Origin of the sequence: Pseudomonas brassicacearum subsp. neoaurantiaca, assembly GCF_013608025.1 — a bacterium.
Classification (GTDB): Bacteria; Pseudomonadota; Gammaproteobacteria; order Pseudomonadales; family Pseudomonadaceae; genus Aquipseudomonas.
On the sequence record NZ_VDLV01000052.1, the window covers coordinates 58,268 to 115,790 of the forward strand.

Annotated in this window: 51 protein-coding genes (2 of these 51 cut by a window edge); 24 read left to right on the plus strand and 27 right to left on the minus strand. The window is 61.5% G+C overall.

Annotated elements, in window-relative coordinates; genetic code table 11:
- From FHK92_RS23680 to FHK92_RS23705, 6 genes are all read left to right on the plus strand, one after another.
- A protein-coding gene (locus FHK92_RS23680; protein WP_181290252.1) for an SfnB family sulfur acquisition oxidoreductase crosses the window boundary here: on the plus strand, positions 1-731 show its 3' portion. 463 nt of this gene lie to the left of the window's left edge; 731 of the gene's 1,194 nt are visible here — the last part of the coding sequence; the start codon falls outside the window, past its left edge; its stop codon occupies positions 729-731.
- Positions 731-2,089: an LLM class flavin-dependent oxidoreductase gene (locus FHK92_RS23685; protein ID WP_181290253.1), complete on the plus strand. Its 1,359-nt coding sequence runs from the start codon at positions 731-733 to the stop codon at positions 2,087-2,089. Before FHK92_RS23680 ends, FHK92_RS23685 begins: the two co-directional genes overlap by 1 nt.
- A 138-nt stretch (positions 2,090-2,227) precedes the next feature.
- A complete protein-coding gene (locus FHK92_RS23690; protein ID WP_181290254.1) occupies positions 2,228-3,037 on the plus strand; it encodes a MetQ/NlpA family ABC transporter substrate-binding protein in 810 nt (269 codons plus the stop codon).
- Between the two features lie 2 nt (positions 3,038-3,039).
- Positions 3,040-4,164, plus strand: coding sequence for a methionine ABC transporter ATP-binding protein (locus FHK92_RS23695; protein ID WP_181290255.1), 1,125 nt, complete (start codon positions 3,040-3,042; stop codon positions 4,162-4,164).
- The gene (locus FHK92_RS23700; RefSeq protein WP_181290256.1) at positions 4,154-4,798 is read left to right on the plus strand and encodes a methionine ABC transporter permease; all 645 of its coding nucleotides are present in this window, start codon (positions 4,154-4,156) and stop codon (positions 4,796-4,798) included. Before FHK92_RS23695 ends, FHK92_RS23700 begins: the two co-directional genes overlap by 11 nt.
- A 70-nt stretch (positions 4,799-4,868) precedes the next feature.
- On the plus strand, positions 4,869-5,495 hold the full coding sequence (locus tag FHK92_RS23705; RefSeq protein WP_181290257.1) for a class I SAM-dependent methyltransferase: 627 nt from the start codon (positions 4,869-4,871) through the stop codon (positions 5,493-5,495).
- Between the two features lie 201 nt (positions 5,496-5,696).
- On the opposite strand, the gene FHK92_RS23710 is transcribed toward FHK92_RS23705, so the two are convergent.
- Positions 5,697-6,263, minus strand: a complete 567-nt coding sequence (locus FHK92_RS23710; RefSeq protein WP_181290258.1) for a transporter substrate-binding domain-containing protein — start codon at positions 6,261-6,263, stop codon at positions 5,697-5,699.
- Between the two features lie 133 nt (positions 6,264-6,396).
- Between FHK92_RS23710 and FHK92_RS23715 the strand changes: the two genes are divergently transcribed.
- Entirely contained in the window at positions 6,397-6,822 is a 426-nt protein-coding gene (locus FHK92_RS23715) for a DUF4399 domain-containing protein (RefSeq protein WP_181290259.1), read from the plus strand.
- A gap of 182 nt (positions 6,823-7,004) precedes the next feature.
- Here the strand turns inward: FHK92_RS23715 and serA are convergent, their stop codons facing one another.
- On the minus strand, positions 7,005-8,234 hold the full coding sequence (serA, locus tag FHK92_RS23720) for a phosphoglycerate dehydrogenase (protein ID WP_039592617.1): 1,230 nt from the start codon (positions 8,232-8,234) through the stop codon (positions 7,005-7,007).
- 204 nt (positions 8,235-8,438) lie between these two features.
- Between serA and FHK92_RS23725 the strand changes: the two genes are divergently transcribed.
- The 4 genes from FHK92_RS23725 to FHK92_RS23740 all read left to right on the plus strand — a co-directional run bounded on the left by FHK92_RS23725 (position 8,439) and on the right by FHK92_RS23740 (position 12,723).
- A complete protein-coding gene (locus tag FHK92_RS23725) occupies positions 8,439-9,833 on the plus strand; it encodes an FAD-binding oxidoreductase (RefSeq protein WP_181290260.1) in 1,395 nt (464 codons plus the stop codon).
- Between the two features lie 40 nt (positions 9,834-9,873).
- Positions 9,874-10,539, plus strand: coding sequence for a fumarylacetoacetate hydrolase family protein (locus tag FHK92_RS23730; protein WP_181290261.1), 666 nt, complete (start codon positions 9,874-9,876; stop codon positions 10,537-10,539).
- A gap of 222 nt (positions 10,540-10,761) precedes the next feature.
- Positions 10,762-11,688 (plus strand): SdiA-regulated domain-containing protein, encoded by a 927-nt coding sequence (locus FHK92_RS23735; protein ID WP_181290262.1) that lies wholly within the window; start codon positions 10,762-10,764, stop codon positions 11,686-11,688.
- A gap of 120 nt (positions 11,689-11,808) precedes the next feature.
- A complete protein-coding gene (locus tag FHK92_RS23740) occupies positions 11,809-12,723 on the plus strand; it encodes an SdiA-regulated domain-containing protein (protein ID WP_181290263.1) in 915 nt (304 codons plus the stop codon).
- Positions 12,724-12,865: 142 nt separating this feature from the next.
- On the opposite strand, the gene rpiA is transcribed toward FHK92_RS23740, so the two are convergent.
- Positions 12,866-13,540, minus strand: a complete 675-nt coding sequence (gene rpiA, locus FHK92_RS23745; protein ID WP_181290264.1) for a ribose-5-phosphate isomerase RpiA — start codon at positions 13,538-13,540, stop codon at positions 12,866-12,868.
- 300 nt (positions 13,541-13,840) lie between these two features.
- Here rpiA and ilvA point away from each other — a divergent pair, with 300 nt between their 5' ends.
- From ilvA to FHK92_RS23765, 4 genes are read left to right on the plus strand one after another with little or no spacing between them, the layout of a single operon-like run.
- Positions 13,841-15,355: a threonine ammonia-lyase, biosynthetic gene (gene ilvA, locus FHK92_RS23750; protein ID WP_181290265.1), complete on the plus strand. Its 1,515-nt coding sequence runs from the start codon at positions 13,841-13,843 to the stop codon at positions 15,353-15,355.
- A 51-nt stretch (positions 15,356-15,406) separates the two neighbouring features.
- Positions 15,407-15,820 (plus strand): DUF2269 family protein, encoded by a 414-nt coding sequence (locus FHK92_RS23755; protein WP_181290266.1) that lies wholly within the window; start codon positions 15,407-15,409, stop codon positions 15,818-15,820.
- A gap of 15 nt (positions 15,821-15,835) precedes the next feature.
- Positions 15,836-17,092, plus strand: coding sequence for an SDR family oxidoreductase (locus FHK92_RS23760; RefSeq protein ID WP_181290267.1), 1,257 nt, complete (start codon positions 15,836-15,838; stop codon positions 17,090-17,092).
- On the plus strand, positions 17,089-17,556 hold the full coding sequence (locus FHK92_RS23765; RefSeq protein WP_181290268.1) for a DUF2269 family protein: 468 nt from the start codon (positions 17,089-17,091) through the stop codon (positions 17,554-17,556). The genes FHK92_RS23760 and FHK92_RS23765 overlap by 4 nt, the downstream gene beginning before the upstream one ends.
- A gap of 40 nt (positions 17,557-17,596) precedes the next feature.
- On the opposite strand, the gene FHK92_RS23770 is transcribed toward FHK92_RS23765, so the two are convergent.
- Entirely contained in the window at positions 17,597-18,253 is a 657-nt protein-coding gene (locus FHK92_RS23770) for a histidinol-phosphatase (RefSeq protein WP_181290269.1), read from the minus strand.
- 143 nt (positions 18,254-18,396) lie between these two features.
- On the opposite strand from FHK92_RS23770, the gene FHK92_RS23775 reads away from it, so the two are divergent.
- Both FHK92_RS23775 and ptsP read left to right on the plus strand, forming a co-directional pair.
- The gene (locus tag FHK92_RS23775; RefSeq protein ID WP_003186867.1) at positions 18,397-18,876 is read left to right on the plus strand and encodes an RNA pyrophosphohydrolase; all 480 of its coding nucleotides are present in this window, start codon (positions 18,397-18,399) and stop codon (positions 18,874-18,876) included.
- Positions 18,877-18,898: 22 nt separating this feature from the next.
- The gene (gene ptsP, locus FHK92_RS23780) at positions 18,899-21,178 is read left to right on the plus strand and encodes a phosphoenolpyruvate--protein phosphotransferase (protein ID WP_030140531.1); all 2,280 of its coding nucleotides are present in this window, start codon (positions 18,899-18,901) and stop codon (positions 21,176-21,178) included.
- A 126-nt stretch (positions 21,179-21,304) separates the two neighbouring features.
- Here the strand turns inward: ptsP and FHK92_RS23785 are convergent, their stop codons facing one another.
- Positions 21,305-22,051 carry an NRDE family protein gene (locus tag FHK92_RS23785; RefSeq protein WP_181290270.1) on the minus strand — a complete coding sequence of 249 codons (747 nt, stop codon included), beginning with the start codon at positions 22,049-22,051 and terminating at the stop codon, positions 21,305-21,307.
- Positions 22,052-22,252: 201 nt separating this feature from the next.
- Here FHK92_RS23785 and FHK92_RS23790 point away from each other — a divergent pair, with 201 nt between their 5' ends.
- From FHK92_RS23790 to FHK92_RS23800, 3 genes are all read left to right on the plus strand, one after another.
- Entirely contained in the window at positions 22,253-23,035 is a 783-nt protein-coding gene (locus FHK92_RS23790; RefSeq protein WP_181290304.1) for a sulfite exporter TauE/SafE family protein, read from the plus strand.
- 68 nt (positions 23,036-23,103) lie between these two features.
- Positions 23,104-23,913, plus strand: coding sequence for a prolipoprotein diacylglyceryl transferase (gene lgt / locus FHK92_RS23795; protein WP_181290271.1), 810 nt, complete (start codon positions 23,104-23,106; stop codon positions 23,911-23,913).
- 49 nt (positions 23,914-23,962) lie between these two features.
- Positions 23,963-24,934, plus strand: a complete 972-nt coding sequence (locus FHK92_RS23800; RefSeq protein WP_181290272.1) for a thymidylate synthase — start codon at positions 23,963-23,965, stop codon at positions 24,932-24,934.
- A 136-nt stretch (positions 24,935-25,070) separates the two neighbouring features.
- Here FHK92_RS23800 and cadR read toward each other — a convergent pair whose 3' ends face one another.
- Complete coding sequence (gene cadR, locus FHK92_RS23805; RefSeq protein WP_181290273.1) at positions 25,071-25,517, minus strand: Cd(II)/Pb(II)-responsive transcriptional regulator; 447 nt, start codon at positions 25,515-25,517, stop codon at positions 25,071-25,073.
- A gap of 86 nt (positions 25,518-25,603) precedes the next feature.
- Between cadR and FHK92_RS23810 the strand changes: the two genes are divergently transcribed.
- Positions 25,604-27,823 carry a heavy metal translocating P-type ATPase gene (locus tag FHK92_RS23810; protein ID WP_181290274.1) on the plus strand — a complete coding sequence of 740 codons (2,220 nt, stop codon included), beginning with the start codon at positions 25,604-25,606 and terminating at the stop codon, positions 27,821-27,823.
- Between the two features lie 198 nt (positions 27,824-28,021).
- Here FHK92_RS23810 and FHK92_RS23815 read toward each other — a convergent pair whose 3' ends face one another.
- From FHK92_RS23815 to FHK92_RS23825, 3 genes are read right to left on the minus strand one after another with little or no spacing between them, the layout of a single operon-like run.
- A complete protein-coding gene (locus tag FHK92_RS23815) occupies positions 28,022-31,069 on the minus strand; it encodes an efflux RND transporter permease subunit (protein WP_181290275.1) in 3,048 nt (1,015 codons plus the stop codon).
- The gene (locus FHK92_RS23820) at positions 31,066-32,130 is read right to left on the minus strand and encodes an efflux RND transporter periplasmic adaptor subunit (protein WP_181290276.1); all 1,065 of its coding nucleotides are present in this window, start codon (positions 32,128-32,130) and stop codon (positions 31,066-31,068) included. Before FHK92_RS23820 ends, FHK92_RS23815 begins: the two co-directional genes overlap by 4 nt.
- Positions 32,127-33,230, minus strand: a complete 1,104-nt coding sequence (locus FHK92_RS23825; protein ID WP_181290277.1) for an efflux RND transporter periplasmic adaptor subunit — start codon at positions 33,228-33,230, stop codon at positions 32,127-32,129. Before FHK92_RS23825 ends, FHK92_RS23820 begins: the two co-directional genes overlap by 4 nt.
- Positions 33,231-33,453: 223 nt before the next feature.
- On the opposite strand from FHK92_RS23825, the gene FHK92_RS23830 reads away from it, so the two are divergent.
- On the plus strand, positions 33,454-34,614 hold the full coding sequence (locus FHK92_RS23830; protein ID WP_181290278.1) for an AAA family ATPase: 1,161 nt from the start codon (positions 33,454-33,456) through the stop codon (positions 34,612-34,614).
- A 145-nt stretch (positions 34,615-34,759) separates the two neighbouring features.
- Here the strand turns inward: FHK92_RS23830 and FHK92_RS23835 are convergent, their stop codons facing one another.
- The 13 genes from FHK92_RS23835 to FHK92_RS23895 form a co-directional block, all read right to left on the minus strand.
- Complete coding sequence (locus FHK92_RS23835) at positions 34,760-35,641, minus strand: transporter substrate-binding domain-containing protein (protein ID WP_181290279.1); 882 nt, start codon at positions 35,639-35,641, stop codon at positions 34,760-34,762.
- On the minus strand, positions 35,638-36,420 hold the full coding sequence (locus FHK92_RS23840; protein WP_181290280.1) for an amino acid ABC transporter ATP-binding protein: 783 nt from the start codon (positions 36,418-36,420) through the stop codon (positions 35,638-35,640). Before FHK92_RS23840 ends, FHK92_RS23835 begins: the two co-directional genes overlap by 4 nt.
- A complete protein-coding gene (locus tag FHK92_RS23845; RefSeq protein WP_181290281.1) occupies positions 36,417-37,076 on the minus strand; it encodes an amino acid ABC transporter permease in 660 nt (219 codons plus the stop codon). Before FHK92_RS23845 ends, FHK92_RS23840 begins: the two co-directional genes overlap by 4 nt.
- Complete coding sequence (locus FHK92_RS23850; RefSeq protein ID WP_181290282.1) at positions 37,057-37,722, minus strand: amino acid ABC transporter permease; 666 nt, start codon at positions 37,720-37,722, stop codon at positions 37,057-37,059. Before FHK92_RS23850 ends, FHK92_RS23845 begins: the two co-directional genes overlap by 20 nt.
- A gap of 578 nt (positions 37,723-38,300) precedes the next feature.
- Entirely contained in the window at positions 38,301-39,083 is a 783-nt protein-coding gene (locus FHK92_RS23855; protein WP_181290283.1) for a MetQ/NlpA family ABC transporter substrate-binding protein, read from the minus strand.
- 217 nt (positions 39,084-39,300) lie between these two features.
- Positions 39,301-40,236 carry a sigma 54-interacting transcriptional regulator gene (locus FHK92_RS23860; RefSeq protein WP_181290284.1) on the minus strand — a complete coding sequence of 312 codons (936 nt, stop codon included), beginning with the start codon at positions 40,234-40,236 and terminating at the stop codon, positions 39,301-39,303.
- 47 nt (positions 40,237-40,283) lie between these two features.
- Complete coding sequence (locus tag FHK92_RS23865) at positions 40,284-40,865, minus strand: alpha/beta hydrolase (RefSeq protein ID WP_181290285.1); 582 nt, start codon at positions 40,863-40,865, stop codon at positions 40,284-40,286.
- Positions 40,866-41,079: 214 nt separating this feature from the next.
- Entirely contained in the window at positions 41,080-41,325 is a 246-nt protein-coding gene (locus FHK92_RS23870) for a DUF2789 domain-containing protein (protein WP_181290286.1), read from the minus strand.
- A gap of 47 nt (positions 41,326-41,372) precedes the next feature.
- A complete protein-coding gene (locus tag FHK92_RS23875) occupies positions 41,373-42,356 on the minus strand; it encodes a sulfotransferase family protein (RefSeq protein WP_181290287.1) in 984 nt (327 codons plus the stop codon).
- The gene (locus tag FHK92_RS23880) at positions 42,344-43,129 is read right to left on the minus strand and encodes an aspartyl/asparaginyl beta-hydroxylase domain-containing protein (RefSeq protein ID WP_181290288.1); all 786 of its coding nucleotides are present in this window, start codon (positions 43,127-43,129) and stop codon (positions 42,344-42,346) included. Before FHK92_RS23880 ends, FHK92_RS23875 begins: the two co-directional genes overlap by 13 nt.
- A 12-nt stretch (positions 43,130-43,141) precedes the next feature.
- Positions 43,142-44,653 carry a TolC family protein gene (locus tag FHK92_RS23885; protein ID WP_181290289.1) on the minus strand — a complete coding sequence of 504 codons (1,512 nt, stop codon included), beginning with the start codon at positions 44,651-44,653 and terminating at the stop codon, positions 43,142-43,144.
- Between the two features lie 43 nt (positions 44,654-44,696).
- Positions 44,697-51,014, minus strand: coding sequence for an Ig-like domain-containing protein (locus FHK92_RS23890; RefSeq protein ID WP_181290290.1), 6,318 nt, complete (start codon positions 51,012-51,014; stop codon positions 44,697-44,699).
- A gap of 51 nt (positions 51,015-51,065) precedes the next feature.
- The gene (locus tag FHK92_RS23895) at positions 51,066-51,911 is read right to left on the minus strand and encodes a sulfotransferase family protein (RefSeq protein WP_181290291.1); all 846 of its coding nucleotides are present in this window, start codon (positions 51,909-51,911) and stop codon (positions 51,066-51,068) included.
- Between the two features lie 302 nt (positions 51,912-52,213).
- Between FHK92_RS23895 and FHK92_RS23900 the strand changes: the two genes are divergently transcribed.
- Both FHK92_RS23900 and FHK92_RS23905 read left to right on the plus strand, forming a co-directional pair.
- Positions 52,214-52,801 (plus strand): phage tail protein, encoded by a 588-nt coding sequence (locus FHK92_RS23900; RefSeq protein WP_030137988.1) that lies wholly within the window; start codon positions 52,214-52,216, stop codon positions 52,799-52,801.
- 46 nt (positions 52,802-52,847) lie between these two features.
- The gene (locus tag FHK92_RS23905; protein ID WP_181290292.1) at positions 52,848-53,159 is read left to right on the plus strand and encodes a DUF6916 family protein; all 312 of its coding nucleotides are present in this window, start codon (positions 52,848-52,850) and stop codon (positions 53,157-53,159) included.
- Positions 53,160-53,395: 236 nt separating this feature from the next.
- On the opposite strand, the gene FHK92_RS23910 is transcribed toward FHK92_RS23905, so the two are convergent.
- The 5 genes from FHK92_RS23910 to FHK92_RS23930 form a co-directional block, all read right to left on the minus strand.
- A complete protein-coding gene (locus tag FHK92_RS23910) occupies positions 53,396-53,785 on the minus strand; it encodes a hypothetical protein (RefSeq protein WP_181290293.1) in 390 nt (129 codons plus the stop codon).
- A complete protein-coding gene (locus FHK92_RS23915) occupies positions 53,782-55,191 on the minus strand; it encodes a PAAR domain-containing protein (protein WP_181290294.1) in 1,410 nt (469 codons plus the stop codon). Before FHK92_RS23915 ends, FHK92_RS23910 begins: the two co-directional genes overlap by 4 nt.
- Positions 55,188-55,721: a PAAR domain-containing protein gene (locus FHK92_RS23920; protein ID WP_181290295.1), complete on the minus strand. Its 534-nt coding sequence runs from the start codon at positions 55,719-55,721 to the stop codon at positions 55,188-55,190. The genes FHK92_RS23915 and FHK92_RS23920 overlap by 4 nt, the downstream gene beginning before the upstream one ends.
- A 289-nt stretch (positions 55,722-56,010) precedes the next feature.
- Complete coding sequence (locus FHK92_RS23925; protein WP_181290296.1) at positions 56,011-56,502, minus strand: GNAT family N-acetyltransferase; 492 nt, start codon at positions 56,500-56,502, stop codon at positions 56,011-56,013.
- A 9-nt stretch (positions 56,503-56,511) separates the two neighbouring features.
- A protein-coding gene (locus FHK92_RS23930) for a biotin/lipoyl-binding protein (RefSeq protein ID WP_181290297.1) crosses the window boundary here: on the minus strand, positions 56,512-57,523 show its 3' end. It continues 1,085 nt past the right edge of the window; 1,012 of the gene's 2,097 nt are visible here — the last part of the coding sequence; the start codon falls outside the window, past its right edge; it ends in the stop codon at positions 56,512-56,514.

Below are 57,523 nucleotides of genomic sequence, written 5' to 3' on the forward strand. Positions count from 1 at the left end.
TCTACGCCACCGGGGCGATCTACGCCCAGCGCATCCCCACCTCGGTGGTGGATGAGAACGGTGTGCAGCAGTTGGCGTTCGTCCCGCGCAACAGCAAAGGCCTGACGGTGATCGACGACTGGAGCGGTTTCGGCCAGCGCACCACGGGCAGCGGCTCGGTGGTCTTCGAGGATGTCCAGGTCGGTGCCGAGGACATCGTGCCCTTCCAGAGCGCCTTCGAACGCCCAACCCCGGTAGGCCCGCTGGCGCAGATCCTTCACGCCGCCATCGATACCGGCATCGCCCGCGCCGCCTATGAAGACACCTTGCATTTTGTCCGCCACAAAACCCGGCCATGGATCGACGCCACCACTGACGTCGCGACCCAGGACCCACATACCCTCAAGAGCTTCGGTCACCTGAGCATTCGCTTGCACGCCGCCGAAGCCTTGCTGGAACGCGCCGGAGAATTCCTCGACCGCGCCCAGGCTGACACGAACGCAGAAACGGTAGCAGCGGCCTCGATTGCGGTGGCAGAAGCCCGGGCGATCAGCACGGAAATCTCCCTGGCGGCTGGCAGCACGCTGTTCGAACTGGCCGGCAGCCAGGCGACCCTGGCCGAACATGGCCTCGACCGTCACTGGCGCAACGCCCGGGTGCATACCTTGCACGACCCGGTGCGCTGGAAATATCACGCGGTCGGCAACTTCTACCTCAACGATGAAAAACCGCCGCTGCGGGGGACGATCTGATGGCGGCCGGCAAGAAAAAAATTCTCCTCAATGCGTTCAACATGAACTGCATCGGGCATATCAATCATGGCCTGTGGACCCATCCACAGGACACTTCGACCCAGTACAACACCATCGAATACTGGACCGGGCTGGCCCAGTTGTTGGAGCGCGGTTTGTTCGATGGCTTGTTCATTGCCGATATCGTCGGGGTCTATGACGTTTATCAGCAATCGGTGGATGTCACGCTGAAAGAGTCGATCCAACTGCCGGTCAACGACCCGCTGCTGCTGGTCTCGGCGATGGCTGCCGTGACGAAGAACCTCGGCTTCGGCCTCACGGCCAACTTGACCTACGAACCACCGTACCTGTTCGCCCGGCGCATGAGCACGCTGGATCACCTGAGTCGCGGCAGGGTCGGCTGGAACATCGTCACCGGCTACCTGGACAGCGCCGCCAAGGCCATGGGCCTCACTGCGCAAGTCGAACATGACCGCCGCTACGACCAGGCCGACGAGTACCTGCAAGTGCTCTACAAGCTGTGGGAAGGCAGTTGGGAAAACGACGCGGTCATCAACGATCGCGAGCAGCGGATCTATGCCCAGCCAGAGAAGGTGCACAAGGTCCGGCATCATGGCGAGTTCTATCAGGTCGAAGGCTACCACCTCTGCGAACCCTCGCCGCAACGCACACCCGTGCTGTTCCAGGCCGGCAGCTCGGAGCGGGGTCTGCTGTTTGCCGGGCGTCACGCCGAATGCGTGTTCATCAGCGGCCAGAACAAACCGGCGACCAAGGTCCAAGTGGACAAGGTCCGAGCCAGTGCCATCGAGGCCGGGCGCAACCCTGAGGACATCAAGGTCTTCATGGGCCTCAACGTGATCGTCGGCGAGACCGAAGTGGCCGCCTGGGCCAAGCATGCCGAGTACCTGGGCTACGCCAGCGCCGAGGCCGGCGTGGCGCATTTTTCCGCGTCGACGGGCATCGATTTTTCCGCGTACGAACTGGACGAACCGATCCAGTACGTGAAGAGCAACGCCATCCAGTCCGCCACCAAGACCCTGCAAAACAACGATTGGACCCGCCGCAAATTGCTGGAGCAACACGCCTTGGGCGGGCGCTACATCACCGTGGTCGGCTCGCCCGAACAGGTCGCCGATGAGCTGGAATCCTGGATCGCCGAAACCGGCCTCGATGGCTTCAACCTGACCCGCATCGTCACGCCGCAAAGCTACGTGGATTTCATCGACCTGGTGGTTCCCGAGCTGCAGCGACGCGGGTCGTACAAGACCGAATACGACAACGGTCCACTGCGCGAAAAGCTGTTTCACACGGGGGCTCATTTGCCCGAACAACACACCGGCTCAACCTACCGGCACTGACCCCGTGGCGAGGGAGCTTGCTCCCGCTGGTGGGCGAAGCCCGCCCAAAAAAGCTTGGGGCTACTTCGTAGCCCAGCGGGAGCAAGCTCCCTTGCCACAAAAGCACAGACTCAATAATCGATGACTGGGATACCCGACATGACCAAGCACTTCCTCACTCTGCCAGTCAAAACCCTGGCCCTGGCTCTCGGCCTGTTCAGCTCGGCGCTGTTTGCCGCCGACGCCCCGCTGAAAATCGGCACCACCGCCGCGTTCGCCATTCCCTTGGAGGCAGCGGTGCAAGAAGCCGACAAACAAGGCCTCAAAGTCGAACTGGTGGAGTTCAGCGACTGGATCGCGCCCAACGTCAGCCTCGCTTCGGGTGACATCGACGTGAATTATTTCCAGCACATCCCCTTCCTGGAAAACGCCAAGGCCGCCGCTGGTTTCGACCTGGTGCCCTTCGCCCCGGGCATCATCAACAACGTCGGCCTCTACTCGAAGAAGTACAAAAGTTTCGCCGAGTTGCCGGAAGGCGCCAGCGTCGCCATTGCCAACGACCCGATCAACAGCGGACGTGGCTTGCAGTTGCTGGCCAAGGCCGGGCTGATCACGCTCAAGCCAGGGGTCGGCTACAAAGCCACCGAAGATGACATCGTGGCCAACCCGAAGAAGCTCAAGATTCTGCAAGTCGAAGCGGTACAACTGGTGCGCGCCTACGAAGACGCTGATCTGGTGCAGGGCTATCCGGCCTACATTCGTCTGGCGAACACCTTCGATGCGACTTCCGCGTTGCTGTTCGACGGCCTGGACCACAAGGAGTACGTCATCCAGTTCGTGATCCAGCCCAAGAGCAAGGACGACCCGCGACTGATCAAGTTCGTCGATATCTACCAGCATTCGCCCGCTGTGCGCGCAGCCTTGGACAAGGCCCACGGCAAGCTCTACCAAGCCGGCTGGGAAGGCTGAACATGAGTGCCGTCAACGCTCGACTCCATCACGAAGCCCCTGCGCCCTACACCGCCGACCAGACCGAGCTGCATCCGGAACTGAATCGTGCCCATGTGCGCTTCATCGGCCTGGGCAAGACCTACCAGGGCACGCAGGGTCCGGTGGCTGCGCTGCAAGGCATCGACCTGGCGATCCAGCGCGGCGAGGTATTCGGCATCATCGGCCGCAGCGGCGCGGGCAAATCGTCGCTGATCCGCACCATCAACCGCCTCGAACAGCCCTCCAGCGGGCGGGTGCTGATCGATCAGGTGGACATTGGCGAATTCGATGAGGATCGCCTGGTGGAGTTGCGTCGGCGCATCGGCATGATCTTCCAGCATTTCAACCTGATGTCGGCCAAGACGGTGTGGCAAAACGTCGAGCTGCCGCTCAAGGTGGCCGGCGTGCCCAAGGAACAACGCCAGCACAAAGTGCGCGAACTGTTGGAACTGGTGGGCCTGGAAGGTAAGCACGACGCCTACCCGGCGCAGCTCTCGGGCGGTCAGAAGCAACGTGTCGGGATTGCCCGGGCGCTGGTCCATGACCCGCAGATCCTGTTGTGCGACGAGGCCACTTCGGCGCTCGATCCGGAGACGACTCAATCGATCCTCGGCTTGCTGCGCGAGATCAACCAGCGGCTGGGCCTGACCATCGTGCTGATCACCCACGAGATGGCGGTCATCCGCGAAGTCTGCGACCGGGTGGTGGTGCTCGAACAAGGGCGAATTGTCGAACAAGGGCCGGTTTGGGAGGTCTTCGGCAACCCGCAGCATGACGTCAGCCGCACGCTCTTGGCGCCGTTGCAGCATGCGCTGCCCGAAGAGCTGCAAAGTCGCTTGCAACCCCACCCGGCGTCCGTGGACGCGGCCACGGTGCTGCGCCTGAAATTCACTGGTGCCACGAAGGATGAGCCGGACCTGGCGGCCTTGTTCAGCGCCCTCGGTGGGCGGGTGCGCCTGCTGCATGGCGGCATCGAGCGGATTCAGGGCCATGGGCTCGGGCAATTGCTGCTGGCGGTGAGCGGCTCGCCATGGAGCGCCGAGGAGTTGCGTCGGCGCGCGGGCAATTGGGCACAACAGGTGGAGGTGCTGGGTTATGTGGTTTGATCGGTTATTGCAGGGTTTCATCGACACCTTCCTGATGGTCGGCGTGTCGTCATTGATCGCGTTGTTGGCGGGCATTCCGTTGGCGGTGATCCTCGTCACGAGCGGCAAGGGTGAGATTTATGAGGCGCCGGCCTTGAACAGGGCTTTGGGCGCGTTCGTGAACTTGTTCCGTTCAATACCTTTCCTGATCCTGATGGTCGCGCTGATTCCCTTCACCCGCCTGATCGTCGGCACTACTTATGGCGTGTGGGCCGCCGTGGTGCCACTGGCCATCGCCGCCACGCCGTTTTTTGCGCGGATCGCCGAAGTCAGCCTGCGGGAAGTCGACCACGGCCTGATCGAAGCAGCCCAGGCGATGGGTTGCCGGCGCTGGCATATCGTCTGGCATGTGCTGCTGCCCGAAGCGCTGCCCGGCATCGTCGGCGGCTTTACCATCACACTGGTAACGATGATCAATTCCTCCGCCATGGCTGGGGCGATCGGCGCCGGCGGCCTCGGCGATATCGCCTACCGGTATGGTTACCAGCGTTTCGACAGCCAGATCATGCTCACGGTGATCGTGTTGCTGGTGGCGTTGGTGGCGGTGATTCAACTGGGTGGGGATCGGCTGGCGCGGGGTTTGAACAAGCGCTGAAGCGCGCTTCATTTGTGTGGGCGAGCTTGCGGTATAGTCGTCGAACACTCCCCATCCAAAGCCCGCAACCATGAAACACACCGACGACGACCTGCACGCCATCACCGCCACGACCCTGGGGCATTACAACGCCGTGGCGGAAAGTTTTCGCGAAGGCACCCGCGACCATGATGTCAGCCAGAACATCGACGCCTTGCTAAGACACATCCAAGGACAGGCACCGTTTCATATCCTGGATTTTGGCTGCGGCCCCGGGCGCGATTTGCGCACCTTCACCGGTCTGGGCCATGTCGCGGTGGGCCTCGACGGTTGCGAAGCGTTCGCGCGCATGGCCCGCCAGGACAGCGGCTGCGAGGTATGGCAACAGGATTTCCTGCAACTGGATCTGCCGGCGGCGCGTTTCGACGGGATCTTCGCCAACGCCGTGCTGTTTCACATTCCCGTCCAGGAACTGCCCCGCGTCCTCAAGCAATTGCACGCCACGCTCAAGCCTGGCGGTGTGCTGTTCAGCTCAAACCCCCGGGGCGAAAACCAGGAAGGCTGGAACGGCCAGCGCTTCGGCGCCTACCACGACCTCTCGGCCTGGCGCACGCTGCTCACGGACGCGGGTTTTGAGGAGTTGGAGCATTACTACCGGCCAGCGGGGCTGCCGCGGGAGCAGCAGCCTTGGTTGGCGAGTGTTTGGCGCAAGACGTGAAAGAAGTTCTGTAAGGGTTTGCGCCGAGCTCTTGTGGCGAGGGAGCTTGCTCCCGCTGGGACGGTCCGAGGCTTCGGGCGAAGCAGCCCCAACCCGGTTGATGTGGTTTTCCCGACAGACCGCGTCAACCGCTTTACGACGGCTGCGCCGCCGAGCGGGAGCAAGCTCCCTCGCCACAGAGATTGTGCTTGACCACAGATTTCATTCCGGCTTGACCAACCACTTCTGCGTCAGCTGCTCCAACCGCCCGTCGTCCTTGATACGCCCCAAGGCATTGTCCAGGCTGGCCTTGAACGCCGGGTTGCCCTTCTGGAATGGAATCACCAGGTGCGGCGCCGGCCCCTTCTTCTCCTCCGGCTGGAAAGACTGCGCCAGGACCAGCGGACGTTGCGCCTCTTCCTTGCTCGCCAGTAATTGCGCATCCGGTTGACCATAAGCAGCGCTGGTGTCGAAACGTTCCGCCAGTTCCGGGGTCATTGCTATGTGGTTGATGGCGACGTCGTACTTGCCGCTTTCCACGCCGGATAACAGATCCGCGGCATCGGTCACGACGAAATCAGGCCGGACATCGAGCTCTCCCGCGAGCATCTCGCCCAGTTCCACTTCGAAACCGGTGAGCTTGCCGTCCTCCTTGAAATTGAACGGGGCGGTGTTGGCCTCAAGGGCGATTCGCAACTCGCCACGGTCGTTGACGTCGTCGATCAGTTCCGCATGGGCCAGAGGGCTCAACAGGGGTAGCAGGCAGATCAGGCCAGGCAGGAAACGCATGGTCACTCCTAGGTTTTTATACAAGCGAGGCTCGTTTCAGGCTCGCTTTGCTATGGTTATTGCAGCCTTCGACAACGATTGGTCATGAAGTTGTCATGACCAGACGGATTTCATGGAAAAACTGGAGAAAAAAATGAAAAGCTTTATGTCTCGTGCCGCGTTGACCGGTCTGTTGCTGGGAGCCTCGATGCTGGCGACAGCCGCAACCCCGGCACCCAAGGGCGCAGAAGTGTTCATCGTTTCCCCTGAAGACGGCGCCACCGTCAGCCAAGAGTTCAAGGTCAAGTTCGGCGTCAAGGATATCGCCCTGGCCCCGGCGGGCGACACGACCAAAAACACCGGCCATCATCACCTGCTCATCGATGTGGACAAACTGCCGGCTGCAGGCGCGCCGATTCCGACCGACGCCAACCACATGCACTTCGGCAAGGCGCAAACCGAGGCCACGATCAAACTGGCGCCGGGCAAGCACACCTTGCAGTTGATCCTGGGCGACAGCGGCCATATGCCGTTCGATCCATCGATCGTGTCCGAGAAGATCACGGTGAACGTGAAATAACACAAAAATGCTGTCCCCCTGTGGGAGCGAGCCTGCTCGCGAAGGCGGCGTATCAGTCAGTACAAATGCGTCTGACAGACCGCTTTCGCGAGCAGGCTCGCTCCCACAGAACAAGGTTGTGTCAGGCAAAAAAACGGGAGCCCCATTCGGGGCTCCCGTTTTTTATTGCAAGCCCAATCTGATCAGAACAACACGCGGCAACGAATGGTGCCGTTGATGTGTTGCAGCTTCTCTTGCGCCAGATCCGAGTACTCGGCATCGACGTCGATCACGACGTAGCCGACTTTCTCGTTGGTCTGCAGGAACTGACCGGAAATGTTGATGCCGTTTTCCGCGAAGACCTTGTTGATCTCGCTCATCACACCCGGGATGTTCTCGTGGATGTGCAGCAGGCGATGCTTGCCAGGGTGGGCCGGCAGGGCCACTTCCGGGAAGTTCACCGACGATACCGAGGTACCGTTGTCGCTGTACTTGACCAGTTTTTCCGCCACTTCCAGGCCGATGTTGGCCTGGGCTTCAGCGGTGGAGCCGCCGATATGCGGGGTCAGGATCACATTGTCCAGGCCACGCAACGGGCTCTCGAAGATGTCGTCGTTGGAGCGTGGCTCCACCGGGAACACGTCGATGGCGGCGCCGATCAGGTGCTTGTCCTTGATCGCTTCGGCCAGGGCGTCGAGCTTGACTACGGTGCCGCGAGCGGCATTGATCAGGATCCCGCCTTTCTTGATGGCGCGGATTTCCTTCTCGCCGATCATCCACTGGGTGGCCGGGGTTTCCGGCACATGCAGGGTGACGATGTCGGACATGCCCAGCAACTCGTGCAGGTCGTTGACCTGGGTGGCGTTGCCCAATGGCAGCTTGGTCACGGTGTCATAGAAGAACACTTGCATGCCAAGGCCTTCAGCCAATACGGACAGTTGGGTGCCGATCGAGCCGTAGCCGACGATGCCCAGCTTCTTGCCGCGGATTTCGAAGGAGTTGGCCGCGCTCTTGATCCAGCCGCCACGGTGGCAGGAAGCGTTTTTCTCAGGGATGCCGCGCAGCAGCAGGATCGCTTCGGCCAACACCAGTTCGGCAACGGAACGGGTGTTGGAGTACGGTGCGTTGAACACCGCGATGCCGCGCTCGCGAGCTGCGTTGAGGTCAACCTGGTTGGTGCCGATGCAGAAGCAGCCGACCGCGACCAGTTTCTTGGCGTGGTCGAAGATCTCTTCGGTCAGTTGGGTACGGGAGCGAATACCGATGAAGTGAGCATCGGCGATCTTTTCCTTGAGCTGGGCTTCCGGCAGAGAACTGGTGATGTACTCGATGCTGGTGTAGCCCGCCGACTTGAGGACGTCGACAGCCGATTGGTGGACGCCTTCGAGAAGAAGGAACTTGATCTTGCTCTTATCGAGAGAAGTCTTGCTCATCTGCGTAAACCTGTGTCCCGGAGAAAAATGGCAGGGAATCGGACAGCCTGGGCTGGCCCGACCGGCGTGACAGCCGTCGCCGCAGAACAGCCGTTGGGCACTACGCTGCGGGGTCGGTATGCTAGCATATGCCCCCCGCAAACACCCATTCCTGCGACGTGAAGCGTTCTCAGGATGACCATGAATTGTTCGAGAGTTCTGTCGATGACCAATCCTGCCGTGATAGATGAGCTGAAGACCCTGGTTGAGCCTGGCAAGGTCCTGACCGATGCCGACTCCCTGAATGCTTATGGCAAGGATTGGACCAAGCATTACGCGCCCGCGCCGACCGCCATCGTTTTTCCCAAGACCACCGAACAAGTCCAGGCCATCGTGCGCTGGGCCAATGCGCACAAGGTCGCGCTGGTGCCATCGGGCGGGCGTACCGGGCTTTCGGCGGCAGCCGTGGCGGCGAATGGCGAAGTGGTCGTGTCATTCGACTACATGAACCAGGTGCTCGACGTGAACCTCACCGACCGTACCGCCGTGTGCCAGCCGGGCGTGGTGACCGAGCAATTGCAAAACAAGGCCGAAGAGCACGGGCTGTACTACCCGGTGGACTTCGCTTCCGCCGGTTCCAGCCAGATTGGCGGCAACATCGGCACCAATGCCGGCGGGATCAAGGTCATTCGTTACGGCATGACTCGCAACTGGGTGGCGGGCATGAAGGTCGTCACCGGCAAGGGTGACCTGCTGGAACTCAACAAGGACCTGATCAAGAACGCCACCGGCTACGATTTGCGGCAATTGTTCATCGGCGCCGAAGGCACCCTTGGCTTCGTGGTCGAGGCCACCATGCGCCTGGACCGTGCCCCGAAGAACCTCACCGCCATGGTGCTCGGCACCCCGGACTTCGACTCGATCATGCCGGTACTGCATGCCTTCCAAGGCAAGCTCGACTTGACCGCCTTCGAATTTTTCTCCGACAAGGCCCTGGCCAAGGTCCTCGGTCGTGGCGACGTTCCCGCTCCGTTCGAAACCGACTGCCCGTTCTACGCCCTGCTGGAATTCGAAGCCACCACCGAAGAAGTCGCCAACCACGCCCTGGAAACCTTCGAACACTGCGTAGAGCAGGGCTGGGTGCTGGACGGCGTGATGAGCCAGAGCGAAACCCAACTGCAGAACCTGTGGAAGCTGCGCGAGTACATCTCCGAAACCATCTCGCACTGGACGCCGTACAAGAACGACATTTCGGTGACCGTTTCGAAAGTACCGGGCTTCCTGCGGGAAATCGACGCGATCGTCGGCGAACATTATCCAGACTTCGAAATCGTCTGGTTCGGCCATATTGGTGACGGCAACCTGCACCTGAACATCCTCAAGCCGGAAAACCTGAGCAAGGATGAATTCTTCGCCAAGTGCGCGACCGTGAACAAATGGGTGTTCGAAACCGTCGAGAAATACAACGGTTCGATTTCCGCGGAACATGGCGTGGGCATGACCAAGCGCGATTACCTGACCTATAGTCGTTCGCCAGTAGAGATCGAATACATGAAAGCCGTGAAGGCGGTGTTCGACCCGAACGGGATCATGAACCCGGGCAAGATTTTCGCGGTTTGACCAATAAAACACCTGAAATCGGAAAGGCAGGAGTCGGTAAATGAGCTATCAGCACCAGTATGTCGACGGTACGCGCATTCATTTCCCGGTGGGAAAAGTAGTCTGTATTGGGCGTAACTACGCCGAACATGCAAAGGAACTGGATAACCCGGTGCCCACCGAACCCTTGCTGTTCATCAAGCCGGGCAGTTGCGTGGTGCCGCTGGAGGGTGGCTTCAGCATCCCGGCAGACCGCGGCGCGGTGCACTACGAGGCGGAAATCGCAGTGCTGATCGGCAAGCCGTTGTCCACCAAGCCCAGCGCTGAAGAAGTGCTGGACGCCATCTCCGGCTTCGCCCCGGCCTTGGACCTGACCCTGCGGGACAAGCAGGCCGAACTCAAGGCCAAGGGCTTGCCGTGGGAAGTCGCCAAGTCTTTCGACGGTGCAGCGGTGATCGCCCCGTTTGTTTCAAAAGACACCTTTGCCGATCTGGCGGACATCCCTGTTCGCCTGACCATCAATGGTGAAGTGCGCCAGGACGGCAACAGCAACCTGATGCTCAACCCCATCGTGCCGATGATCCAATACATGGCCGGCTGCTTCTCGCTGCAGGCTGGCGACGTGATTCTCACCGGCACCCCGGCGGGCGTCGGGCCGCTGAATGCGGGCGATGAGCTGGTCCTGGAGTTGCCGGGGGCAAGCCGCTTCGAGAGCAGCGTTCGCTAAATAAAAGTCCTACCACTGTGGGAGCGAGCCTGCTCGCGAAAGCAATCTGTTCGACAGATCAATGTTGACTGACACACCGCTTTCGCGAGCAGGCTCGCTCCCACAATGTGGAAAGTTACCTACGGCATTTACCGTTTTTTTCACATGCCATCCGGATAATTCCGGGGATCGCGGCATCTGAGCCTGCCAATCCCTCGTGCGAATTTCTGGAACGCATCCCCGATGGCCAAAACCCAAACCCTGCCCACTTCCGCCCGACGCGCTCGCTTTGGCTTGCCTTGGTATGCCTGGCTGTTGCTAGCCGCCGTCGCTGCCTACGGGCTGGCATTCGCAATGCACTGGGATGACCGGGGCCTGCTCTGGGTGTCCGAACGCTTCGAAAGCCCGGCGCAGCGCCAGGAGAGTGTCTGGCTACCGGATTACCGCGCCGTGATCGACGCCAAACCCCTGCCTGGCATGGAAAAAGACGAAGCCTCGGACATCACCTACAACCCGCAAACCAAAACCCTGTTTGCGGTCATGGGCAAGAACCCGTTCCTGGTGGAACTGAGCCTGCAAGGCGACGTACTGCGCAAGATGCCGTTGGTAGGCTGGAGTAATCCGGAAGGCGTGGCCTATATGGAAAATGGCCTGCTGGCCATTACTGACGAGCGAGATCACAGCCTGTCGATCGTGCAGGTCGATGCCCAAACGCAAACGCTGGACAGCAAGGACTTTCCCAAATACGACCTTGGTCCGTCTAAGAATCAGAACAAAGGATTCGAGGCAGTCGTCTGGGATCCCCGTAACCAGCAACTGGTGCTGGGTGAAGAGCGCCCACCCGCCCTGTTCACTTGGAAAAGCGATGGCAGCCAATCGCTCAAGGGCGACAAGCAGATCCATGTAAGCAACGAGCTGGACCTGCGCAACCTCTCGGCCCTGGCGGTCGATCCTCGCACCGGTCATATGCTGGTATTGTCCGCCGACTCCCATCTGCTGCTGGAACTGGATGAAAAAGGTGATCAGGTCAGCTTCATGACGCTGCTGGGCGGCTTCAACGGCCTGAAAGACACGATCCCGCGCGCCGAAGGTGTCACCGTCGATGAAGCAGGCAATCTTTACATGGTCAGCGAACCCAACCTGTTCTATCGTTTTGAAAAAACACGCTGACGGCGCGAACTCTGCAGGACAAATCTTCCTTCGTTGTAGGGTGTGGCACACAGCCATTAAGCTTCAGTTCAGGCAGTCGTGGTATTTCCAGCCACCTGTTCTTATCCGAGCCCACCCCACATGCGTCGACTCGCCCGCCCCAAACCCCTGATTTTCCTGTCATTGACGGTCGTCCTGGTGCTGCTGATCGCAGCAGGACAGTACCTGCGCCTGTTCGAGCGCGCCTGGTTCAACATCAATACCCTGTGGCATACCGTTGGCGAGCAGGCCATTGCCCTGGATAAATATCAGGTCGCGGTACAAGCCCAGGTCATCGAAGGCCTCGACGATGATGTGTCGGCGCTGACGTTCGATCCGATCCGCAAGAGCTTGTTCACCGTGACCAATCAGAATGCCGAACTGATCGAGTTGTCGCTGGACGGCAAGATCCTGCGACGCATCGCCCTGATCGGCTTCGGCGACCCGGAAGCGGTGGAGTTCATCAGTGAGAACATCTATGTCATCACCGACGAACGCCAACAACGACTGATCAAAATCCATCTGGAAGAAGACACCCGGTTCCTCGACGCGGCCGACGCCGAGCAAATGACGCTTGGCGTACACATGAACGGCAACAAAGGTTTCGAAGGGTTGGCCTACGACTCGATCGGCAAGCGCCTGTTCGTTGCCAAGGAGCGCGACCCGATGCTGATCTACGAAGTGCACGGTTTTCCTCACCACAACCCGGAAAAATCCTACGCAGTTCATGTGATCAACAACCCCAAGCGCGACGCCGGATTGTTTGTCCGCGATCTCTCAAGCCTGCAATACGACGAACGCAGCGGCCATTTGCTGGCCCTGTCCGATGAGTCGCGATTGATCATTGAGCTGGATATCGACGGACGACCGCTGAGCACGCTGTCGTTGAACAAGGGTCGCCATGGACTGGAAAAAAACGTACCGCAGGCCGAAGGCCTGGCCATGGACGACGATGGCAACCTGTACGTGGTGAGCGAACCGAATCTGTTCTACGTGTTCAAGAAGCCAGAGCCTTGAACCACTCCTGACTCAACACAAAAACCAATGTGGGAGCGAGCTTGCTCGCGATGGCGGTGTGTCAGCCAACATCGATGTGTCGGATAGACCATTATCGCGAGCAAGCTCGCTCCCACAGGGTTTGGTGTTGAATCAGCCAGGTTTATTCCGCCCGCAGGGTCTTCACCCCGTCCGCCGTCCCCAGCAACAGCACATCGGCCGGACGGGCAGCGAACAAGCCGTTCGTGACCACGCCGACAATCGCGTTGATCTGGCTTTCCAGCTCCACCGGGTTGGTGATCTGCAGGTTGTGCACATCGAGGATGATGTTGCCGTTGTCGGTCAACACGCCCTCGCGATACACCGGGTCGCCGCCCAACTTCACCAACTGGCGTGCCACGTGGCTGCGAGCCATCGGGATGACCTCCACCGGCAACGGGAACGCGCCGAGCACCGGCACCAACTTGCTGGCATCGGCAATGCAGATGAACGTCTTGGCGACGGCCGCGACGATTTTCTCGCGGGTCAACGCTGCGCCACCGCCCTTGATCAAGTTCAGGTGCGCGTCGCTTTCGTCGGCGCCATCGATGTAGAACTCCAGGTCGCTCACGGTGTTGAGCTCGTACACCGGGATGCCGTGGCCCTTGAGGCGCGCGGCGGTGGCTTCGGAGCTGGCGACCGCGCCATCGAATGCACCCTTGTGCTGCGCCAGCGCGTCGATGAAGCAATTGGCGGTAGAGCCGGTGCCGACCCCGACGATGCTCTTGTCATCCAGTTTCGGGAGGATGAGGTCGACAGCGGCCTGGGCCACGGCCTGTTTGAGTTGATCCTGGGTCATGCGGGCTCCGAAGGTGCCGAGAGGGAACGAAAGGCCGGCATTATAGGCGCCGAAAGAGGCCTGGTCATTGCCTGATTGGCACCGATCCAGTGTGGCGAGGGAGCTTGCTCCCGCTCGGCTGCGAAGCAGTCGTAATTGATGCCTACCGCATATCGAAGGGGGCCGCTGCGCGACCCAACGGGAGCAAGCTCCCTCGCCATGGGGATTTCTGCGCTCAAAGTGCCTTAATTCGTGTGGTCGCCCGGCCAAAAGCCGGGTTAGACTCCTTGGCCCTGCCCAACCCGCTCAGTGATGCTTCCGATGCTTGAACAGTACGTCAAAAAGATCCTCACCTCGCGCGTTTACGACGTTGCCGTGGAAACCCCGCTGCAGACCGCTCGCCAGCTCTCCGAGCGGCTGGGCAACGAGGTCTGGCTCAAGCGCGAAGATTTGCAACCGGTGTTCTCGTTCAAGATTCGCGGGGCCTACAACAAGCTGACCCAGCTCAGCGACGAAGAGCGCGCCCGCGGCGTGGTCACGGCATCGGCCGGCAACCATGCCCAGGGCCTCGCGCTGGCCGCCAAGGTACTGGGGGTGAAAGCCACCATCGTCATGCCCAAGACCACGCCGGAAATCAAGGTCGAAGGCGTGCGTTCCCGTGGCGGCAAAGTCGTGCTGCATGGCGACTCGTTCCCTGAGGCACTGGCCTATTCGCTGAAGCTGGTCGACGAAAAAGGCTACGTCTATATCCACCCGTACGACGACCCTCACACCATTGCCGGGCAGGGCACGGTGGCGATGGAAATCCTGCGCCAGCACCCGGGGCGCCTCGATGCGATTTTCGTCCCGGTGGGCGGTGGCGGGCTGATCGCAGGGATCGCGGCCTACGTGAAATACCTGCGTCCGGAGATCAAGATCATCGGCGTCGAACCGGACGATTCCAACTGCTTGCAAGCGGCCATGGCCGCTGGCGAGCGTGTGGTGTTGCCGACCGTGGGCCTGTTTGCCGATGGCGTGGCCGTGGCGCAGATCGGTCAGCACACCTTTGATATCTGCAAGCATTACGTGGATGAAGTCATCACCGTCAGCACCGACGAAATCTGCGCCGCGATCAAGGATATCTACGACGATACCCGCTCGATCACCGAACCTGCCGGCGCCTTGGGCGTTGCCGGGATCAAGAAATACGTCGAGACGCGCGCAATCAGCGGCCAGACCCTGGTAGCCATCGATTCCGGCGCCAACGTCAATTTCGACCGCCTGCGCCACGTGGCCGAGCGCGCAGAACTGGGTGAAGGCCGCGAAGCGATCATCGCGGTGACCATCCCCGAGAAACCGGGCAGCTTCAAGGCCTTCTGCGAAGCCATCGGCAAACGCCAGATCACCGAATTCAACTACCGCTACAACACCGGCAGCGAAGCGCACATCTTCGTTGGCGTGCAGACCCATCCGGAAAACGACCCGCGCAGCAAGCTGATCGCCAGCCTGACCGAGCAGGGTTTCCCGGTGCTGGACCTGACCGACAACGAACTGGCCAAGTTGCACATCCGCCACATGGTCGGCGGCCACGCGGCCCATGTCATCGACGAAGTGGTCCTGCGTTTCGAGTTCCCGGAGCGTCCGGGGGCGCTGTTCAACTTCCTCAACAAGCTGGGCGGTCGTTGGAATATCTCGATGTTCCACTACCGCAACCATGGCGCGGCGGATGGCCGTGTCGTCGCCGGACTGCAAGTGCCCCACGATGAGCGCCACCTGGTGCCGGCTGCCCTGGAAGAAATCGGCTATCCGTACTGGGATGAGAGCGACAACCCCGCGTACCAGCTGTTTCTTGGCTGAGGGGCTACGCTCAAGGCATCGGCTCAAGGACATCGGCTCAAGGAAAAACCCATGGAAACTCTGCTGACCTTGAAAGTGCTGCACGTCGCAGCCACGGTCATTCTGCTGGCTTGCGGTGTGAGCCTGGCCACCCTGGCCTGGCGTAAACGCAGCGAGGGGCCGGCCTGCACGCTGCGGCGCCCATGGCTGTTCGCGTGGGGCGTGATGCTGCTCTGCATGCTGAGCATGCCGTTCACCGGCTGGTGGCTGGTTCATCTGGTGGGCTGGCCGCTGGGACAAAGCTGGCTGCTGGGCTCCAGCGTTATCTATACCGTGGCGGCGCTCAGCGTTTTCTGGCTGTTGGCACGGCTCAATCGTCAGCGAACGGCCAGCGGCGGTGGCGGCAAATTCACTTGGGTGCTGGCGATCATCAGCGGGATCGGTTTTCTGTCCATCGCTGCCTTGATGGGCGCCAAGCCGATCTAAGCGACAAGGATCGCCATGAAGATTCTGTTGGTGGGTGGCAGCGGCTTTATCGGCAGCAATCTGCTGCGAGCGCTGCACGGCGCCGGCCACTCGATCATCGCAACAAGTCGCCAAGCACAGGCGTCGAGCTGGCCCGGAGTCGAATGGCTGGCGCTGGATCTCGGCTTGCTGGCGAACGACCCCGGGCATTTTTCTTTCCCTGACGACATCGACTTGCTGATCAACGCTGCCGGCCTGCTAAGCGTCGATACTCAAGCGTTGAGCCTGGTCCAGGATTACGGCGCCCGAACGCTATTCGACCAGGCCGCACGCCGGGGCGTACCGGTTCTGCAGATCTCCGCGCTGGGAGCGAGCGCTCAATCGGACGTGCCCTTCCTGAGCAGCAAAGGCATGGCAGACGAATACTTGTCCGGTTTGAACAACGTTTCCGTTGTGCTGCGGCCCTCGCTGGTGCTGGGACCGGGCGGCGCGAGCAGCGGCTGGCTGATGGGACTTTCGCCTTGGCCGGTGATCCCCTTGCTGGATCTGAAGGCCCGCATCCAACCCGTGCACATCGATGACTTGGCCGGCGCAGTCCTCGCCCTGCTGCGGCACTGGCCAACCGAGTCGGTGGTGTTGCCATTGGTGGGGCCAGAGCCGATGACCCTGGCGCAGCTTATCGACCGTTTGCGAGCCGCCCAAGGCTGGCCGCCCGCGCGCTACTTGAAAGCACCGGCCTTGCTGACCCAGGTGGGCAGCCGATTGGGGGACCGATTCGGCTGGCGCGCCTTGAACCGGCAAAGCGTGGTGCTGGCGCAACGGGACAATCTGGCTGACCCTGCGGTACTCGCTTCAGTCTGCGGTTATCGCGCCGCCCCGGTGCAAGCCCGCCTGAATGAATGGCCTACGGTCGCTCAAAGCAGCCTTCGGGCCATTCGTCCATTGATGCTCGTCGTACTGGCACTCATCTGGCTGGGTACCGCCGTAGTGTGCCTCGGCCCCGGCTACGAGTGGGGCTTGCGCATCATGGCCGAAGCCGGTGTGCACGGTGCCTGGGCAGAACTTGCGGTCATCAGTGGTGCGCTGTGTGACGGAATACTAGGCGTGGGCATGTTGCTCCAGCGTTGGCGACGCCAGGCATTGCGGCTGCAGTTGGCGCTGATGCTCGGCTACACGCTGTGCATCAGTTTCGTCCTGCCGCATTATTGGTTCGATCCTTACGCGGCGGTCGCCAAGAACCTGGTATTGATAGTCGCGACTTTATGGCTGCTTTGGACTGAACCCCGCAAATGAGCCTCTACCTGCTACTGAAAACCCTGCACATCCTGTCTTCGACCGTCCTGTTCGGCCTGGGCGCCGGGTCTGCCTACTACGCGCTTCGAGCCTGGCGCAGCGGCAAGCTTGAAGTCATTGCCGTCACCTTCAAGCATCTGGTCTTCGCCGATTGGGCGTTCACCGCCACGACCGCCGTGTTCCAGCCGCTGAGCGGGCTGGCCCTGGTGCACATTGCCGGCTGGCCATTGCAACAGAGCTGGTTGATGTGGAGCGTCGGCCTTTATTGCCTGGCGGGCGCCTGTTGGCTGCCGGTGGTCTGGTTGCAGATCCGCGTACACAGAATGGCCGAGCAAGCCTTGCGGGACGGCACGCCCATGCCGATCAAGGCTGCCACCTACATGCGCTGGTGGTTCGCGCTGGGCTGGCCAGCGTTCCTGGCATTCATGGCGATTTTCTATCTGATGGTGGCCAAGCCCGCTTGAGGCCAGCCCACCGGACGATCTGCGGTGGGCGTCGAAGCACTCAGTCCCGCAGGCTGATTACCGGCCAACCTCGCTTCAGAGCCTCGGCCCGAAGGTTCGGGTCCGGATCCACCGCCACCGGATGCGTCACTGCCTCCAACAGCGGCAGGTCATTCATCGAGTCGCTATAGAAGTAGCTATCTTCCAGCGAATAGCCGGTCTCTTCCAGCCAACGGTTCAGCCGGGTCACCTTGCCCTCGCGGAAACACGGGATGTCGGTGCTGCGCCCGCTGTAGCGCCCATCGATCATTTCGCATTCGGTGGCGATCAGGGTTTCGACCCCCAGGCGTTCAGCAATCGGCGCGGTGACGAAGCGGTTGGTGGCAGTGATGATCACCAGTTTGTCGCCAGCGTCGCGGTGCTTTTTCAACAGTTCGATGGCTTGGGGCAACACGATCGGCTCGATGCAGTCGCGCATGTAGTCCAGATGCCACTGCGCCAGCACTTCCATCTCGGTGCGGCCGAGGATTTCCAGGCAGAAGTTCAAGTACTCGGCGTTGTCGAGCTTGCCAGCCAGGTAATCCTGGTAGAACTCGTCGTTACGCGCCTTGTACGTAACGGCGTCAAGGAACCCGCGTTCACACAGGTAATCGCCCCAGGCGTGATCGCTGTCGCCACCCAACAGCGTGTTATCCAAGTCGAATAAAGCCAGCCGCATTGCAGTTACTCGCTGAAAATTCTGAAGAAAGGCGTCCAGAATACGGACTTTTCACAAGAGTGCACATAAGCTAGGGACGCTCGTTGCTGCTTTCACAACCTTTGTGGAACAATGCGGCGACATGCGTTTACGAGGTTGTTGCCGTGATCGATCCCGATGGTTTCCGTCCCAATGTGGGGATCATTCTTACGAATGATGCTGGGCAGGTGCTATGGGCACGCCGTATCAATCAAGACGCCTGGCAGTTTCCCCAGGGTGGGATCAATCCCCAGGAGACGCCGGAAGAAGCCTTGTACCGCGAGTTGAATGAAGAAGTCGGGCTGGAGCGAGAAGATGTCGAAATACTCGCCTGCACCCGGGGCTGGTTGCGCTATCGTTTGCCGCAACGCCTGGTCAGGACGCACAGCCAGCCGCTGTGCATCGGCCAGAAGCAGAAATGGTTTCTCCTGCGCCTGATCTCCAACGAGCAGCGGGTGCGGATGGATTTGACCGGTAAACCGGAATTCGATGGCTGGCGCTGGGTCAGCTATTGGTATCCGTTGGGCCAGGTGGTGACATTCAAGCGCGAGGTTTATCGACGCGCCCTTAAAGAGCTTGCCCCGCGCCTGCTGACGCGCGACTGACGACGGAGTTCGACCCCGAGCCATGCTCAATACGCTGCGCAAGATCGTCCAGGAAGTTAACTCCGCCAAGGATCTCAAGGCGGCGTTGGGGATTATTGTGTTGCGCGTCAAAGAGGCCATGGGCAGCCAGGTCTGCTCGGTCTACCTGCTTGATCCCGAGACCAACCGTTTCGTGCTGATGGCCACCGAGGGCTTGAACAAGCGCTCCATCGGCAAAGTCAGCATGGCCCCCAATGAAGGTCTGGTCGGCCTGGTCGGCACGCGCGAAGAACCCCTGAACCTCGAAAACGCCGCGGATCACCCGCGCTACCGCTACTTTGCCGAAACGGGGGAAGAACGCTACGCGTCGTTCCTCGGCGCACCGATCATCCACCACCGCCGCGTCGTCGGCGTGTTGGTCATCCAGCAAAAAGAGCGCCGTCAGTTCGACGAAGGCGAAGAAGCCTTCCTCGTCACCATGAGCGCACAGCTGGCAGGGGTTATCGCCCACGCCGAAGCCACTGGCTCGATCAGCGGCCTGGGTCGCCAGGGCAAGGGCATCCAGGAAGCCAAGTTCGTCGGTGTGCCGGGTTCGCCGGGCGCGGCGGTGGGCACGGCGGTGGTCATGTTGCCGCCCGCCGACCTCGACGTGGTGCCGGACAAGGCCATCAGCGACATCGACGCCGAGCTGGGGTTGTTCAAGACCGCCATCGAAGGCGTGCGGGCCGACATGCGCGCCTTGTCGGCGAAGCTGGCGACGCAATTGCGCCCGGAAGAACGAGCGCTGTTCGACGTTTATCTGATGATGCTCGACGATGCGTCGCTAGGCAGCGAAGTCACCACGGTCATCAAGACCGGCCAATGGGCCCAGGGCGCGCTGCGCCAGGTGGTGACCGACCACGTCAACCGTTTCGAATTGATGGACGACGCCTACCTGCGTGAGCGCGCCTCGGACGTCAAGGACCTTGGCCGCCGGCTGCTGGCCTACTTGCAGCAAGAGCGCCAGCAGACCCTGGTCTACCCCGACAACACCATCCTGGTCAGCGAAGAGCTGACCCCGGCCATGCTCGGCGAAGTGCCCGAAGGCAAGCTGGCGGGGCTGGTCTCGGTATTGGGCTCGGGCAACTCCCACGTGGCGATCCTGGCCCGGGCCATGGGCATCCCGACGGTGATGGGCCTGGTGGACCTGCCGTACTCCAAGGTCGACGGCATCCAGATGATCGTCGATGGCTACCACGGCGAGGTCTACACCAACCCCAGCGACGTGCTGCGCAAGCAGTTTGCCGATGTGGTGGAGGAAGAAAAGCAACTGTCCCTGGGACTGGATGCGCTACGGGACCTGCCGTGCGTGACCCTCGATGGCCACCGCATGCCATTGTGGGTCAACACCGGCCTGCTGGCCGACGTGGCGCGGGCGCAGAAGCGTGGTGCGGAAGGCGTAGGCCTTTACCGCACCGAAGTGCCGTTCATGATCAACCAGCGCTTCCCCAGCGAAAAGGAACAGTTGGCGATCTACCGCGAGCAACTGGCTGCGTTCCATCCGCAGCCCGTGACCATGCGCAGCCTGGACATCGGCGGCGACAAGTCCCTGTCCTATTTCCCGATCAAGGAAGACAACCCCTTCCTCGGCTGGCGCGGCATTCGCGTGACCCTCGACCATCCAGAGATCTTCCTGGTCCAGGCCCGCGCCATGCTCAAGGCCAGCGAAGGCTTGAATAACCTGCGCATCCTGTTGCCGATGATTTCCGGCACCCATGAACTGGAAGAAGCCTTGCACTTGATCCACCGGGCCTGGGGCGAAGTACGCGACGAAGGCACCGACGTGCCGATGCCGCCAGTCGGGGTGATGATCGAAATCCCGGCAGCGGTGTACCAGACCAAGGAACTGGCGCGGCAGGTAGACTTCCTCTCGGTAGGTTCCAACGACCTGACGCAGTACTTGCTGGCCGTGGACCGCAACAACCCACGGGTGGCCGATCTCTACGATTACCTCCACCCGGCGGTGCTGCAAGCCTTGCAGACCGTGGTGCGTGACGCCCATGCCGAAGGCAAGCCGGTGAGCATCTGCGGCGAAATGGCCGGTGACCCGGCGGCGGCAGTGCTGTTGATGGCGATGGGTTTCGACAGCCTGTCGATGAACGCCACCAACTTGCCGAAAGTGAAATGGATGCTGCGCCAGATCAACCTCAGCAAGGCCCAGGAACTGCTGGCGGAGCTGATGACCATCGACAATCCGCAGGTGATTCATAGCTCCTTGCAGTTGGCGCTGAAGAACCTCGGGTTGGCGCGGATGATCAATCCGGCTTCGAGCAAGACCCTCTAAATCCTGCGGCGAGCATTTGTGGCGAGGGAGCTTGCTCCCGCTGGCGGGCGAAGCCCGCCCAAAAGCTTTGGGGCTACTTCGTAGCCCAGCGGGAGCAAGCTCCCTCGCCACGGGTTATCGTCGGCATTAAACGAGCAGCTCCACCTCCCCCAAATGCCCACCATGGGGCCCGAAACTGTGCTCGACGATATGCCGCCTCCCATCGGCATGGACAATCAGCGCCGTACTCGCCCGCGTCCCATAGGCGGGGCTGGCAATGAACACACTCGAAAGCAACATTTCCGTCGCCAGCCCCACACCCGTATCCGGCAGCTCAGCCACCGGCGCAGGTTGCGGGTCGTTCAACAGCGCCAGCAACGCCTGGGGCTGCGGATCGTCCAGTACTTCGCTCAACGCCGTTCGAGCCTTGAGCAATTTAGGCCATGGCGTGTTCAGCCCGGCGTTGGACAAGCCGTAGACCCCTTCCGCCAACTGCTGCGGCCGGGTATCGCGGGCGTTGTAGTGCCAAAGCTCCGTACCGTCGCCGAGCAGCAGGTTGAAGCCACCGTACTCGCCGGCACGTGGCACCACTTCACTCAGATAGTCGGCAATCGACAGGTTTGCGGTCAGGAATCGCGCCACCAGTTCGCCGCGCGACTTGAAGGCCGGCAGTTGGCCAGGGTCGCGAATGTTGGTCAGGGCCGCAAAGCGACCGTCGGCGCCAATACCGAGCCAGGTGCCACCAGCCTCCAGGTCGCGACCGGCATGCACATGCGGCGCGTCAGGCCACTGCGCCAGGGGCAGCGTCGGGCGCGCATAGAACTCGTCGCGGTTGGCCGCCACGATCAGCGGCTGGGCGTGGCCGGGTCGCCAGGCGAATACGATGAGGCACATCAGGTTGTCCTGTTATAGGAATAAAACCGAGCAGCGTTTTTGTGGCGAGGGGATTTATCCCCTCGCCACAGAGATTCTGCGCAAGTCAGCTATGGGTCACTCTACCCATACATTACTGACGCATCCATCGCCTTCAGTAGAGGCCAAGCCCCCCGATCCGTTACCATGCCGCTCTTATTTGCGATGGTCGAGGCGACGCTAGTGGAATTTTTGCTCTATCTGCTGCTCGGCGCCTGCGCCGGCGTGCTGGCCGGGCTGTTCGGCGTGGGGGGCGGAATGATCATCGTCCCGGTGCTGGTGTTCAGTTTCACCTTGCAGGGTTTCGATCCGCAGGTGTTGACACACCTGGCTGTCGGTACATCCCTGGCATCGATAATCTTCACGTCGGTCAACGCCGTGCGCGAACATCACCGCAAAGGCGCGGTGCGCTGGCTGATCTTTGCCTGGATGACCGTCGGAATCCTGATCGGCGCCGGTTTCGGCGCGCTCACCGCCGAAGCCATTTCCGGCCCGCACCTGCAAAAGATCATCGGCGTGTTCGCCATGATCGTCGCTGCGCAACTGGCCCTGGACTTCAAGCCCAAGGCCAGCCGCACGGTACCGGGCAAAGTCGGGTTGACCCTGGCCGGCACGGTCGTTGGCTGGGCCTCGGCGATTTTCGGCATTGGTGGCGGTTCGCTGACCGTGCCATTCCTGACCTGGCGCAGCGTACCGATGCAACAAGCGGTGGCGACTTCCTCGGCCTGCGGGCTGCCGATCGCGCTGGTCAGTGCGCTGAGTTTCATGATTCTCGGCTGGCACGATCCGCTGTTGCCGCCCCATAGTCTCGGTTTTGTATATTTGCCGGCCCTGCTGGGCATAGCCCTGACGAGCATGGTCTTCGCCCGCGTCGGTGCGCGACTGGCCCATCGCCTGTCGCCACGCTTGCTCAAACGGCTGTTCGCCGCTTTGCTGTTCAGCGTGGGCTTGAGTTTCTTGCTTTGACGCAATCCTGGCTTAATCCCGAGGTGACAGCGTCGCCCGGGTATTTTTGACGCTTACGAGGAATATCAATGCTGCCTTACCCGCAGATCGATCCGGTTGCCCTGGCCATCGGCCCGCTGAAAATCCACTGGTACGGCCTGATGTACCTGGTCGGCATCGGAGGTGCCTGGCTGCTGGCTTCGCGCCGGTTGAACCGTTTCGACCCGACCTGGAACAAGGAAAAGCTCTCCGACCTGGTGTTCTGGCTGTCCATGGGCGTGATCGTCGGCGGACGCCTGGGCTATGTGCTGTTCTACGACCTGAGCGCCTACCTGGCCAACCCGACGTTGATCTTCGAGGTCTGGAAGGGCGGCATGTCGTTCCATGGCGGGTTCATCGGTGTGATGCTGGCGGCGTTGTGGTTCGGCAAGCGCAACAACAAATCATTTTTCGAACTGATGGACTTCGTCGCACCGATGGTGCCGATCGGCCTGGGCGCCGGGCGCATCGGCAATTTCATCAATGCCGAATTGTGGGGCAAGCCGACCGACGTGCCGTGGGCGATGATCTTCCCACCCTTCAGCGACCCGGCGCAGTTGCCGCGCCACCCGTCGCAGCTCTATCAATTCGCCCTCGAAGGCGTGGCACTCTTCCTGATTCTCTGGCTGTTCTCGCGCAAGCCACGGCCAACCATGGCCGTGTCGGGCATGTTCGCCCTGTTCTACGGCATCTTCCGCTTCATCGTCGAGTTCGTCCGCGTTCCGGACGCCCAACTCGGCTATCTGGCGTGGAACTGGCTGACCATGGGCCAGGTGCTGTGCCTGCCGATGATCATCGGTGGCCTGGCGCTGATCTGGCTGGCCTATCGTCGCGCGCCGGCTGCCGCCGCCAAAGTTTAAAATTCGAACCCCGGGGGGCGCGCCCCGGGTTCAAGGACACAGGTAATCCATGAAGCAATATCTCGATCTGGTGGCTCACGTCATCAAGAACGGCACCAAGCAAGCCAACCGCACCGGTGTGAACACCATCAGTTTCCCCGGCGCCATGTTGCGCTACGACTTGAAGGAAGGCTTCCCCGCCATCACCACTCGCAAGATGGCCTTCAAATCGGCCATCGGCGAAATGTGCGGTTTCCTGCGTGGCGTGAACAATGCCGCCGAGTTCCGCGCCCTGGGCTGCAAGGTCTGGGACCAGAACGCCAACGAAAACGCCCAATGGCTGGCCAACCCGTTCCGCCAGGGCGAAGACGACCTGGGCGAGATCTACGGCGTGCAATGGCGCAAATGGCCGGCCTACAAGCAGATCCCGGTAAGCAACCCGGCGGCCATCGAGCAGACGCTGGCCCAGGGTTACCGGCAGATCGCCGAGGGCGAGGAAAACGGCCAAGCCTACGTGGTGCTGTACAAGGCCATCGACCAGGTTCGCCAGTGCGTCGACACCATCATCAAGGACCCGGGCAGCCGGCGGATCCTGTTCCACGGCTGGAACTGCGCCCAGCTCGACGAGATGGCCCTGCCGCCGTGCCATCTGCTCTACCAGTTCCACCCGAATGTCGAGACCAGGGAAATTTCCCTGACCCTTTACATCCGCTCCAACGACCTGGGCCTGGGCACGCCGTTCAACCTCACCGAAGGCGCGGCGCTGCTGAGCCTGATCGGTCGCCTGACCGGCTACACGCCGCGTTGGTTCACCTATTTCATCGGCGATGCCCACGTCTACGAAAACCACCTGGACATGCTCAACGAACAGCTCAAGCGCGAGCCGTTCCCGATGCCAAAACTGGCGATTTCCGAGCGCGTGCCGGAGTTTGCCAAGACGGGTGTGTATCAGCCTGAATGGCTGGAGCTGGTGGAGCCGAGCGACTTTTCTCTAGAAGGCTACCAGCACCATGCGCCGATGACTGCGCCGATGGCGGTCTGAGCCACCCCGCCCTCCACTGTGGGAGCGAGCTTGCTCGCGATGAGGCCATTACATTCAACAGAGATGTTGACTGCTAAGCCGCCATCGCGAGCAAGCTCGCTCCCACATTGGATCTGCATGTGCTGCGAGATCGGCATCAATGCCCATGGCTCCTGCCCACATGGGAATGCTCCACCTCCGGCGCCACCGCCCCGCTCACTTCCAACCGCTGCAAGATCCCGCATTGATCCAAATCCGGTCCTTCGCCGCAGCGATGGCGCAGGTCGATCAGTTGCGCCTGCAGCGCCATCAGGCCATCGATACGTGCCTTGACGTGATGGATGTGCTCGTCGATCAGCGCGTTGACGCTCTCGCACTGATCCTGGGGACTGTCCCGCAAGGCCAGGAGGCTGCGGATCTCTTCCAAAGTCATGTCCAGGGTGCGGCAGTTGCGGATGAACGTCAGCCGCTCGGCATGGGCCTGGGTGTAGACGCGATAGTTGCCGTCGCTGCGGGCCGGTTCCGGCAGCACGCCTTCGCGCTCGTAGTAGCGGATGGTCTCGACCTGGCAGTCGGTGATTTTCGCCAGTTCTCCGATCTTCATAGTGCGGCCTCCGAAAATAGCTGCTTGACCCTATAGTGGCTACAGGGTCTTTACTGCGCAACAGGCACTTTTCACGGACGTTACCGATGAGCGATTCCCTTCACATCCACAAACCCGACCACGGCCATGCCCATGGGCATTCCTGCTGTGCCTCGAAAGCGGCACCGTCGGTAGTCAATCTCGGCAAAACGGCGACGGACGGTGCGCGGCTGAGCAGTTTTCGTATCGAAGCCATGGACTGCCCCACCGAGCAAACGCTGATCCAGAACAAACTCGGCAAGCTCGAAGGCGTGCAGCAGCTGGAATTCAACCTGATCAACCGGGTATTGGGCGTGACCCACGATCTGCCCAGCGACGCGCCGATCATCAAGGCCATCGAATCCTTAGGGATGCAAGCCGATCCGCTGACCGCAGGCGAGAAACCGGAAACCAACAACCTGCCTGCCCCAACGAAGCCCTGGTGGCCGCTGGCGTTGTCCGGCGTCACGGCGCTGGCTGCCGAGGTGATCCACTTCACCAACGCCGCGCCAACCTGGGTGGTCGCGCTGGTTGCGCTGGTGTCGATCCTCAGTGGCGGCCTCGGCACCTACAAGAAGGGTTGGATTGCCCTGAAAAACTTCAACCTGAACATCAACGCCTTGATGAGCATCGCCGTGACCGGCGCCGTGCTGATCGGCCAATGGCCAGAAGCGGCAATGGTGATGTTCCTGTTTACCGTGGCCGAACTGATCGAAGCCAAATCCCTCGACCGGGCACGCAACGCCATCAGCGGCCTGATGCAAATGGCGCCGGAACAAGCCACGGTGCAACAGGCCGACGGCACTTGGCAGATAGCCGATGTGAAGACCATTGCCCTGGGTGCAAGGGTGCGGGTTCGTCCCGGCGAACGGGTTGGGCTGGACGGCGACGTGGTTGCCGGGCGCTCGACCATCGATCAGGCGCCCATCACCGGTGAGAGCCTGCCGGTGGAAAAAACCGTGGGCGACAAAGTTTTCGCTGGCACCATCAACCAGGCCGGTGAGCTGGAATACACCGTCACCGCCGCTGCCGATCAATCGACCCTGGCGCGAATCATCCACGCTGTGGAACAGGCACAAGGCTCCCGGGCACCGACTCAGCGCTTCGTCGATCGGTTTTCAACGGTCTACACCCCGGCGGTGTTTGCCCTGGCCTTAGCCGTGGCCGTCATCCCGCCGTTGTTCATGGGCGCTGAATGGTTCGACTGGATCTATCGCGCGCTGGTCCTGCTGGTGGTCGCCTGCCCTTGCGCGCTGGTGATTTCCACCCCGGTGACCATCGTCAGCGGTCTGGCGGCAGCGGCGCGCAAAGGCATATTGGTCAAGGGCGGGGTTTATCTTGAAGGTGGCCACAAACTTGATTACCTGGCCTTGGACAAGACCGGCACGATCACCCACGGCAAGCCGGTGCAGACCGATTACGTGTTGCTGGACCCAACCATGGAAGCCACCGTCCCAGCCTTGGCCGCCAGCCTCGCGGCACGCTCGGACCACCCGGTTTCCCGGGCGATTGCCGACGCGGCTGTGGATAAACAACTGACGCAGCACGCTGTGGATAACTTTGCCGCGCTGGCCGGGCGCGGTGTTCGCGGCGACATCGGCGGCCAGACCTATCACCTGGGCAATCACCGCCTCGTGGAAGATCTCGGCCTGTGCTCCCCCGAGCTGGAAGAAAAACTCTTCGCCCTGGAAAAGCAAGGCAAGTCCGTGGTGCTGCTGCTCGATAGCACGAAGCCCTTGGCGCTGTTCGCCGTGGCCGACACCGTGAAGGATTCCAGCCGCGAAGCCATCCGGCAATTGCATGAGCTGGGCATCAAGACCTTGATGCTCACCGGCGACAACGCCCACACCGCCGATGCGATTGCCAAGCAGGTGGGCATGGATCAAGCCCGCGGTGACCTGCTGCCAGAAGACAAGCTGCACGCCATCGAAAACCTGTATGCCCAAGGCCACCGCGTCGGCATGGTCGGCGACGGCATCAACGACGCCCCGGCACTCGCCCGCTCGGAAATCGGTTTCGCCATGGCGGCGGCCGGGACCGACACGGCCATCGAAACCGCCGATGTTGCCTTGATGGACGATGACCTGCGCAAAATCCCGGCGTTCATCCGCCTGTCGCGGCAGACGTCGAGCATCCTGAAACAGAACATTGCCCTGGCGCTGGTGATCAAGGCGATCTTCCTCGGCGTCACCTTCGCCGGGTTCGCCACCATGTGGATGGCGGTGTTTGCCGACATGGGGGTGAGCTTGCTGGTGGTGTTCAATGGGTTGCGGTTGTTGCGCAAGTAAAGATTGACGGTGACTGGAAGGGCCCTATCGCGAGCAAGCTCGCTCCCACAGTGGTTCTTTGTTGCTCACAGAATATGTGTTCACTAAAGATCCCTGTGGGAGCGAGCTTGCTCGCGATGGGCTGCGCAGCAGGCCTTATTGGGGCCGCTTCGCGGCCCAGCGGGAGCAAGCTCCCTCGCCACAGGGTCCGCGCGCGCCTCAATCACGCTTCGGCTCGCGGATCTTGTACCAGGCCACGTACAGCGCCGGCAGGAACAGCAGCGTCAGCAACGTGGCGACAATGATCCCGCCGATCATCGCGTAGGCCATCGGCCCCCAGAACACTTCGCGGGCAATCGGGATCATCCCCAGGCTCGCCGCAGCCGCCGTCAGCAGGATCGGTCGGCGCCGGTGTTCGGTGGCTTCCACCACTGCGTCCCAGGGTTCGTAGCCGTCACGTTCATACTCGTCGATCTGGGTCACCAGGATCACCGAGTTACGAATGATGATGCCGATCAGCGCAAGGATGCCGAGAATCGCCACGAAGCCCATCGGCGTGCCAGTCGGCACCAGCGCCAGCACCACGCCAATCAAGCCCAACGGCGCGACGCTCGCCACCAGGAACAGTTTCTGCACGCTGTGCAATTGGATCATCAGGAACGTCGCCATCAAGAACAGCATCAGCGGCACCACGCTGGCGATTGGTCCTTGGGCCTTGCTGCTTTCTTCCACCGTACCGCCAGTCGCGATCTTGTAGCCCACCGGTAACTTGGCGGCGAACTTGTCGATATCCGGCTGCAGTTGCCTCACCAGGTCCGTGGGTTGGATTTCATCGCGCACGGCGGCCTTGATGGTGATGGTCGGCTTGCGGTCGCGACGCCACACCAGCGGCTGTTCCAGCTCATAGCGCACCGTGGCGAAGGCCAGCAGTGGAATCGACGTGCCGCCCGGAGTGACGATCTGCAGGTTCTGCAGGGTTTCCGGCGAACCACGCTCGGCGTCTTCGGCACGCCCGACCACGTCGATCAGGTAGATATCGTCGTTGACCTGGGTCACCGGCGAGCCGCTGACGATGCTGTTCATCAGCCGAGCCACATCATCGGAAGACAGGCCCAACTGCCGCGCCTTGTCCTGAGCAATGTCGATGCGCAGCACTTTGCCCGGCTCGTTCCAGTCGTAGATGATCTCGCCGATGTGGGCGTTCTTGTCCAGCTCGGTCGCCAGCTCGATCGCATGCTTGCGCACCTGGTCGATGTCCTTGCCGCTGACGCGATACTGGATCGGCCGCCCCACCGGCGGGCCCATTTCCAGCGCTTGCACGTAGCTGCCGATGCCGACGAAATCTTCTCGCAGGCGTTTCTGCAAGCGTTCGGTCAGCGCCGCCCGCGACTCCAGGCCCTTGCTGACGATCACCAGTTGCGCGTAGTACGGGTTCTGCAGTTGCTGGTCCAGCGGCAGATAGAAACGAATGGCGCCTTCGCCGATGTAAGTGCTCCAGCGCGCGATGTCCGGGTCGTCCTTGAGGGTCGCTTCCAGGCGATCGACCGCCCTGCGCGTCTCGTCCATCGAGGCGTTTTGCGGCAGGTTGAGGTCTACCAGGATCTCCGGCCGATCCGAGGACGGGAAGAACTGGTTCTGCACGAAGCGCATGCAAAACACCGCCAATGCGAACAGCAGCACTGTGATGCCGATGGCCCACCAACGATTGCGCATCGCCCACAACAGGCCGCCGTTGAACGCCCGTCCGATCCGCCCCGGCTCGGCGCTGTGGGGTTTTACGTCGGTGCTGAGGATGTGCACGCCGATCACCGGGGCGAACAGCACCGCGACGATCCAGGACACCAACATCGCCACGGCAATCACCGCGAACAAGGTAAAGGTGTACTCACCCGCCGAACTGGCATTCAGGCCGATGGGCACGAAACCGGCCACGGTGACCAGGGTCCCGGTGAGCATCGGGAAGGCGGTCGAGGTATAGGCGAACGTGGCGGCCTGGTCCTTGCTGTCGCCCTTTTCCAGGCGCGTGACCATCATTTCCACGGTGATCATCGCGTCGTCCACCAGCAGCCCAAGGGCGATGATCAGTGCGCCGAGGGAGATCCGCTGCATGGTGATGCCGCTGTATTCCATGAAGACGAATACCATCGCCAACACCAACGGAATCGAGCAGGCCACCACCAGCCCGGCCCGGATGCCGAGGCTGATGAAGCTGACGACGAGCACGATAATCACCGCCTCGAACAACGCGCTGGTGAAACCGCCGACGGCCTCTTCCACCACTTCGGCCTGGTCCGACACCGTGTGCACACCGACGCCCACCGGGAGGTCGGCGGTCAGTTCATCCATGCGTGCGTGCAGGGCCTTGCCGAACTCCTGGATGTTGCCGCCCTTCTTCATGGCGATGGCCAAGCCAATGGCCGGCGTGCCGTTGAAGCGGAACATCGGTGTGGCGGGGTCGACGTAGCCACGACGGATGTCGGCGATATCGGCCAGTCGATAGAAGCGATCGTTGAGTCGCAGGTTGACGTTGGCCAGGTCCTTCTCCGATTGGAACTGCCCCGACGTACGCACGGAAATCCGCTCCGGCCCGGCATCGATCACCCCGGCCGGGGTCACCGCGTTTTGCGATTGCAGGCTCTGCACCACTTGGCGTTGGTCAATGCCCAGGGCCGCGAGTTTGCGCGTGGAGAAGTTCAGGTAAAGCACTTCGTCCTGCTCGCCGACCATTTCCACCTTGCCCAGGCCAGGCACATCGCGGATCTCGGCACGTACTTGTTCCACATAATCGCGCAACTGACGCATCGACAGGCCGTCGCCGGTGAAGGCGTACACCGAGCCATAGACGTCGCCGAACTCGTCGTTGAATCCCGGACCTTGGAGGCCTTCAGGGAAGTCACCGCGGATGTCGTTGATCTTCTTGCGGACCTGGTACCAGATTTCCGGGATTTCCTTGGCGCCCGTGGTATCGCGCAGGTACACGAACACCGTGGATTCACCAGGCCGGGTGTAACTCTTCACATAATCGAGGGAATCGAGCTCTTCGAGTTTTTTCTCGATGCGGTCGGTGACCTGCTTGAGGGTTTCTTCCTGGGTCGCGCCAGGCCAGCGGGTCTGGATGACCATGGTCTTGATGGTGAACGAGGGGTCTTCTTCCCGCCCGAGGTTCATGTAGGAGAACACGCCCATCAGCAGCGCGACGAACATCAGGTACCACACGAACGACTGATGCCGCAGGGCCCATTCCGATAAGTTGAAAGGCCCTTTCATCGTGCGTCCTCGTCGAGTTTCACTTTTTGCCCCGGCTGGAGACTGTTCACGCCAGCGCTGACCACGCGGTCGCCGGGCTTGATGCCGTTGGCCACCAGCACCGAGCCGTCCGATCGTTCGAGCACCTGTACGTCCCGGGGCGAAACCGTCTGATCCTGCGGGTTGACCAGCCAGATTCGCGTCTTGCCATCCACTTCCTGCAGCGCACTGAGCGGCAACTCGATGCGCGGCTCGATGGCCGAGCTCAGGGTCACACCGATGGCCGTGCCCAGGCGAAATCCGGGCGGCGTGTCAGTCAGGGTCAAGCGCGCGCGGCGCGTGCGGGTGGCGCTTTGCGCCTGGGGCTCGATCTCGCGGACGATAGCCGTGGTGCGGGTCGCCGGGTCGAGTTGCGCGGCGACTTCGAACACCACGTCCTCGGGCAAGCGCTCGGCCAGTCCGGCAGGCAAGTCGATCACCGCTTCCTTGATGTCCGGACGGGCCAGCGTCACCACTTGCTGGCCGGCGGTCACCACTTGCCCGGCTTCGGCATTCCAAGCCGTGACGACGGCGTCATGGTCGGTGCGAAGCTCGCTGTAGTTGAGCTGGTCACGGGCCTGGTCCACCGCAGCCCGGGCTTGCTCCAGGGAGGCGGCGGTGGTCTTCAGGTCGGTCTGGGCGATGTCCAGTTGCGCCTGGGCGCCGACGCCACGGTCGAATAATTGTTGCTGGCGACGGGCGTTGGCCTGGGCGTTGATGTACTGCGCCTGGATCCGCGCGAGGTCGCCCTCGGCGGCGCGCAATTGGTTCTGCTGGTCAGTGGGATCGAGGGTCGCGAGCAAATCGCCTTTTTTCACCTCGGCGCCGACATCGACGTTGCGGCTGGCGATGCGGCCCGGCACTCGGAACCCAACATTGGTTTCGTAGCGCGCCTGGATATTCCCGGCGAAGCGTCCAAGGGCCTGCTGGTCGAGGGCCCGCACCTCGATGGACAACACCGGCCGGATCGGCTCCGGCGGTGCTTCTTCCTTCGAGCAGGCAGCCAGCAGCAGGCTGGCCGAAACCATCCACAAGCGCTTCATGGCTGGGCTCCTGTCGCGGCTTTGTCGTGGTTGTTTTCGGCGATCTCGACGCGCACGCCAGGATGAAGCAACTGCCCGCCGGCAATAATAATCTTCTCGCCACCCTTGAGCCCGTCACTGATGATGACCTTGCCAGTCAAATAGCGACCGACCGTGACCGTCTGCAACTGCGCCTTGCCCTCGCCGTCCACCAGCCACACGGCCGGCTCGCTGAGGTTCTTCGTCAGTGCCGACCAAGGCAATTCCACAGCGGTCTTTCCGGCGGATTTGGCCGTGGCGCTGACCACCGACCCCAGGCGCATGCCTTCAGGCAAATCATTGAGCGTGACCTTGACCTGCACGGTGCCGGTCTCGGCGGACACCGCCGGGGTGATCTCGCGCACCGTGCCGGTGGTCTTGATGGCTGGGTTGTCCAGCAGGCTGATGGTGATCTGCGGGTCCGAGGGCGGTTCGCGCAGCAGTGATTCATAGATGTTGAATACCGCGTCGCGCTCGCCGTCCCGAGCCAGGCTGAAGATCGGCTCCGTGGCCTGGACCACCTGGCCGACTTCGGCCTGGCGCGCAGTGATGATGCCGGGCGCCTCGGCAACGAGTGCGGTGTAACTGAGCTGTTCGCGAGCGTTAGCCAACTGGGCCTGGGCTGCCGTCAGCGCGCTCTGGCTGCTGCGCAATTGCGCCTGGGCCGCGTCGTATTCGCTCTGGCTGGTGTAGCCCTTGGGCAAGAGCTTCTGCTGGCGCACGAAGGCCGCCGCACTCTGCTTGACCCGCGCCTGTTCGGCGGCCACCTGGGCTTCGGCGGAATCGACGTTGGTCTGCAAATCGCGAGGGTCGAGCCGGGCCAGCACTTGTCGGGCAGAGACCCGATCACCCACGTCGACTTTGCGCTCGATGATCTTGCCGCCCACGCGAAACGACAGATCAGTTTGCACCCGGGCCTGGACATCACCGGTCAGCGTGACCGAGGCCGCGTATTCGCTGGGCGTGGCTTGCTGGATGAACACCCGAGGCAAGGCTTTTTCCTCGGGTTTCTTCTCACCGCAACCCGTCAACAACGCACACACGCCCAAGCCAACAATCAGTTTGATTCCGGGACCAGTCATGCAGACTCCTTTGCGTTGTACCGACGTACCAGTGACGATACGACTGTGAGCTTAGAACAGGGTTCACCGAATACAATGGATGCAGCAAATCGGGCAAACAGATCGCCCGCTGTAGGAGCTGACGAGCGAAGCGAGGCTGCGATCTTTCCTTTCCAGTTGAATCTTGGAGATCGCAGCCTCGCTTCGCTCGGCAGCTCCTACGGCCCATGCGAAGGAGATATGCATGCTCAAGACATTGGCGGTGGCCAACTACCGGTCCATCAATAAGTTGGTCATCCCGCTGGGCCGACTGAACCTGATCACCGGCCCCAACGGCAGCGGCAAATCCAATCTGTATCGTGCCCTGCGCCTGTTGGCGGAGACGGCGCAGGGCGGGGTGGTGAATGCCTTGGCCCGTGAAGGCGGACTGGATTCGACCTTCTGGGCCGGGCCGGAAGAAATCAGCCGTCGGATGCGCAACGGCGAAGTGCCTGTCCAGGCGACGGTGCGTCAGGGCACCAAGCGCCTGCGCCTGGGCTTCGCCGCTGAAGACTTCAGCTATTCAATCGCCCTGGGCCTGCCGGAGCCCAGTCGCTCGGCGTTTTCGCTGGATCCGGAGATCAAGCGCGAATGCATCTGGGCCGGCCCGGTGTTTCGACCGGCCAGCCTGCTGGTGGATCGTAACGGGCCGATGGTCCGTGCCCGCGAGGGACGTTCGTGGGACGTCCTGTCCCAGCACACCCCGACCTTTGACAGCCTGTTCGACCTGGTCGGCAGCCTGCGTGCCTCGCCGGAGGTGCTGCAAATGCGCGAGTTCATTCGCCGCTGGCGTTTCTACGATCACTTTCGCAGCGACGCCGACGCCCCGGTGCGCCAGCCGCAACTGGGCACCCGCACGCCGGTGTTGCATCACGATGGCCGCGACCTCGCCGCCGCACTGCAAACGATCCTTGAGATAGGCGACGTCGAGGCGTTGCATGCCGCTATCGGCGATGCCTTCCCGGGTGCTCATCTGCAAATCGACAAGCTGCAAGGTGGACGTTTCGCCATCGCCTTCCAGCAGCACGGCCTGCTGCGACCGCTGACCGCCGCCGAACTGTCGGACGGAACCCTGCGCTACCTGTTGCTGGTGGCCGCCCTGCTCACGCCGCGACCGCCCTCGCTGATGGTGCTCAACGAGCCGGAAACCAGCCTGCACCCGGACCTGTTGCCGGCCTTGGCACGCTTGATCATCCGAGCCTCCGCCAATTGCCAGGTCTGGGTCGTGTCCCACGCCACGCGCCTGATCGCAGCGTTGGAAAAGGATGAGGATTGCAATTGCATCGTGCTGGAAAAAGACTTCGGGCAGACCGGGATTACCGGGCAGCGCGCGTTGGATGAGCCGGCGTGGCATTGGCCAGATTGACGGGCGCCTGATCAACCGAATCGCGAGCAAGCTCGCTCCCACAGTAGACCTTCAGTGAACACAGGACTGTGAGCATATGAAAATCCATTGTGGGAGCGAGCTTGCTCGCGATGGCTATCGGAAGGTCACCTCAACAATCAGAGTCTCACCCCTGCCACTTGCCCCCCTCGACTATCACGCTCTCAGGCTTGGTGTCATCGCTCAGTTCCTTGCGCACATATTGGTCGTACAGCTTGAGCAGGTATTTTTCCTCACCCAGCTTCGCCAGCTCGGCATTGACCCAATCACGCAGTTCGACATTGCCCTTTTTCACCGCCGGTGCAATCGGCGCTTCGGCACCCAGGGTCTGCTCGAGCACGCGATAGCCGGGGTTCTGCTTGGCCCAACTGAACAGCACAAGATTGTCTTGGGCATAGGCATCGCCACGACCGTTGGCCAGCGCCTGCAACGACTCGGAATTCTTCTCGAACTTGAGCAGTTTCCAATCCGGATGGTTCTTGGTCAGCCAGATATCCGCCGTCGTACCAGTGGTGACGATGGTGGTGCGGGTCGCCAGGTCATCGAGGCTTTTCACCGCGCTGGCTTGCGGCACCAGCGCCTGCACCGCGACCTTCAGATTCGGATTGGTGAACTCCACCGCCTCCTTGCGCTCCGGGGTCACGGTCATGTTGGCCAGGATCAGGTCGACCTTGTCACTTTGCAGGAACGGAATCCGGCTCGCCGGCTCGACTGCGACGAACTCGACCTTGTTTTCATCACCGAGCAGGTCCTTGGCGAATCGACGGCCGATGTCGGTATCGAAGCCGACATACCGCCCCGATTCATCGACAAAACCAAACGGCGGCTTATCGGTGAAGACGCCGACAATCAATTTGTCCCGCGCCTTGATTTTGTCCAGGTAGCTGGCCGGCGCGGTGCCTTGGCTGGCAACGTTGGGCTTCGGCGGTTCTTCGGTTTTATTGCAGCCGGCCAGCAGGAAGGCGGCGAGCAATGGCAATAGCAGCAGAGAAGACTTGGCAGTTTTCATGACGGTTGCAGTTCCTTTGTTTGAGTCGTTTTGGGTAGTGCGGCGACGTAGGAGAACTTCTCCAGGAACTGCTGCGCGCGTGCGGTTTGCGGGTTCGTAAAGAAAATCTCGGGAGGGTTTTGTTCAAGGATGCGCCCAGCGTCCATGAACACGATGCGGTCAGCCACAGCGCGGGCGAAGGCCATTTCGTGGGTGACTATGAGCAAGGTCATGCCTTCGCGGGCCAAGCCCTGGATGACTTCCAACACCTCCTTGACCATTTCCGGATCGAGGGCGGCGGTGACTTCATCGAACAACATGACCTGGGGATTCATGCACAGCGAACGCACGATGGCGATGCGTTGTTGCTGACCGCCAGAGAGCTGGCGCGGGAAAGCATCGCGCTTGTCCAGCAGGCCCACCCGCGCCAGCAGCGCTTCGGCCTGGTCGCGCGCTTCGCGGCGGTCGCGTTTTTGTACCTTGACCGGGCCGAGCAGCACGTTGTCGAGCACGCTCATGTGCGGAAACAAGTGGTAGCTCTGGAACACCATGCCGATCTGTTGTCGCACTTCACGCCAGTCGGTACTTTTATCCAGCAGCTCGCGTCCGGCGAATGCCAGGCTGCCGCTGTGGGCCACTTCCAGGCCGTTGAGACACCGCAGCAAGGTACTTTTGCCACAACCGCTGGGACCGAGGATGACGATCACTTCGCCTGTCTTCACTTGCAGGTCGATGCCGTCCAGCACCTGCTGCTCGCCGAAAAACTTGTTGAAACCCTTGAACTCGATCAATGCGCTCATGCTTGCGTCCAGCGCCGCTCCAACACGCGCGAGGCGGCCGAGAGCGGGTAGCAGATGAAAAAGAAAAACAGGAACAGCGCGCCGTAGATCAGCACGGATTCGTAGGTGCGCTCGATGATCTGCTGGCCGACCTTGATCACATCCACGACACCAATCAGCACCGCGAGGGAACTGGTCTTGATGATGCGCGTGTAGACGTTGATGGTCGGCGGCGTCATGCGTCTCATCGCTTGCGGCAACAGGACATGGCCATAGAGTTGCGGCCCGTTCAGCCCAATCGACAAGCCCGCCTCCCGCTGGCCCCGCGGCAGCGAATGCAACGCGCCACGCACCACTTCGCCGACCTCACTGGCGCCCCACAACGACAGCACCAGGACCGCACACCAGAAGCTGGGAATGCTCAGTCCGAAAAAAATCGGCAGACCGAAGAACAGCAGATACAACCAGACCAGCACCGGAATCGCCCGGAACAGCTCCAGGTAGACCCGCAGGACGGCGTCCAGCCATTTCACGCCCAACGTCCGCAACACGCCATAGAGAACACCGCCAACGGTGCTGAAGGCGATGCCGAGAAAGGAAATCGACAGGGTTTGCACGGCGCCCTTGCCCAGTTGCGGCAACGACACCCACAGCAATTCAAGACCCGAACTGGCCATGCTGGAGCCTCCTTTCCAGGCGGCTGAGCAACAGCGACAGCGGCAAGAACAGCAGCACGCAAATCAACGTCAGCACGGCGAGCATTTCATAGGTTTTGTAGTAGAGCGCGATGTAGCTCTTGGTGGTGTAGAGAATCTCCGGCACCGCCACGGCCGAGACCACGGTGGTCTCCTTCAGCAGGAAAATGAAATTGGCGAACAGCGACGGCAGGCTGAGGATCCCGGCCTGCGGCAGGATCACGTAACGCAGCAATTGCCCGTGGGACAGCCCGATGGAACGACCGGACTCCAATTGCGCCTGGGGCACTGCGTCCACGCCCGCCCGCAGCACTTCCGTCAGGTAGGCACCGCCCAGGAAGGTCATGGTGATGATTGCCGCCGCAAACCCGGACACCTTGATGCCCAACGCCGGCAGGGCGAAGTAGACAAAAAACAGTTGGATAAGCAGCGGCGTGTTGCGGGCCAGCTCCACATACAGCCCCACCAGGCGTTGCAGATAAGGCGTGCGCAGCACGAGGATCGTCGCGTTGATCAGCGCCACCAGCAGCGACGTCACGATCGCGATTAGACCAACCTGCAGCGTCACGCCCACAGCCTTGAGGAACGCCGGGAGAGTGCCAAGGATAAAAGCGAAATCGAAGTTCATTGAAGATCCTGGACGCCACTGGGTAAGCGGCGGTGATGCGGTCCATGGGCAGCGGATGACTGCTCGCAGGAAGCGACTTTAAAGGCATAAGAAGTAGAATTTAAATACCGTTAAAGCATATTGATATCACCCAAAAAACTATCCCCGCGCATTTGCCCGGATGGGCAAAGGCGACTACTTTCCTTGCGTCGCAGGGAAGACCTTCAGGGGTCATCCTTGATCCATCACAAGGAAGAAGATATGGCTGACGTAAAAGTGCCGCAGCGACTGGAACCGCGGGAGATGGTGAAATTATTGGTGGCGTTGCGCAGGGCGTTGAAGACCAGGGTGGCCTGATTTGCGCCTTTGATCTTGTGGCGAAGGAGCTTGCTCCCGCTGGCCTGCGTAGCAGGCCCCCAGCAGTCCTTCAGGTAGATCGCATCAGCGGGTTTTGCGACTGCTGCGCAGCCGAGCGGGAGCAAGCTCCCTCGCCACAGGTAATCCTGTCCCTGACCCAAGCAATCTTTCGAGCATAAAAAAACAGCCGACGCTGTATCAGCCGTCGGCGTTTGAAACCGTGAAAGGGTCTACCGCGCGAATCAGAACGCCGGCAGTACCGCGCCGCTGTATTTCTTCTCGATGAACGCTTTCACTTCCGGGCTGGTCAGGGCCTTGGCCAGTTTCTGGATGGCCGGGCTGTCCTTGTTGTCCGGACGGGCCACCAGGAAGTTCACGTACGGCGAATCCGAACCCTCGATCACCAAGGCGTCCTTGGCCGGATTCAGGCCTGCTTCCAAGGCGTAGTTGGTGTTGATCATGTCCAGGTCAACCTGATCCAGTACGCGCGGCAACATGGCCGATTCCAGCTCCTTGAACTTGAAGTTCTTCGGGTTCTCAGCGATGTCTTTCGGCGTCGCCAAAGCGTTTTTCGGATCCTTGAGTTTGATCAGGCCAGCCTTCTGCAGCAGGATCAGGGCGCGGCCGCTGTTGCTGCCTTCGTTAGGGATAGCGATGGTTGCGCCGTCCTTCAGCTCAGACAGGCTCTTGACCTTTTTCGAATAGCCGCCGAACGGTTCGACGTGTACGCCAATGACAGTTACCAGGTTGGTGCCTTTGCCTTCGTTGAAGCTCTTGAGATACGGCAGGGTCTGGAAGTAGTTGGCGTCCAGGCGCTTCTGGTCAACTTGTACGTTGGGTTGGACGTAGTCGGTAAACACCTTGATCTCCAGGTCCACGCCTTCTTTGGCGAGGGCTGGCTTGATCAGCTCAAGGATTTCGGCGTGAGGTACCGGGGTGGCGGCGACGACCAGTTTCTCTGCGGCCTGGGCCAGGCCCGAGGTCAGGGCTGCCGCCAATGCGGTGAACAACAGAACCTTTTTCATGCAGTGTCCTTATCGAAAATCACGGTCGTCATCGACGACGGCCAAAGTGAGGTGCCAGCGAAGTGCTATCGCTGGCGTGATGCGGAAGATACCGATATTTTTTATGCCTTAACAATATCTTTTATTCAAGTTCATATTCATTTTACTCATATAGGAAAAACGCAGCTTTTTGTGCCGAGGGAGCTTGCTCCCTGGCCACAGTTGAGCGGGTCCCGGCCTATAGCGTTTGGCTCAATTGATCGAGCAGTGCCCTGAGCGCTGTGCGCTCGGCTTCCGAACCCTGGGCAATGACCTGCGCCACCTGCCGGTCAATCGATTCCAGCGCCGATGGCTGGGACGGCAAGTTCAGATGCTCCGGCGAAATCTCGTCCCCGGTACTCACCAGCAATGCAAAGTGGATGATGTTCTCCAATTCGCGGGTATTGCCCGGCCAGCTATGCCGCTCCAGCGCGTGCTGCGCCGCTTCGCTGATCAACGGCACGGCCAGACCGAGGCGCTGGCTGTAGATGCCCAAAAAATATTCGGCCAGGGACAGGATGTCGCCCACCCTCTCGCGCAAGGCCGGTAATTCGAGTTGCCCCTCGCTCAGGTAGTGGTAGAGCCGATCATGGAATTTCCCAGCCGTCACCGCTTGCGCCAGGTCGATGCTGGTGGCCGCAACCAGACGTACGTCTACTGGGCTGGGCTGATGTGCACCTACGCGGGTGACTTCGTGATTTTCCAGCGCCGCCAGTAACTTGACCTGGATCGGCAGCGGCAAATCGCCGATTTCATCCAGGTAAAGCGTGCCGCCATTGGCCGAACCAAACCACCCTGCCCGGCTGCTGGCCGAACCGCTATGGCTGCCAGCGGCATAGCCGAACAATTCGGCATCGGCATAGGTCGGGCTGATGGCCCCGCAATTGACCGAGACAAACAATCCGCCGCGATTACTCTCGCGATGGATATGCCGGGCCAGCAATTCCTTGCCGGTGCCGGTTTCACCGCGAATCAATACCGAAACCGAGCGTGGCGCCAGTTGCTCCAGCTCCTCGCGCAATTGCCGAGAGCGTGGGTCGACGAACACCAGCGCCTTGGCGCGGATGCTCAGGGGGCTTTTTTCCGCATCGGGAAAGGTCAGCAAGGGCTGACCAAAGGTTTCATGCAAACTCATGGCAGTCTCCCGCCCCAGGCCGCCGGGAGACGGAGGGCGTTTAAAATTCAGGCGCGACGCAGGGCGTGATGCTCCATGCGGTTTTGCAAACGATAGAGATAAGCGAATCCCTGCTCCCAACGCTGGTGGCCGGACTTCACATTGATATGCCCCGCCCCGGCCAGGATCCCGGCCTCGGCGCCCCAGTTGCGGGCCAGCTCCATGGCGCGTGGGGCACTGACCGCCGCGTCGTTGTCGGAACTGACCACTTGGCTGGGGAAGGGCAGCAACGTCGTCGGGATCGGCGCGAAATTGCGCAGCGCCGGAGCACAGGCCGGCCGCTCCACATCCGCCGGCGCGACCAACAACGCACCGCGCACCTGTCGCAGCAATTGCACCGGCGCGGTAGCGGCCCAATGGGCCACCGTGATGCAGCCCAGGCTGTGAGCGATGAGAATCACTGGCGTGCTGTCGGCGGCTATCGCTTCGGCCAGCGCGGCAACCCAATCTTCTCGCCGGGGCGTCAACCAATCGGCCTGTTCGACCCGAGTGCTGTTGGGCAGGCTGTTCTGCCAGTGGGTTTGCCAATGATTTTCCGGCGATCCTTGCCAGCCCGGCACAATCAGGTAGCGAATCGATTCGTTGCGCATGGGTGCTCTCCTGCGTGTCTGTTCCCGGACGAGTATAAGGAGGAGAGTTATATTATTTAAGGAATAAGAAGCTATTTATTAATAATTAAAATGAATAACTATTTAGCCTGTGGGAGCGAGCTTGCTCGCGATATCGACGTGTCTGTTGCATCAGGATTGACTGACAGTCCGCTATCGCGAGCAAGCTCGCTCCCACAGGTATGCAGCATAAGCCTCAATCGCTACGGCCTTTGCGCAACAGCACGTCGAGCTGATCCACCACCACCGCCCAGTCTGCATCTTCAAGAATCTCGTCACGCAGCAATTGTCGCTGGCCCTCGCTCCAGAAGAAGGCATCGGCCAGATGCAGATCCGGTTTGAGCGGCGAATGACTGGCGATGAACTGGTCGATGCTGACGGCGTCATCTGGCAGGCCGAGCTGTTTGAACAAGGCGGGAAGGGTGTGGACCGGGGTTTCCATGGGGGCTCCTGAGCAGGGTCGGATGGCTGGGGCGTTGTCCTCGAAGTCTAGTCCTTTGGCGAGGACACCGAGCCCTTTGTCTTGGCTTCGACCATTCTCAGCAACTCCAGCGATTCGTAAGGCGCTTGTGCCCAACGTTCTACCCGATCGCGCAACAGCGGCGACGCCTCCCGGCGCTTGTCCTCGCTATCGCCCGCAAACGCCTGCGTCGGCTGCTTGGCATGCAGCCCCGCCGCCGAGGAGGCTTGCCCGCGTTGTTCGATGTCCAGTCGGAAAAAACCAGCCAGCCTGCCTGCCATCGCCTCGGGCAATTCGGCGTAGTTGACCGCCGTTCCGGCAAGCGCCCGGCAGTGCTCCAGTCCTACCTGCAACAGCCTTCCCAACCGTCGAGCGACATAGTCTTCCTGGCCATCAAACGGCGCCCCGTCGTCCAGCACGCTTGCCCCGATCATCCCTGGCGCCATGTGCATGCCGGGACGGCGCATATGGGAAACCGCGATTTCCACGGGGTCGCGATAAAGGAACAGCCAAGGCGTGTCGGGAAAACACTCGCGCAGCAACGCCAGCTCGCCGATGTTCCAGGCGTCGAGCTTGATGACCAACCGCTGTTCCACGCCTCGGCGACGTTGCCCGTAGGCGGACATCAAGCCCTTGAGCGCCACGCACCGTTCGGCGGTCGGCAGGTCACTGCGCAGCAGTGCGTCCAGGGGCGGCGGCTCGGAGATAACGATGTGGTCGTCCAATTGGGCGAGCATCTGGCTGATCAATGTCGAGCCGCATCGGGAGGCATGGAAAATGAACGCACCGGGCTTGAGTCCCGGGCTCTGACGTTGCCACTGACCGAGAGCATCCAGCGGCGTCTGGCGGCGGAACGCTTGATTGAACGGCAAGCGCAGGGCTTGCTCCACGGCATCGCTGAAGAATGGCTGTGACAATCGTTGGTCACCGAACCAACACCAATCGACCCGCCACTGCCCCGCCTCTTGCCATAGGCGGATCGGTAGCCAGCCCTCCAGGTTCAGCTCTTCCACTGGTCGCTCCATTGCCGGCGACCGGTGCGCATGGCGGCGCGCAGTTCTTCCCGGGTGAAATGAAACCCCTGCTCCGCCCCCAGCGTCAGGGCCGATTCAATGAACACGTCCAGGTCCTGCAGGCTTTGCAACGTTCGGGCAAGGTGCGGATCAGCCTCCACGCGCCGCTGAAAGCAGGCCAAGTCACTTTGCGTGACGCCGGCGATGGGCGTGGAGGTCAGCCCGTCGGCAATTTGCCTTTCCAACCACGGCCCGGGACGGCAGTCGAGCACCAAGTGAACACGCGACTGGTCACTTCGATTAGCGACACGATGCGGACGCGCCAGATCAAGGAACCAGCACTCTCCCGCTTTCATCGGAATGATCTGCCCGTCCAGCCAGAAATCCACGTCAGGCGCGCTTAGCAGCGGAACGTGCAGGCGCAAGTCGGCATCCGGCCCGCCCAGGTCGTAGTCGCGATGTTCATGGATGCGTCCGCCAGGTCCCAGTCGCAACAGGCGGGCCGAGACGATATCCAGCGGCCAACCGCGCAACGCCTGCCGCCAGCGCTCGTCTTCCAGCCAGGGCGCACGGGGCAAAGGCCTACCGCGTCCGGGCGACAGTTCGGTCAAGGCATCGGCCGCCGAAATCAACGCGACGCCACTCCAATCACCGCTGTGATAGGCGGTGTTGAAGTGGCCTCGCCAACGATCCTCTTCGACGGCGGCCAACGCCTGCAACAGCAGCGGCAGGTTTACCGTGACGGGCAGCCGGGAAAACGCCGGAAGCGTCATCCCAACACTCCGTTATTGCGCCACCGGCGGCGTTGCCACCGCAATATCCCCTTGGGCCCAGGCCGCTTCGCGATTAGCCAGGGCAGTGGCGATCGACTGTACCTCGGTCGATTGCACTTCGTTTGGCAGCGGATCGAGACCGGCGCTGGCAAAGATCTGCCCATAGGCGTTGCGCAGGTCGGCGTAGGCCAAGTCCCGGCGCAGATCGGCCTGCAAGGTGTTCAACTCGCCTTGGATCAAATCCAATTCCCCGATGCCTGCGGCCTGGTGACGGCTGCGCAATTGACCGACGATCTGTCCATCGATGTCCGACAGCTGCTGGCTGGTCTTGAACTGGCGCAGCGCTTCACGGTAGTTCGCGTTGGCGACGTACAGCTGCGCCAGCACCGCAATCGACATGGCCTGGCGTCGGGCCGCCGCGACTTCTTCGCCGGCCTTGGCCACATCGATGGCTGCGGGGGCGGAGATCACGTTGAACAGGTTCCAGGTGACCTTCACGCCATAGTCGGCCCAGCCCTGTTCGACCAGGAACGAGTTGCTGTCGTAATGCCCGCCGGCCGAGAACTCCAGGCCTGGCAGCAGGCGCAACATGGCCTTGCGGGTTTCGGCGGCGGTGATGCGGGTCTGGTAATCCTGCTCGCGCAGTTCCGGCCGGCTGGCCAAGGCTTCCTGTTCGAGGCGAGCCAGGTCGACCTTGAGTTCCGGGATGGCATATTCATCCTGGGTCGCCAGGGTCAGCTCGGTGCCCAGCGGCAGATTGATCAGGGTCGCCAGTTCGGTCTTGGCCAGGGACAAGGCCCGGCGCTGTTCTTCCAACTGACGGGTGGCCTGGATCAGCGAGCGCTGGTAACCCAGGGCTTGTACCGGGTCACCGATGCGCTGCTCGCTCATGCTCTGGCTGTTGCCGCGCGCCGTCTCGACCCGGGCCATCAGGCTGTCGATCTGCTTGAGCAAGCGTTCGGCGGCCATGGCTCGCCAATAGGCCGAACGCACGTCCTGGACGATCGTGTTGATCACCTTGCGCCGGCGCTCCTGCACGATCAGCCGCTGGTCACCGGCCTGCTTGGCGCTGATGTAGCTGACGCCGAAATCGAGGACGTTCCAGACCATGGTCAGGTCCGCCACCTCACGGTCACGATCCTGAGAGGTGGACGGCTCCAGGGACTGGGTGCCGGTTTCCACGCTCTGGCTGCTGGAAGCGTTGACGTTGTTGCGGCCCACATAGCCCGCGTCCAGGGCCATGCGCGGCAGCATGTCGAAACTGGCCAGGTCGAGTTGGCGCTTGGCCAAGGCCTCTTCCATGATTTTCAAGCGGCCTTCAAGGTTGTACTTCACCGCGCGGGCCATGGCCTGGTGCAAGGTCAATGGCCCACTGAGGGGCTCCTGGTCCTTGTACATATTCTGCAGGTCGGTGCGGGCGCGTTGCTCGCTGACGCTGCGATCGATCGGCTCGCTGGTGACCGCACAACCGCTGACCACCAACGCCAGCAGACTCATACCGAATAACTTCTGACTTCTATTCATCCCTGGATTGCCCCTGGCTGCCGTATTTTCTTATGGGAGTTGTTCAGGCCTGCACTTGGCGGATGCCGGCCTGTTTCAGAGCCATTGCCAGGCTGTCCACCTGACGTTGCTCTGTGTCTTTGAGTTGTTGCAATTGCTGGCCCAAGGTCGGTGCGCCGAATACCCCGCGCATGCCTTGGGACGCATCGCCCCCTTTGATCGACTGATTGTCGAAGGCATCCAGCGATTCGCCTTCGGAACTGGCGTCCTGGTTGAACAGGCTGGAAATCGTGCTGCTGCCGAACACCCCGCCATCGCCACCACCAAAGCCCAGGAACCCCTGGCCCGAACCGTCCCCGGCGGCGTCGCTGCTGAACACTTGGGCGATATAGCTGGGCGCCAGCTCGCCACGGTTGATGAAGATGCTGCCAATAGGATCGAGACCGCCAACATCGCGCTGCTCGAACAGCGGCGGGAAGCCCAGCGGCGAGCCCAGATTGCCGGTCGGCGGAGTGAAGACGATCGGCTGCAACGGCACCTCGGACGGCGGGATGACCGTCACGGGGTCCGATGTCAGGAAGTCCGGCGGTGGCGTCACATCGTTGGGCGCCACGGTGTCGATCGCGTAGTTGTTGGACACCGCCACGCTTGATCCGGCGTTGCCCGACAGGTCGCTGACGTTGCTGGTGTCCAAGGCGATGAAATTGCTTGGGTCGGTGAGGTTCACCGTGGGCGTGAACGTTGCCGTCCAGGTCTTGCCGCCGTCGCTGCTGCTCAGGTTGCTCAGGTCGCCGTTGGTGACGCTCAGGTCCGACAGGTCGAAGTCCGTCACCGCCTCGCTGAAGGTGAAGGTCACCTGGGTCGTCTGGCCCACCCCCAGGTTCGGGTTGGCGACCACGATGGTCGCGGTCGGCCGGGTCGCATCGAGGGCATAGTTGGCGGAGATGGCGATGCCCACGCCGGCGTTGCCGGCGCTGTCCTGCACGTTGCTGGCGTCGAGCAGGATCAGGTTGGTGGCGTCGTTGACACCCACCGTTGGCGTCAGGGTCGCCGTCCAGGTCAGGCCGCCGTCGCTGCTGGCGAGATTGGACAGCACGCCATTGGCGACACTGAGGTCCGACAGGTCGAAACCGGACACCGCCTCGGTGAAGCTGATGGTCACGGTGGTGGTCTGGCCGATGCCCAGCGAGGTATCGGCCACCACGATGGTCGCACCCGGGCGCACGGTATCGATTGCATAGTTGTTGGAGGCGACCACGCCGACACCGCTGTTGCCCGAAACGTTCGTGACGCCACTGGTGTCCAGGCTGATCAGGTTGCTGGTGTCGGTGATATTGCTCGCCGGCGTGAACGTTGCCGTCCAGGTGACGCCGCCGTCAGTGGACGACACATTGCTCAGCGTCCCGTTGCTGACGGTCAGGTCGCTGTTGTCGAAACCGCTGACCGCTTCGGAGAAGGTGATCGTTACTTGCGACGTTTCACCCACGCTCAGCGCGGTATCGGCGACGACGACAGTGGCGGTCGGCACGCGAGTCTCAACGGCGTAGTTGGCCGAATCGGTAGTGCCGGTTCCGGTGTTGCCCGCCGCATCGCTCACCCCGGTATTGTCGAGAATGATCAGGTTGGTGGCGTCGCTCACGCCCAGGGTAGGCGTAAACGTGGCGGTCCAGGTCAGGCCGCCATCACTGCTGTTCACGGCGCTCAGCGTGCCGTTGGCAACGCTCAAGTCATCGTTGCTGAAACCGCTCACCGCCTCGCTGAACGTAATGGTCACTTGCGCCGTTTCCCCCGGCCTCAGCGATGAATCACTGAGCACGATGGTGGCGGTCGGACGCTGGGTATCGAGGGCGTAGTTATTGGAATCGGTCGTGCCGACGTTGGCGTTGCCCGCCAGGTCGATAATGCCGCCGCTGTTGAGCGAAATCACATTGCTGCTGTCGTTGATCCCGTTGGTGGGCGTTAAAGTCGCGGTCCAGGTGATACCGCCGTCGCTGCTGCTCAGCCCGGAGATCGTCCCGTTGGCGACGGTCAGGTCGGCGGCAGTGAACGCCGTTATGGCCTCGCTGAACGTGATGGTTACCAAGGAAGTTTCGCCGGCCGCGATGGCGGTATCGGCCACGACAATGGTCGCGGTCGGACGCACCGTATCCACCACATAATTATTGGAGTCGGTGGTGCCGACACCGGCGTTGCCCGCGCCGTTGATCAGGCCGGTATTGTCCAGGGTGATCACGTTGCTGGTATCGGAAATGCTGGTGCTCGGCGTGAAGGTGGCGGTCCAGGTGACGCCGCCGTCGGTACTGCTCATGGTGCCCAAGGTACCGTTGCTGACGGTCAGGTCCGAATTGTCGAAGCCACTGACCGCCGAGTTGAACGTCACGGTCACGATCGTCGTTTCGCCAATGCCCAAGGTGCTGTCGGCGACCACGATGGTTGCCGTCGGTACGTTGGTGTCGACCTGGTAATTGTTGGAATTGGTGGTCCCGGTACCGGTATTGCCCCCCGCATCAGCGATGCCGGTGTTGTTCAGAGTAATGACGTTGGACGTATCGCTGACCCCGAGGGCCGGGGTGAAGGTAGCGGTCCAGGTAATGCCGCCATCGCTGCTGCTGACCGCGCTCAACGTGCCATTGGCCACGCTCAGGTCCGAATTGTCAAAACCGCTGACCGCTTCGGAGAAGGTGATGGTAACCAGGGAGGTTTCGCCCACGCTCAGGGCGGTGTCGGCGATCACGATGGTGGCCGTTGGACGCTGGGTGTCGACGGCATAGTTATTGGAGTCGGTGGTGCCACTGCCGGTGTTGCCCGCGCCATCCACCACGCCGGAATTGTTGAGGGTGATCAGGTTAGTGGCGTCGGTGACGCCCGCCGACGGCGTGAATGTCGCCGTGTAGGTGATGTTGTCGCTGGTGCTCAGGCCGCTCAGGCTGCCGTTGGTGACACTCAGGTCCGCCAGGGTGAAACCGGTCACCGCCTCGCTGAAGGTAATCGTCACCACTGACGTTTCGCCAGCGCCGACAGCCGAGTCAGCAACCACAATGGTTGCAGTCGGACGCGCGGTATCGATGGCGTAGTTGTTGGAATCGGTGGTGCCGCTGCCACTGTTGCCCGCCGCGTCCGTCACGCCGGTATTATCCAGGGTGATGAGGTTGCTGGTGTCGCTGACGCTGGCGCTTGGCGTCAGCGTCCCGGTCCAGGTGATGCCGCCGTCGCCGCTGCTCAGGCCGGTGACCGTACCGTTGGCGACCGTCAGGTCAGCGGTGGTAAAGCCTGTTACCGCTTCGTTGAAGGTGATGGTCACCAGGGAGGTTTCGCCGACGCTCAGCGAGGTATCGCTGACGACGATGCTGGCGGTGGGACGTTGGGTATCGACGGCGTAATTGTTGGAGCTGGTGGTACCGGAGCCGGCATTGCCCGCCGCGTCCGCCACGCCGGTATTGGCCAGGATAATCAGGTTGGTGGCGTCGCTGATGCTGGCGCTCGGGGTCAGCGTTGCGGTCCAGGTAATGCCGCCGTCGCTGCTGCTCAGCCCGCTCAAGCTGCCGTTGGCGACGGTCAGGTCGGCCAGGGTGAAGCCCGTGACGGCCTCGCTGAAAGTAATCGTGACTAGGGACGTTTCACCGACGCTCAGGGCCGTATCGGCGACCACGATGGATGCCGTCGGACGCTGCGTGTCGACGGCGTAGTTGTTCGAGTCGGTGGTGCCGCTGCCGACGTTGCCGGCCAGGTCGGCAACGCCGCTGTTGTCCAGTGTGATCAGGTTGGTGGTGTCGCTGGTGCTGGCGCTCGGAGTCAGCGTCGCAGTCCAGGTGATACCGCCGTCGCTGGTGCTCAGCCCGGTCACGCTGCCATTGGCAACGGTCAGGTCCGCCGCGGTGAAACCACTCACGGCCTCGCTGAAAGTGATGGTGACCACCGAGGTTTCGCCCACGCTCAACGCGGTGTCGGCGACTACGATTGTGGCGGTCGGACGTTGCGTGTCGACGGCATAGTTGTTGGAATTGGTCGTGCCCACGCCGGCGTTGCCATTGAGGTCCGCCACGCCGGTGTTATTCAGCACAATGAGATTGGAGGTGTCGGTGACCGCTGCATCCGGCGTCAACGTGGCCGTCCAGGTGATGCCGCCGTCGCTGGTGCTCAGGCCGCTGATCGAGCCGTTGGCGACGGTCAGGTCGGAGGTCGTGAAACCGCTGACGGCCTCGGAGAAGGTGATGGTGACTGTCGAGGTCTCGCCAATCCTGAGGGCCGTGTCGCTCACCACGATGGACGCCGTGGGCGCCACGGTGTCGTTGACGATGTAGTTATTCGAGTCGGTAGTGCCTACGCCAGCATTGCCGGCCAGGTCGGCAACGCCGGTATTGTTAAGGGTAATGATGTTGGTGGTGTCGGCGATGTTGCTGGCCGCGGTCAACGTACCGGTCCAGGTTATGCCGCCGTTGCTGGTGGTCAAGGTGCCGACGGTGCCGTTCTGTACCGTCAGGTCCGCCGCGGTGAGGCCGGTCACCGCTTCGGAGAAGGTGATGGTCACCGTCGACGTGCCACCGGAGTTCAGGTTGGTATTGGCCACCACGACGGTCGCGGTGGGCGGCGTCTCGTCCGGCACATAGTTGGTATTGATGGTGCCGCCGTCGCCGTAGACGTTGGCCACTGAGGCCGGCGAAACGCCTGCGGTGCCCGCACTCGTCCCCCCCACGCCACTGCCGCCGACGTTGCCGGCCAGGGCAGCGAAGTTCGCGGCGGTGATCAGGATCGAACCTTTGTTCCAAATGGCGCCGACACCGACGCCACCGGCACCGCCCGCCTGGAGATAGCCACCGCCAGCCCCGCCGCCGCCACCGCCACCACCCGCGCCGACGTTATTGGAAATGACCGAGTTGCCAATAATCCGCAGGGTCGCGCCGGTATCGTTGTAGATACCTCCGACCGCACCGCCACCGTCACCGCCGAAGTTGTCGTACCCGTCACCACCGCCGCCACCGCCGATGGATAATCCGCCGCTGCTGGCCGTACCGCCGGCCGAACCGGTGCTGTAGCCCGGATAGGCGGCGCCGCCAGCGCCACCCGTGGTCGAACCGCCACGCCCGCCAATGTTGAAGAAGCCGCCACCCGCGCCGCCCTGCCCGGCCGTGCCGTTGGAACCCGTGGAGTTGAGCGTGTCGCCGCCCTTGCCGCCGATACCGCTACCGACCGCACCGCCGCCACCACCGCCGCCACCGGCGTATTGCGGCGTCACGCCACCGCCACCACCACCGCCCGAAGCGGCGTTGGCGGTGACCGTAACGTTGCGCAGGGTCAGGGTGCCGGCGTTATAGATACCCCCGCCCTTGGACACCAACGCATCGTCGCCGCCATTGCCTCCGTTACCCGCCGTCATACCCCGGGTGATCACCAGCCCATCGAGGGTTGCGGTCGTGCCGGATGTCACGTTGATGATCTGGGTGCGGAATTGCCCATCCAGGGTCACGTCGGCCACGTTGTCGTTGTTGAGGTCGCCGTCGATGGTGATGTTCTTGTTGACCACCAGCACCGACGTCAGCCCGACGGTCATGGTGTTGTTGAACGTGACGATGTCGCCGTTCTGCGCAGACGCCAAGGCGGCGCGCAGGGAACCGACGCCAGTATTGAGGTTGTTGGTGGCGGTCCAGGTGGCCAGGCCCCATTGATATTCGCTCATGGCCTTGCTCGACAGCACATTGGCGCTTTCGATGCTGCCGGTGGCGATTTCCAGATTCCAGTCGCCGCCCAGGCCAGTGCGGTCGTCGGAAGCAGCCACGTCCCGGCCGGTGAGCTGCGCCAGCGAGTTGACCAGGCTCATGCCGCGGTCGCCTTCGGCGGTGTAGCAGCCGTAAATAAGGATATCGCCGCCAGCGTTCATATCCTTGCCGATCTGCGCCAGCACTTCGCTGCGGGCCTGGACGTTGTCCGCGGACAGGTAGCTGTTGCCCAGCCATAAATCACCGGCGTTACCGTGGGCGATGATCTGTACCGAACTGACGCCCTGGTGGGTGTCCAGGTAATCGGCGATCTGCTGCAAGCCGTCCTTGGTGCCATCCAGTTGCACCACCTCGGTACCCGGCGCTACGCCTTGCAGCAACCGGGCGGAGTCCTTCACGCGGGAGTCGACGAACACCACGGACTTGCCCGGCACGGCCGCCTCGGTAGCATCGGTCTGGCCTTGCGGCGCATGGGTGTCGGAAGGCTGGTCCGCCGTGGGCGTCTTCGCCGCGTCAGCGGTCGGGTGTGCGTCCGGCTGCGCGGCATCGGCCACGGTCGCGGCCACCGCGCCGTCGAAGAGCATTCGCGGCTCCAGCGACATGATCATTGGCGATGCCAGGGCTTGTGCGCCCTCGGTTACCCGCGATTTGCCTTTGCTCCACCACATGACGATCACCCGGACTCGAACTTTCTTGAACGCAACTGATAAAAACCGCGATCAACTGATCGCGGCGTCGGCTTTCATGCGAATGACATTGGCGGCGCTGGCGGTGCCATCGCGCCAGAACGACAATTCGGCAAATTTATCGAACAGATCCGGCGGCAGCAGCGTCCGTCGGGCTTGCGGTGCAACCTTGGGCTTGACCTTGTGCAGGCCGGCAACACCCAAGGCCTGATCGAAGGCCGGGGCGTCGTAGGTCAAGTGATTGAAGTCGTGCTCGAACCACGGCTCGCCAATGAATTCGTAGACCAGCCGCATGACGCGTTCAGGCGCCTGGCTCAACAAGTCGTAGTCGACGATCAACAACGATTCGGCGTTCTCGCCGTAATAGGCTTCTTTCAGCGCAGTCCAGGCGAACCCCACCAGGCGATTGCGCTGGGCCAGGGTTTCGCAACGGCTGTAGACGGTGTTGCGCTCGTCATCGTCGTTGAACAACTTGGTGTTTTCGAACGGGTTGGCGCGGTAGAGCCGCTCCAGGCTGTCGAGGACCCAGGCGACGTTGCGCACGCAGGCGATGGTCTTGGCTTGGGGGAACAGGTCCTGCAGGGCTGGCAGGCGCGCGCACCATTGGCGGTTGGTGTCGAAGATGACCGGCTTATCGGATTTGTCGGCGTAGTAGGAATCGAAGAGGCCGCGCAGCAGGCGGCGACGCAGGTCGGTGTCGATCACCGAACCGAACTCGCTGCCGGCACTGCATTGCTGCAAGACGCTGCTGAACAGCGTACCGACGGGACTGGTCATGCCGGCGTGAAAGCGCGGGTTCTGCAACAGAATGGCAGAAAGCAGGGTCGAGCCTGAGCGCGGCAAACCGGAAATAAAGTGAAACTGCGGCAATCCATTCACCTTGTTTGTAGTCCTTTGTAGCCGAAGCGTAGCCGAGGAAAAAAACTTCGCCTAGTGGTGTTTTGATATCAAACACATCAAAACCTGTAAAAAAGATGGACGGTATCGGGGCGCCCGAGACGTGAATCGATTAAGCCAGCCGAGCCTGTTTTTTCATTCGACCCGCCCGGCAAAATCAGACATCCCCGTCTACGCTCAGCCGTGCGTGACCAGGCCAGGGAACGAAGGAGTCGGGCTGATCGCACTCTTGTCCTTCACGTGCCAGGCATCGCAAGACCAATAACCTGAGGGACGAGGAATCTATGGAAGTATTCATCGGCACTATCCAATCATTCGCCTTTAACTTTGCACCCAGGGACTGGGCCCTGTGCAATGGGCAGACGCTCGCCCTTTCTCAGTACCAGACCTTGTTCGCGCTGATCGGCGTAACGTACGGCGGTAACGGCCAGACCACCTTCATGCTGCCCAATCTGCAGGGGCGCCTGCCTTTGGGCCAAGGCAACGGGCTGGGCCTGACTCCGCGGGTGATCGGCGAGATCTCCGGTACGGAAAACGTCAGCGCAACGCTGAACAACCTGCCCAACCATACCCATGCACTCACCGGTATTACCGCCGCCACCACCCTGCAATTGGCGAACCCAGCCAGCAACCCGGTGAACACCCCGACAGCCACCAACTCATTCATCGGCACCTCGGGTACCGGCCCTGGTTCGGCGGCGATTTATTCCGATCAAGTGGGTGCTTCGCCGGTGCCATTGCAAGGCGTGACCACGGTGGTCAGTGGCACGGTCGCCCCTACTGGCGGCAGCACGCCGATGGCAATCATGAACCCGTACCTGGCAATCAACTTCAGCATCGCGCTGCAAGGCTATTTCCCATCCCGCAACTGACCACCCGCCGGAGGGCCTCGGCCTTCCGGCTTTTGGGAGCATCGACATGCTGCAACAAGTCCACAGTCGCCATTTCCAACCCCTTCTCGGCCAGACCAGCCACCTGACCCTGCCCGACGGCAGTTGCCTGCCCGTGCGGATCGAAACCCTGGAAGAAGCGCCCCGGGCAAAAATGCCCAGCAGCGAACGCATGCCGTTCAGCGTCGAATTCAACAGCCTGGAAAACACCGACTTCGTCGATGGACTCTGCGCGCTGGAAGTACCGGAATTGGGTAGGCTCGAAGGCGTGTTCGTATCACGGGTACCGCCGATGGGACGGGATCCGGCGGTGGGGTATTTTTATATTGCGTTTAATTGATGGGATTCAATAGAACTGTGGGAGCGCTTGCTCGCGATAGCGATCTCCCATCGCACCCGGTCCCCGTGGCGAGGGAGCTTGCTCCCGCTGGCCTGCGAAGCGGGCCTCTGCCTTTCTTCAGACGGGCCGTTTTGTCTGGTTTCGCGACTGCTTCGCAGCCGAGCGGGAGCAAGCTCCCTCGCCACGGGCCCACCGAACAGCAAATGTGTAGCACGGCCTTCTGTACTTTCATTGAGTTATCTGAACTTGACTAGGAGGGCTGCAACTATCATTCCGGTAAATGAGATGATCGTCATCGTCACCTTGATCATCAAAAGACGTTTCAAGTAAGGCGGGAAATTTTCGATATCGGCAGGGCTCACGTCACCCATTCGGATATATGCCCTTGGCCACACCACCATTCCGGCAATTGAAATGATCAATACGCAACCTCCAAACCAGCCTCGACCCCGCCATGCGGGGCCCCAAAGATAAATGTATCGGCTGTTTTTTAAGGCATTCATCATGGCGTCCAGATAACGACATTTCAGGTAGAAACTGTATGCAATACTCACAATCCCAAGCAGTCCCCAGCCTCCAGTAGCTATGATCGCCGCCCAGGGAGGCCACGCGTCGATACTGCTCATGGCTGTGTAACCTCGTAGATTTTCCCCCCCATGTATTCGCCAATTTCACCACCGTAAGTTGTCCCCACCCAGGCGCCAGTACCTATCAAGGCTGCGACACAGACAACACCTCCGATTCCCGTTGAAACGCCAAGCGCCAAACAAATTGGACCGCTTGCTAACTTGCCTATCTCTCCACCTGCCCAACCACCAGCCGCCGACAGGCCGAATTTACCTCCTTCAGTAAAACGGACCCTCTCACAAGCCTCCTCACCTCCCGCATCGCACACAGCCTGAACCGCCAACACCGAAGAAACCCCACCAATCCCAATCCCGACATACCCACCCATCTGCATATATTTCGCAGCACGACTGGTGCTTTCCACATGCGAGGCATAACCCGGTATCTGCCCGGGCGCGCCTGCCTTGCTCCAGTGGTGCACCAGACTACGATTCGAAATGCCTAGGGCGGTTTTCAACTTGGGATGATCGCCCAGCGTCGTATGGCCGCGCAGGCGGGTGGAATTCAGCAAGTGAGCGTCCAACTGGGCGAGCAGGAGTTTGCGCTCAGCGAAGAATTGCGCTGATTTGAGATGGCCGTGCTGGCGGTAGCTGTCCTGATGCAAGCGCTCCATGGCTTGCAGGGTGTCGCGCAGGCTGGTCAGGTGTTTTTCCATCACCACGGCGCTGACACCCAGCCAAGTCGAGGTCTGGCCGGTGAAACTGGCGATCTCGGCGGCGTGGCGGTGCATGAAGTCGGCCTGTTCGGCGGTCAGGTCTTCGAGCGCGGCATTCACCGTTTCCGCTGCAGCCATCACCTGAGCTTCTTCGCGGGTACATTGCAGGTTGTTCGGGTCGCTCAGCACGATCATCGAACCCGCTTTGACTACATCGCGGTGGGGGTTCAGCGCTCGGAATTTGCGCATCACCTGCGGGTCGGGAGCGGGGAACAACGTGGCTTCCAGCGCTTCGCGGGTCATACTTTTAGGCACGACATGGAAACCTGGTTCCTGGGGTTCGAGGCGGGTGGATGCCTCGAATGCTGTGTTGTTCGAAGGGACGAAGCCCGAGTGGCGCGACGTAGCGGGAACGGTGTTCGCGGGCGGAGAAGCCTGTTCAGCGGCTCGGCTGGCTTGCGGTGCAGCGCCGGCTTTTCTGTAAGTGGCCGAGAGTAGCGATGGAATCAACTGAGCGTTACAAGGGCAACTGCTGACGCTGTCCAGCGTGCCGGCGTTACGCCGGCCATTGCTGGTCATGCCCGAAATGCCACCCACAATCTGATAAGTCTTCCCGTCCTTGCCACAAGAAACCGGATCACCCTCACGGGCACGAGCGATACCATTCATTCGGTTGTGTGCGTCCCCATCCAGCACCTTCCCACCACAGGTGGTTTCGTCACCGATTCCAATGTAATAACCCCGGTTCATCGGATGGCATCCTTCATCTCATCCGATCGTAGGTCGGCGCCCTGCACCTGTTCAATCGCGGGCAAGAAGTCATCCGCCATCGGCACGCCTTCACGGGCAATGAGCAACAACGCGCCTTGTGGCGTATTGATGATTTCATCGCCATTGCTCAGAACGCTACCTACCAGCGCAACATGGCTGTTGCCCTCGCCCGCGCCAGTGACGATCCGTGCGATGCTCCCATCGGCGTACACAACCTGATCGCCTTTGCGCGCTGCGCAGACCGGGCGGCCATCCGCCAACGGCAACTCCAGCGGTGCCGTACCTTGCTGGATTACCCCACCGTCGCGGGTCTGGCTGCCTTCGGTGGCGACTCGGTAAATGGCGATCGGTGGATGAGCCTGGGCGTAAGCCTGTTGTTGGTTAACGCTCGCCAGAGCGTGCTCGTCGAAACCGGCAAGTTGCTGATCAGTGAAAGGTGAGTCGTCCAGGCGACGGAGATATTCAGCGGATGCTTCGTTGGTATAGGCGAGTTGCAGGGATGCATGCATTTTCAGGCTCCTACTCAGGGATAATTGTTCGCTTCGCCTCTGCCAAGCCGAAAAAATTTCAGAGCCCTGAATAAGACGTTGCATCACGGGCAAGCCGCAATCCCGAGGGGTATGGATTTAGAACGAATAGGAAACGTCCTAGGCAAAAAACCGATTATTCCTACGCTCTTTGAGGACTCCATCGTAGGGTTTACTCGGAAAGCGAGGGTGGCGGCGCGGAAGTTACGGGCACACAGCCTTCGCGAGCAGGCTCGCTCCCACAGGGGTCTTTAGCGTCTGTAAGATCGGGTCAGTTGCCTTTCGGATACCAGACCAACCGTTCCGCTGCGGGGTTGCGTTCTTGCACTTCGAAGCCCAGCGCCAGGTAATGTCGGCGGGCGTGGGGATTACTGGCCCAGACCACGGTCGCTACCGGGCAGCGGATCTGTTGTGCGGCTTTCTGCACCCCTTGCAACACTGCCCGACCGTAGCCTTGTCCACGGGCCTGGGGGACGAAAGCCAGGTAGAGGACACGGATTTCGTTAGGGCCGAAATCGGTACTCAAGGCGCCGATGGCGGTGCCGAGTTTTTCCACGACGTAATGCAAGGCGTTGGGGAAGTTATCCCCCAGGCCCTGCTCTTGTACCTGGAATTGCTGGGCGATGACTTGCTGCACCTGCTCGGGATCACCGTCGATCCATTGCAAGTCCGGCCGCGCCGCCTGGTACAGGCCCTGCAGGAACGGACCATCGCTGACCCGCGATGGACGTACCACCAATCCTTCTGCCGCCACTGCTTCCATGTTCGCTCCTCAGAACCCGCTTTCCCTGACGCCCAACGCCGCCAACCGACGCCAGGCCGCACCCAATATCGACTCGCCCTTGCCCTGCAGCACCGCCACGCCACGCAACGGCTGCACCGGGGCGGATGTGTCGTCCACCGCACTCAGCCGCACGCCGTATTGCGCCTGCACCGGCTCGGCCCGTTGCTGCGAATCGCGGCGCACGGCAATCGGCCCGTGGTGATCGGAGGTCAACGCCTGTTGCTCGACCCAGGCCACGCCGTTGGTGTCGATTTCGTTCAGTTGGACGGCAATCGAGGCGTGCATCGGATCGTCCGCGATAAACCGTCCGGTGGCACCGGGCGCAACTCGCCAGAGTTCGGCTTCGGTGAGGTAGCCACGTAAGCGGGAGTCTGCTTGCACCACCCGCGCCAGCGACTGCGTGGGCGACAACCAGCGCCCCACCGTCAGGTCCGCCAGCAGATCGCGTACCTGTCCGGCGTGGGGCGCACGCAACAGAAGGCGTTCACGCTGGGCAACCAGCCCTCGATAGTCGGCCACGGCTTCGGCCAGTTGCTGCTCGACGATGCCGGCATCAGCCGCGGTCTCACTGCGGCCGGCCTGACGGCGCATCTGCAATTGCTGGATTTCGATTTCCCGACGGACGATCGCCAGGCGCGACGCCATGTCCGGCGATTCCAACTCGATCAATACGTCGCCCTGGGCCACGACCTGGCCGTCATGAACATTCACCTGCTTGACCCGCGCCGCCACTGGCGCATGCAAGGCACTGGCGCGACCGGCCTCAAGCATCGCCGGCACTTCCACGGCGCTGCGCCACGGCAGCAGCAGGCCCAATAGCACGACCAGCAGCACCAGACAGGTCAGCAACACGCGCGGGCCATGGGCCTGCTCGCGGCGGCTCCACCATTGCCGTCCTTCATTCACGATGGGCATAAAGATGAACCAGACCAATTCCACCAACATCAAGAAGATGCCCAGCACCTTGAAGAACAGGTGATAGACCGCCAGGGCAATACCG

Bases quoted from the DNA above. Each gene is read 5' to 3' on its own strand.
- ptsP (WP_030140531.1), top strand. From the start codon at position 18,899: ATGCTCAATACGCTGCGCAAGATCGTCCAGGAAGTTAACTCCGCCAAG.
- FHK92_RS23820 (WP_181290276.1), bottom strand. From the start codon at position 32,130: ATGAAGCGCTTGTGGATGGTTTCGGCCAGCCTGCTGCTGGCTGCCTGC.
- FHK92_RS23755 (WP_181290266.1), top strand. From the start codon at position 15,407: ATGGAAACTCTGCTGACCTTGAAAGTGCTGCACGTCGCAGCCACGGTC.
- FHK92_RS23740 (WP_181290263.1), top strand. From the start codon at position 11,809: ATGCGTCGACTCGCCCGCCCCAAACCCCTGATTTTCCTGTCATTGACG.
- FHK92_RS23845 (WP_181290281.1), bottom strand. From the start codon at position 37,076: ATGGCCAGTTCGGGTCTTGAATTGCTGTGGGTGTCGTTGCCGCAACTG.
- ilvA (WP_181290265.1), top strand. From the start codon at position 13,841: ATGCTTGAACAGTACGTCAAAAAGATCCTCACCTCGCGCGTTTACGAC.
- FHK92_RS23695 (WP_181290255.1), top strand. From the start codon at position 3,040: ATGAGTGCCGTCAACGCTCGACTCCATCACGAAGCCCCTGCGCCCTAC.
- FHK92_RS23815 (WP_181290275.1), bottom strand. From the start codon at position 31,069: ATGAAAGGGCCTTTCAACTTATCGGAATGGGCCCTGCGGCATCAGTCG.
- FHK92_RS23905 (WP_181290292.1), top strand. From the start codon at position 52,848: ATGCTGCAACAAGTCCACAGTCGCCATTTCCAACCCCTTCTCGGCCAG.
- FHK92_RS23710 (WP_181290258.1), bottom strand. From the start codon at position 6,263: ATGCGTTTCCTGCCTGGCCTGATCTGCCTGCTACCCCTGTTGAGCCCT.
- FHK92_RS23770 (WP_181290269.1), bottom strand. From the start codon at position 18,253: ATGCGGCTGGCTTTATTCGACTTGGATAACACGCTGTTGGGTGGCGAC.
- lgt (WP_181290271.1), top strand. From the start codon at position 23,104: ATGCTGCCTTACCCGCAGATCGATCCGGTTGCCCTGGCCATCGGCCCG.
- FHK92_RS23855 (WP_181290283.1), bottom strand. From the start codon at position 39,083: ATGAAAAAGGTTCTGTTGTTCACCGCATTGGCGGCAGCCCTGACCTCG.
- FHK92_RS23840 (WP_181290280.1), bottom strand. From the start codon at position 36,420: ATGAGCGCATTGATCGAGTTCAAGGGTTTCAACAAGTTTTTCGGCGAG.
- FHK92_RS23800 (WP_181290272.1), top strand. From the start codon at position 23,963: ATGAAGCAATATCTCGATCTGGTGGCTCACGTCATCAAGAACGGCACC.
- FHK92_RS23885 (WP_181290289.1), bottom strand. From the start codon at position 44,653: ATGAATAGAAGTCAGAAGTTATTCGGTATGAGTCTGCTGGCGTTGGTG.
- FHK92_RS23880 (WP_181290288.1), bottom strand. From the start codon at position 43,129: ATGACGCTTCCGGCGTTTTCCCGGCTGCCCGTCACGGTAAACCTGCCG.
- FHK92_RS23705 (WP_181290257.1), top strand. From the start codon at position 4,869: ATGAAACACACCGACGACGACCTGCACGCCATCACCGCCACGACCCTG.
- FHK92_RS23900 (WP_030137988.1), top strand. From the start codon at position 52,214: ATGGAAGTATTCATCGGCACTATCCAATCATTCGCCTTTAACTTTGCA.
- FHK92_RS23810 (WP_181290274.1), top strand. From the start codon at position 25,604: ATGAGCGATTCCCTTCACATCCACAAACCCGACCACGGCCATGCCCAT.
- FHK92_RS23870 (WP_181290286.1), bottom strand. From the start codon at position 41,325: ATGGAAACCCCGGTCCACACCCTTCCCGCCTTGTTCAAACAGCTCGGC.
- rpiA (WP_181290264.1), bottom strand. From the start codon at position 13,540: ATGACCCAGGATCAACTCAAACAGGCCGTGGCCCAGGCCGCTGTCGAC.
- serA (WP_039592617.1), bottom strand. From the start codon at position 8,234: ATGAGCAAGACTTCTCTCGATAAGAGCAAGATCAAGTTCCTTCTTCTC.
- FHK92_RS23890 (WP_181290290.1), bottom strand. From the start codon at position 51,014: ATGTGGTGGAGCAAAGGCAAATCGCGGGTAACCGAGGGCGCACAAGCC.
- FHK92_RS23735 (WP_181290262.1), top strand. From the start codon at position 10,762: ATGGCCAAAACCCAAACCCTGCCCACTTCCGCCCGACGCGCTCGCTTT.
- FHK92_RS23925 (WP_181290296.1), bottom strand. From the start codon at position 56,502: ATGGAAGCAGTGGCGGCAGAAGGATTGGTGGTACGTCCATCGCGGGTC.
- FHK92_RS23765 (WP_181290268.1), top strand. From the start codon at position 17,089: ATGAGCCTCTACCTGCTACTGAAAACCCTGCACATCCTGTCTTCGACC.
- FHK92_RS23850 (WP_181290282.1), bottom strand. From the start codon at position 37,722: ATGAACTTCGATTTCGCTTTTATCCTTGGCACTCTCCCGGCGTTCCTC.
- FHK92_RS23715 (WP_181290259.1), top strand. From the start codon at position 6,397: ATGAAAAGCTTTATGTCTCGTGCCGCGTTGACCGGTCTGTTGCTGGGA.
- FHK92_RS23690 (WP_181290254.1), top strand. From the start codon at position 2,228: ATGACCAAGCACTTCCTCACTCTGCCAGTCAAAACCCTGGCCCTGGCT.
- FHK92_RS23825 (WP_181290277.1), bottom strand. From the start codon at position 33,230: ATGACTGGTCCCGGAATCAAACTGATTGTTGGCTTGGGCGTGTGTGCG.
- FHK92_RS23910 (WP_181290293.1), bottom strand. From the start codon at position 53,785: ATGAGCAGTATCGACGCGTGGCCTCCCTGGGCGGCGATCATAGCTACT.
- cadR (WP_181290273.1), bottom strand. From the start codon at position 25,517: ATGAAGATCGGAGAACTGGCGAAAATCACCGACTGCCAGGTCGAGACC.
- FHK92_RS23920 (WP_181290295.1), bottom strand. From the start codon at position 55,721: ATGCATGCATCCCTGCAACTCGCCTATACCAACGAAGCATCCGCTGAA.
- FHK92_RS23700 (WP_181290256.1), top strand. From the start codon at position 4,154: ATGTGGTTTGATCGGTTATTGCAGGGTTTCATCGACACCTTCCTGATG.
- FHK92_RS23835 (WP_181290279.1), bottom strand. From the start codon at position 35,641: ATGAAAACTGCCAAGTCTTCTCTGCTGCTATTGCCATTGCTCGCCGCC.
- FHK92_RS23785 (WP_181290270.1), bottom strand. From the start codon at position 22,051: ATGTGCCTCATCGTATTCGCCTGGCGACCCGGCCACGCCCAGCCGCTG.
- FHK92_RS23730 (WP_181290261.1), top strand. From the start codon at position 9,874: ATGAGCTATCAGCACCAGTATGTCGACGGTACGCGCATTCATTTCCCG.
- FHK92_RS23865 (WP_181290285.1), bottom strand. From the start codon at position 40,865: ATGCGCAACGAATCGATTCGCTACCTGATTGTGCCGGGCTGGCAAGGA.
- FHK92_RS23760 (WP_181290267.1), top strand. From the start codon at position 15,836: ATGAAGATTCTGTTGGTGGGTGGCAGCGGCTTTATCGGCAGCAATCTG.
- FHK92_RS23915 (WP_181290294.1), bottom strand. From the start codon at position 55,191: ATGAACCGGGGTTATTACATTGGAATCGGTGACGAAACCACCTGTGGT.
- FHK92_RS23830 (WP_181290278.1), top strand. From the start codon at position 33,454: ATGCTCAAGACATTGGCGGTGGCCAACTACCGGTCCATCAATAAGTTG.
- FHK92_RS23860 (WP_181290284.1), bottom strand. From the start codon at position 40,236: ATGAGTTTGCATGAAACCTTTGGTCAGCCCTTGCTGACCTTTCCCGAT.
- FHK92_RS23725 (WP_181290260.1), top strand. From the start codon at position 8,439: ATGACCAATCCTGCCGTGATAGATGAGCTGAAGACCCTGGTTGAGCCT.
- FHK92_RS23685 (WP_181290253.1), top strand. From the start codon at position 731: ATGGCGGCCGGCAAGAAAAAAATTCTCCTCAATGCGTTCAACATGAAC.